General features: G+C 71.6%; 44 protein-coding genes and 2 pseudogenes. 19 read left to right on the top strand and 27 right to left on the bottom strand.

Going from position 1 to position 48,205, the window contains the following annotated elements; genetic code table 11:
- On the top strand, positions 1 to 688 hold a 688-nt coding region (locus ACFWPT_RS33640; protein WP_380486442.1), incomplete at its 5' end, for an IS3 family transposase.
- A gap of 14 nt (positions 689 to 702) precedes the next feature.
- Here the strand turns inward: ACFWPT_RS33640 and ACFWPT_RS33635 are convergent.
- The 7 genes and pseudogenes from ACFWPT_RS33635 to ACFWPT_RS33605 all read right to left on the bottom strand — a co-directional run bounded on the left by ACFWPT_RS33635 (position 703) and on the right by ACFWPT_RS33605 (position 5,587).
- Complete coding sequence (locus tag ACFWPT_RS33635) at positions 703 to 1,770, bottom strand: CRISPR-associated endonuclease Cas3'' (RefSeq protein ID WP_380486440.1); 1,068 nt, start codon at positions 1,768 to 1,770, stop codon at positions 703 to 705.
- Positions 1,771 to 1,789: 19 nt separating this feature from the next.
- Positions 1,790 to 1,933: pseudogene (locus tag ACFWPT_RS33630) on the bottom strand (HD domain-containing protein); the annotation flags it as partial.
- A gap of 502 nt (positions 1,934 to 2,435) precedes the next feature.
- Complete coding sequence (locus ACFWPT_RS33625) at positions 2,436 to 3,305, bottom strand: LLM class F420-dependent oxidoreductase (protein WP_380486438.1); 870 nt, start codon at positions 3,303 to 3,305, stop codon at positions 2,436 to 2,438.
- 370 nt (positions 3,306 to 3,675) lie between these two features.
- Positions 3,676 to 3,936: a hypothetical protein gene (locus ACFWPT_RS33620; RefSeq protein ID WP_380486436.1), complete on the bottom strand. Its 261-nt coding sequence runs from the start codon at positions 3,934 to 3,936 to the stop codon at positions 3,676 to 3,678.
- Complete coding sequence (locus ACFWPT_RS33615) at positions 3,933 to 4,283, bottom strand: hypothetical protein (protein WP_380486434.1); 351 nt, start codon at positions 4,281 to 4,283, stop codon at positions 3,933 to 3,935. Before ACFWPT_RS33615 ends, ACFWPT_RS33620 begins: the two co-directional genes overlap by 4 nt.
- Positions 4,284 to 4,936: 653 nt before the next feature.
- Positions 4,937 to 5,366, bottom strand: a pseudogene (locus ACFWPT_RS33610) (MFS transporter); the annotation flags it as partial.
- A gap of 2 nt (positions 5,367 to 5,368) precedes the next feature.
- Positions 5,369 to 5,587 carry a hypothetical protein gene (locus ACFWPT_RS33605; protein WP_063352833.1) on the bottom strand — a complete coding sequence of 73 codons (219 nt, stop codon included), beginning with the start codon at positions 5,585 to 5,587 and terminating at the stop codon, positions 5,369 to 5,371.
- Positions 5,588 to 5,737: 150 nt separating this feature from the next.
- On the opposite strand from ACFWPT_RS33605, the gene ACFWPT_RS33600 reads away from it, so the two are divergent.
- A complete protein-coding gene (locus tag ACFWPT_RS33600) occupies positions 5,738 to 6,019 on the top strand; it encodes a hypothetical protein (protein WP_380486432.1) in 282 nt (93 codons plus the stop codon).
- A gap of 77 nt (positions 6,020 to 6,096) precedes the next feature.
- Here the strand turns inward: ACFWPT_RS33600 and ACFWPT_RS33595 are convergent, their stop codons facing one another.
- Positions 6,097 to 7,650, bottom strand: coding sequence for a DHA2 family efflux MFS transporter permease subunit (locus tag ACFWPT_RS33595; RefSeq protein WP_380486429.1), 1,554 nt, complete (start codon positions 7,648 to 7,650; stop codon positions 6,097 to 6,099).
- A gap of 22 nt (positions 7,651 to 7,672) precedes the next feature.
- The gene (locus ACFWPT_RS33590; protein ID WP_380486427.1) at positions 7,673 to 8,254 is read right to left on the bottom strand and encodes an NADPH-dependent FMN reductase; all 582 of its coding nucleotides are present in this window, start codon (positions 8,252 to 8,254) and stop codon (positions 7,673 to 7,675) included.
- 133 nt (positions 8,255 to 8,387) lie between these two features.
- Here ACFWPT_RS33590 and ACFWPT_RS33585 point away from each other — a divergent pair, with 133 nt between their 5' ends.
- Positions 8,388 to 9,044, top strand: coding sequence for a TetR/AcrR family transcriptional regulator (locus ACFWPT_RS33585; RefSeq protein ID WP_380486425.1), 657 nt, complete (start codon positions 8,388 to 8,390; stop codon positions 9,042 to 9,044).
- Between the two features lie 626 nt (positions 9,045 to 9,670).
- Positions 9,671 to 10,810 carry a lipase gene (locus ACFWPT_RS33580; RefSeq protein WP_380486423.1) on the top strand — a complete coding sequence of 380 codons (1,140 nt, stop codon included), beginning with the start codon at positions 9,671 to 9,673 and terminating at the stop codon, positions 10,808 to 10,810.
- Between the two features lie 420 nt (positions 10,811 to 11,230).
- Here ACFWPT_RS33580 and ACFWPT_RS33575 read toward each other — a convergent pair whose 3' ends face one another.
- A complete protein-coding gene (locus ACFWPT_RS33575) occupies positions 11,231 to 11,731 on the bottom strand; it encodes a hypothetical protein (RefSeq protein ID WP_380380687.1) in 501 nt (166 codons plus the stop codon).
- A gap of 327 nt (positions 11,732 to 12,058) precedes the next feature.
- On the opposite strand from ACFWPT_RS33575, the gene ACFWPT_RS33570 reads away from it, so the two are divergent.
- The 7 genes from ACFWPT_RS33570 to ACFWPT_RS33540 all read left to right on the top strand — a co-directional run bounded on the left by ACFWPT_RS33570 (position 12,059) and on the right by ACFWPT_RS33540 (position 19,533).
- Complete coding sequence (locus ACFWPT_RS33570; RefSeq protein ID WP_380380685.1) at positions 12,059 to 12,814, top strand: alpha/beta fold hydrolase; 756 nt, start codon at positions 12,059 to 12,061, stop codon at positions 12,812 to 12,814.
- Positions 12,807 to 13,265: a MarR family winged helix-turn-helix transcriptional regulator gene (locus ACFWPT_RS33565; protein WP_380380683.1), complete on the top strand. Its 459-nt coding sequence runs from the start codon at positions 12,807 to 12,809 to the stop codon at positions 13,263 to 13,265. The genes ACFWPT_RS33570 and ACFWPT_RS33565 overlap by 8 nt, the downstream gene beginning before the upstream one ends.
- A gap of 374 nt (positions 13,266 to 13,639) precedes the next feature.
- A complete protein-coding gene (locus tag ACFWPT_RS33560) occupies positions 13,640 to 14,122 on the top strand; it encodes an HIT family protein (RefSeq protein WP_380486421.1) in 483 nt (160 codons plus the stop codon).
- A gap of 544 nt (positions 14,123 to 14,666) precedes the next feature.
- Positions 14,667 to 15,314, top strand: a complete 648-nt coding sequence (locus tag ACFWPT_RS33555) for a hypothetical protein (protein WP_380486419.1) — start codon at positions 14,667 to 14,669, stop codon at positions 15,312 to 15,314.
- A gap of 475 nt (positions 15,315 to 15,789) precedes the next feature.
- On the top strand, positions 15,790 to 16,161 hold the full coding sequence (locus ACFWPT_RS33550; RefSeq protein ID WP_380486417.1) for a hypothetical protein: 372 nt from the start codon (positions 15,790 to 15,792) through the stop codon (positions 16,159 to 16,161).
- A 38-nt stretch (positions 16,162 to 16,199) separates the two neighbouring features.
- On the top strand, positions 16,200 to 18,140 hold the full coding sequence (locus ACFWPT_RS33545; RefSeq protein WP_380486415.1) for a tetratricopeptide repeat protein: 1,941 nt from the start codon (positions 16,200 to 16,202) through the stop codon (positions 18,138 to 18,140).
- Positions 18,133 to 19,533, top strand: a complete 1,401-nt coding sequence (locus tag ACFWPT_RS33540) for a serine/threonine-protein kinase (protein ID WP_380486413.1) — start codon at positions 18,133 to 18,135, stop codon at positions 19,531 to 19,533. Before ACFWPT_RS33545 ends, ACFWPT_RS33540 begins: the two co-directional genes overlap by 8 nt.
- A gap of 139 nt (positions 19,534 to 19,672) precedes the next feature.
- On the opposite strand, the gene ACFWPT_RS33535 is transcribed toward ACFWPT_RS33540, so the two are convergent.
- The 8 genes from ACFWPT_RS33535 to ACFWPT_RS33500 all read right to left on the bottom strand — a co-directional run bounded on the left by ACFWPT_RS33535 (position 19,673) and on the right by ACFWPT_RS33500 (position 30,680).
- Complete coding sequence (locus ACFWPT_RS33535; protein WP_063352633.1) at positions 19,673 to 19,876, bottom strand: cold-shock protein; 204 nt, start codon at positions 19,874 to 19,876, stop codon at positions 19,673 to 19,675.
- Between the two features lie 184 nt (positions 19,877 to 20,060).
- Positions 20,061 to 21,767: an ABC transporter family substrate-binding protein gene (locus ACFWPT_RS33530; RefSeq protein ID WP_380486411.1), complete on the bottom strand. Its 1,707-nt coding sequence runs from the start codon at positions 21,765 to 21,767 to the stop codon at positions 20,061 to 20,063.
- A gap of 55 nt (positions 21,768 to 21,822) precedes the next feature.
- Positions 21,823 to 24,012, bottom strand: a complete 2,190-nt coding sequence (locus ACFWPT_RS33525) for a dipeptide ABC transporter ATP-binding protein (protein WP_380486409.1) — start codon at positions 24,010 to 24,012, stop codon at positions 21,823 to 21,825.
- Positions 24,009 to 25,043, bottom strand: a complete 1,035-nt coding sequence (locus ACFWPT_RS33520) for an ABC transporter permease (protein WP_380486407.1) — start codon at positions 25,041 to 25,043, stop codon at positions 24,009 to 24,011. Before ACFWPT_RS33520 ends, ACFWPT_RS33525 begins: the two co-directional genes overlap by 4 nt.
- Before the next feature lies 1 nt (position 25,044).
- Positions 25,045 to 26,028, bottom strand: a complete 984-nt coding sequence (locus ACFWPT_RS33515) for an ABC transporter permease (RefSeq protein WP_380486405.1) — start codon at positions 26,026 to 26,028, stop codon at positions 25,045 to 25,047.
- A 253-nt stretch (positions 26,029 to 26,281) separates the two neighbouring features.
- Complete coding sequence (locus tag ACFWPT_RS33510; protein WP_380486403.1) at positions 26,282 to 27,781, bottom strand: MFS transporter; 1,500 nt, start codon at positions 27,779 to 27,781, stop codon at positions 26,282 to 26,284.
- Between the two features lie 108 nt (positions 27,782 to 27,889).
- Positions 27,890 to 28,810, bottom strand: a complete 921-nt coding sequence (locus tag ACFWPT_RS33505; RefSeq protein WP_380486401.1) for a DUF6528 family protein — start codon at positions 28,808 to 28,810, stop codon at positions 27,890 to 27,892.
- A gap of 538 nt (positions 28,811 to 29,348) precedes the next feature.
- Positions 29,349 to 30,680 (bottom strand): hypothetical protein, encoded by a 1,332-nt coding sequence (locus ACFWPT_RS33500; RefSeq protein ID WP_380486399.1) that lies wholly within the window; start codon positions 30,678 to 30,680, stop codon positions 29,349 to 29,351.
- Positions 30,681 to 31,114: 434 nt separating this feature from the next.
- On the opposite strand from ACFWPT_RS33500, the gene ACFWPT_RS33495 reads away from it, so the two are divergent.
- Entirely contained in the window at positions 31,115 to 32,785 is a 1,671-nt protein-coding gene (locus tag ACFWPT_RS33495) for a phospholipase (RefSeq protein ID WP_380486397.1), read from the top strand.
- 371 nt (positions 32,786 to 33,156) lie between these two features.
- On the opposite strand, the gene tgmC is transcribed toward ACFWPT_RS33495, so the two are convergent.
- The 3 genes from tgmC to tgmA are packed head-to-tail and all read right to left on the bottom strand — an operon-like array spanning position 33,157 to position 35,551.
- Positions 33,157 to 34,296 carry an ATP-grasp peptide maturase system methyltransferase gene (gene tgmC / locus ACFWPT_RS33490; protein ID WP_380486395.1) on the bottom strand — a complete coding sequence of 380 codons (1,140 nt, stop codon included), beginning with the start codon at positions 34,294 to 34,296 and terminating at the stop codon, positions 33,157 to 33,159.
- Complete coding sequence (tgmB, locus tag ACFWPT_RS33485; protein ID WP_380486392.1) at positions 34,293 to 35,264, bottom strand: ATP-grasp ribosomal peptide maturase; 972 nt, start codon at positions 35,262 to 35,264, stop codon at positions 34,293 to 34,295. The genes tgmC and tgmB overlap by 4 nt, the downstream gene beginning before the upstream one ends.
- Positions 35,264 to 35,551, bottom strand: coding sequence for a putative ATP-grasp-modified RiPP (tgmA, locus tag ACFWPT_RS33480; protein ID WP_363373772.1), 288 nt, complete (start codon positions 35,549 to 35,551; stop codon positions 35,264 to 35,266). The genes tgmB and tgmA overlap by 1 nt, the downstream gene beginning before the upstream one ends.
- Before the next feature lie 189 nt (positions 35,552 to 35,740).
- Here tgmA and ACFWPT_RS33475 point away from each other — a divergent pair, with 189 nt between their 5' ends.
- On the top strand, positions 35,741 to 35,893 hold the full coding sequence (locus ACFWPT_RS33475; RefSeq protein ID WP_380486390.1) for a hypothetical protein: 153 nt from the start codon (positions 35,741 to 35,743) through the stop codon (positions 35,891 to 35,893).
- A gap of 184 nt (positions 35,894 to 36,077) precedes the next feature.
- Positions 36,078 to 37,397, top strand: a complete 1,320-nt coding sequence (locus ACFWPT_RS33470; protein WP_380486388.1) for an ALF repeat-containing protein — start codon at positions 36,078 to 36,080, stop codon at positions 37,395 to 37,397.
- A gap of 372 nt (positions 37,398 to 37,769) precedes the next feature.
- Here the strand turns inward: ACFWPT_RS33470 and ACFWPT_RS33465 are convergent, their stop codons facing one another.
- Positions 37,770 to 38,990 carry a hypothetical protein gene (locus ACFWPT_RS33465; protein WP_380486386.1) on the bottom strand — a complete coding sequence of 407 codons (1,221 nt, stop codon included), beginning with the start codon at positions 38,988 to 38,990 and terminating at the stop codon, positions 37,770 to 37,772.
- A gap of 854 nt (positions 38,991 to 39,844) precedes the next feature.
- Here ACFWPT_RS33465 and ACFWPT_RS33460 point away from each other — a divergent pair.
- Positions 39,845 to 40,264: a peptidase inhibitor family I36 protein gene (locus tag ACFWPT_RS33460; protein WP_380486385.1), complete on the top strand. Its 420-nt coding sequence runs from the start codon at positions 39,845 to 39,847 to the stop codon at positions 40,262 to 40,264.
- A gap of 408 nt (positions 40,265 to 40,672) precedes the next feature.
- Positions 40,673 to 41,014 (top strand): hypothetical protein, encoded by a 342-nt coding sequence (locus ACFWPT_RS33455; protein ID WP_380486384.1) that lies wholly within the window; start codon positions 40,673 to 40,675, stop codon positions 41,012 to 41,014.
- Between the two features lie 74 nt (positions 41,015 to 41,088).
- Here ACFWPT_RS33455 and ACFWPT_RS33450 read toward each other — a convergent pair whose 3' ends face one another.
- Entirely contained in the window at positions 41,089 to 41,469 is a 381-nt protein-coding gene (locus ACFWPT_RS33450; protein ID WP_380486382.1) for a hypothetical protein, read from the bottom strand.
- A 7-nt stretch (positions 41,470 to 41,476) separates the two neighbouring features.
- Positions 41,477 to 42,706 carry a hypothetical protein gene (locus ACFWPT_RS33445; RefSeq protein WP_380486380.1) on the bottom strand — a complete coding sequence of 410 codons (1,230 nt, stop codon included), beginning with the start codon at positions 42,704 to 42,706 and terminating at the stop codon, positions 41,477 to 41,479.
- Between the two features lie 312 nt (positions 42,707 to 43,018).
- On the opposite strand from ACFWPT_RS33445, the gene ACFWPT_RS33440 reads away from it, so the two are divergent.
- The gene (locus ACFWPT_RS33440) at positions 43,019 to 43,534 is read left to right on the top strand and encodes an AAA family ATPase (RefSeq protein ID WP_380377945.1); all 516 of its coding nucleotides are present in this window, start codon (positions 43,019 to 43,021) and stop codon (positions 43,532 to 43,534) included.
- A 215-nt stretch (positions 43,535 to 43,749) separates the two neighbouring features.
- On the top strand, positions 43,750 to 44,478 hold the full coding sequence (locus ACFWPT_RS33435; protein WP_380486378.1) for a hypothetical protein: 729 nt from the start codon (positions 43,750 to 43,752) through the stop codon (positions 44,476 to 44,478).
- Positions 44,479 to 44,504: 26 nt separating this feature from the next.
- Here ACFWPT_RS33435 and ACFWPT_RS33430 read toward each other — a convergent pair whose 3' ends face one another.
- Entirely contained in the window at positions 44,505 to 45,032 is a 528-nt protein-coding gene (locus ACFWPT_RS33430; protein ID WP_380377941.1) for a hypothetical protein, read from the bottom strand.
- A 338-nt stretch (positions 45,033 to 45,370) separates the two neighbouring features.
- Here ACFWPT_RS33430 and ACFWPT_RS33425 point away from each other — a divergent pair, with 338 nt between their 5' ends.
- Entirely contained in the window at positions 45,371 to 45,823 is a 453-nt protein-coding gene (locus ACFWPT_RS33425) for an FAD-dependent monooxygenase (RefSeq protein ID WP_380486376.1), read from the top strand.
- Here ACFWPT_RS33425 and ACFWPT_RS33420 read toward each other — a convergent pair.
- Both ACFWPT_RS33420 and ACFWPT_RS33415 read right to left on the bottom strand, forming a co-directional pair.
- Entirely contained in the window at positions 45,804 to 46,538 is a 735-nt protein-coding gene (locus ACFWPT_RS33420; protein ID WP_380377937.1) for a dienelactone hydrolase family protein, read from the bottom strand. The genes ACFWPT_RS33425 and ACFWPT_RS33420 overlap by 20 nt on opposite strands.
- A 185-nt stretch (positions 46,539 to 46,723) precedes the next feature.
- Positions 46,724 to 48,136 (bottom strand): M14 family zinc carboxypeptidase, encoded by a 1,413-nt coding sequence (locus tag ACFWPT_RS33415; RefSeq protein WP_380486374.1) that lies wholly within the window; start codon positions 48,134 to 48,136, stop codon positions 46,724 to 46,726.
- Between the last annotated feature and the right edge of the window lie 69 nt (positions 48,137 to 48,205).

Genomic DNA, 48,205 nt, shown 5'->3' with positions numbered 1-48,205 from the left:
CCGTAAAAGGGTCGAGCGTCTGATGCGCGAGGCCGGGCTTCAGGGCGTCAGCCCGCGCCGGCCCCGCTCCTTCACCCGCCGCGACCCGGCGGCCGGCCTCGCCCCGGACCTGGTCCAGCGCGACTTCACCGCGAACGCACCCAACCGGCTGTGGGTCGCGGACATCTCGCTGGTCCCGACCGGTGAGGGACCGTGGTGGCTGGCCACGATCCGCGACGCGTTCTCCCGCCGGATCGTGGGCTGGCACACCTCCGAACGAGCGGACGCCGACCTGGTTCTCACGGCACTGGAGTACGCCCTCCACGGCCGCCCGGTGGAGCCGGGCAAGCTGATCCATCACAGCGACCACGGCTGTCAATACACATCCATCAAGCTCACAACCCGATTGCTCAAGGCAGGAATTGAGGCAAGCATGGGCACCGTCGGCGACTCGTTCGACAATGCCCTGGCCGAGAACTTCTGGAGCAGCGTGCTGAAGACCGAGTGCGTGCGCCGCACGACCTTCGCGACCCGCACCGACGCCGACCTGGCACTGTTCGCCTATATCGACGGGTGGTACAACACCCGCCGCATCCAAAAGCGCCTCGGCTGGCTCAGCCCCGACGAGTACGAAGCCAAGCACTACGCCGACCAGGCGACGGCCGAACCAGTGGCCATCGAACCACCCACACCCGCCCTGACCAGGTAATCACCACCTCCCGTTCAACGGGGGAAGCTCACGACCGCGACCCCGGCCGCCAGTCCCCGGTGCGGCCCGCGCAGCCACTGCGCGGCCTCCGTCGACACGCAGCCGTCCGCCACCACCTCGTCGTGTTCCGGGTCGTAGTCCTCGTTCAGCCACGCCATCGAGTGCAGCAGCGTCACCGGAGTCCCGACCTCGGCGGCGCGGGCGGTGAACTTCTTCACCCGGCGCCACATCGCATCGGTGGTCGCCATCGTGGGCAGCAGCACCGCCAGACCGCCGGCCCCGGCCGCCGCGCCCAGGATCCGGGCGGCGAACAGGGCGGTCTCGGTCTTCCCGTCGCCGGTCGGTGCGGTGACGAGCACCAGGCCCGGCCCGTCCACCAGGTCCTTGAGCCGCTCCGCGACGTCGGCCTGCAACGGGTAAGGGTCCTTGATGTCGGGGAACAGGTCGGTGAACGATCCGGCCGGTTTCCAGACCGGCGCCGCCAGCTGGGCGTGGGCGAGCACCCATGGTGCTCGCTGCCGGATCCTCGCGACGTGCGCCGCCAGGTCTCCGTTCCACGCATCGAGACGGCCCTGCACCTGCCGGGTGTTGGAGGCCAGCCAGTCCGCCAGCACCACCACTGCGGTCACGACCACCGCCGCGCCTGCGGGCAGCAGCCGTTCCGGCGCCGCTGGCGATCCACAGACCCCGAACACCGCCTGGACGTGTTCCTCCCGCTGCTCGGCCCAGCCGTCCGCGCCCAGCCCGCGCAGCACCTTCAGCGGATCGGCCATCGTGGCGGGCGACAGCGCCTCACCGAAGACGCCGTGGTGACCGCCGAGGATCTGCGCGAGCTGGTGCGCCACGGACTTCCACGGCCGCTCGATCGACGGCCACCCCAGCCTGGTGAGGATCTGCGGCAACGCCCAGTGGCTGGCTACCTGGTGGGGGATCCACTCGTCGTGCATCCAGCCCGCCGGCGCGGGATACCGCGGATCGGCCAGCAGCCCGGCAGTGACCTCGATACCCCGCTGGAAACAACAGGTGATCTTCCCGGTGTCGTGCAGGCCCGCCGCCAGCATCACCAGCCGCCGGGCACGCACCGGATCGCCCCCCCCACCCGGCGGCGATCAACCGCCGCTGAGAAGACGGCAGGTACGAATCCCACAGCGCTCCCGCGATCACCGCAGTATCAGCCAGATGACACACCAGCGGATACGGACCCGTCAGACCACGCCGCTTACCGGCAACTCGCGGATCGAACATCAAACCCTCCGGATAACCGCCTGACGGACGGTGTGGACAGTAGGAGACCACAGGCCTGCGGCGGTGCGACGAGGCGCCCTTATACAGCGGAGCGGACGGCAAGAAGACCACCCGTAGGAGCGGCCATCACAGGTCACCTCCGCACGGGCGGAGCGGACTCCGGCAGCACGGCCATCTCAGCCACGATGCCCAGGCCGCAGTTCGGCGCCGGCCTTCACGGTGCTGTCCGCTCCGCCCGTGCGGAGGTGGCGCGTCGCCGGCGGATCGTAGAGTTCGCTCCGCCCGCGCGGAGGTGACCCGCTGGTCGCCGCCGGAGTCAACACCACTGAGCCGTCCGCTCCGCCCGCGGAGGTGCCCCGAGGTCGGCATTGCCGGAATCGAACTGAATAAATTGGCGCGCTCTGTGGTGAAAAACTGCAGGTCAGTCATCTTGGCCCCGGGCCGGGACACCGTGCGGCGTGAAAACAATAGGCTGGCGCTGGCGCCTGGCGTGGTGCCCTGGTCATTCGGCCGGGGGCATCCACGTCCGGGCGAGTTCCGCGACCCAGGTGACGGCCGCGTCAGGGGTCGGCGGGGGCGCTCCGACGACGACGACCTCGGTGATGCCGGCTGCGGCGAGTTCTGGAAGATGCTCCGGGTGGCCGTCACTCAGTGCGACAGCGATGGTGAGTTCACCGGGAGTGCGGCCGCATCGGGCGCACTCGTCGACGAGGACGGCGATGCGTTCGGGGACGTCGGCGACGGGGATGTTGAAGCCGTACCAGCCGTCGCCGAGTGTGGCCGCGCGGCGCAGGGCGGTGTTGCTGTTGCCGCCGACCACGACCGGGAGTTGGGCGCCGCGCAGCGGCTTTGGGTTGACCCGGATCGCGTCGAAGCGGGTGAACTCCCCGGTGAAGGAGGCGGGGTCCTTGGCCCAGAGGGTGCGCATCGCGGTGAGGTACTCGTCGGTGCGGCGTCCGCGTCCGGTGAAGGGGACGCCGAGGGCGGTGAACTCCTCGGCTGACCAGCCCGCTCCGATGCCGAGGCTGAACCGTCCGGCGGAAAGTCTGTCGAGGGTGGCGGCCTGCTTGGCGACCACCACCGGGTTGTGCTCGGGCAGCAGGAGCACGCCGGTGGCGAGCTCGATCCGGCTGGTGACTGCCGCGGCGAAGCTCAGGGCGAGCAGCGGGTCCAGCCAGTCCGCGTCCGCGGGCACGGCGATCTGGCCGTCCGCGGAGTAGGGGTAACGGGACGCGGGCGTGTCCACGAGCACCACATGCTCACCGCACCACAGCCTGGCGAAGCCATGCGACTCCGCTGCGGTGGCGACGGCCGCGATCACTTCAGGGCGGGCACCGTTACCGATGCCGAGCGCGTGCAGTCCTACCCGCATTCCCTACCTCCTGGGGCCACCCTAAGCACCAGGCGCGGACGCACGGTGGCATGGCGCGCCACGGGCGTAGGGACAAGGCATGCCGCGTAGGTGAGCAAGGCCACCGCACCTCCCGGGCTGCGCTGCCATCAGCCCCGCCCGCGCGGAAGTAGCCCGTCTCCTACGTTGGGGGTGCGTTGTGCGCTGTAGTCCGCTCCGTCCGTACGGAGGTGACCCGCTCACCAGCAAGCCCGCCGGTGGCAGCGAGCTGTCCGCTCCGTCCCCGCAGGGGTGGACCCGTTCCCTCGTGCGGCGGCGCCAGGTCGTCGCCGAGGCCTTCGTTCAGGTCACCGGGTTCGGCCCGCCCGCGTGGGGATGGCTGAGGCCGGGTTCAGGGAGTCGGTGGTGGTGTGATTTGGCAGACCACAACGAGTTCCAGGCGCGGGACGACGTAGTAGGTGAGCAGGCCGCCGACGACGTCGAGGTAGCGCATGGGTTCTCCGCTGCCTTGGTAGGAGGTGCCGTCCAGGTAGAGCGCTTCGGCGGCGCGGACGAGTTCGGCGGCCCGTTGTTCGATGGCGGTGAGGAAGTCGGCGGGGGTGCCGGCGGTGACGTGCTGCTCGCTGGGGAGGTACTCCCAGCTCCAGGTCACGCGGTCACCGCCGCGTAGGCGGCGCGGTAGATCTCGGCGACGGTGGTGGCGTGCTCGCGGCACTCGTCGACGGTGCCGGCGTGGTTGGCGAGGTAGTTCGCCCGGTGGAAGGCCTGGGCGGTGGCGGGGTGCCGCTCGATCTCCACGGCGGTGGCCCAGTGGGCGACGAACGAGCGGATCGGCTGGACGCTCCCGGTCTCGATGGCCTCGGCCATCGCCCTCGTCTGTCCGTCGATCATCTCCGGAAGCCGGTCCGGAGCGACGACGGCCAGTGCGGCCTTGAGCGCGGCCGGGTTCTGCTCGGGCCTGGGGATCAGCTCGACTCCGTCGTGCACTGGCTGACTCATCGCGGCACTCCTCTCCTCCGGTGCGAGACTACTCGGCAACGACCCCGGAGTGGGCGCCCGCACCGCAACCGGCCTGCCACCGCGCCCGCCCCGCCCGCGCGGAGGTGGCCCGGGCACACGGGGTCAGGGCCGTACGCTCCCAGAGTCCGAGAGTCGGACGGACGGCGAGCACCAGAGCGTCGTTCTCCGTCAGCGCGGAGGCGGCCAGGATGTTCCCGACGACGTGAGCGGTCAGCTGCCCGGCTTCACCCGCAGCCTCAGGCGGGTCCCGGACGAAGGGAAGTGGTCAGGGGGGATCGGAGGACCTCACCCAGGACTCCACCCGCCGGTACATGTTCGCGTGCTGGCGGGTGGCCTCGCAGAGCGCCGTCGCCGTCACCCGCCACCGGGAGGACAGGGCATCGCGGAGCCGTAGTTGTGGAGCTGGTTGATCGCCTGGCACAACGGGGTGCGCTCGCCTTCCGGGAACAAGTGGCGCAGCCCCGCGTCGATACTCTTCTTCCCGGCGGCGATCCTGACGACGCCTTCCAGCATATTGACGGCCAAGGATGACGGCCTGGCCGTCGCCGCCGGCCTTCCGGGCGGCCAGGGCTTCGGCCCAGTTCGCGTCGGCCGTCGTGTACTTCCCGGTGAGCAAAGCCAACGGGCAGGAGATTGGAGGCCAGGGCGATGGCCACGCTCAGGCTGGCGAAGATGCCGCAGGCTCCGAATACCGGGGCGGCGTCCCAGGCCCCGATGGCGGCACCGACCAGCGGGTAGCCGAGGGGGGCGATACCGACCATGGTGAGCATGACGACGGAGGTGACCCGGCCGGGATAGGCCGGGTCCGCCGCGGTTTGTATGAGGGCGTTGTTCAGACTGCCGAAGACGCCCGCACACAGTCCGATGACCGCAGCCAGCACCGCGGCGAGCCACAGGGCCGGCACCAGCGCGATGGTGGCCGCGCCCGCGCAGCCCACGAGCAGTGTCCCGGTCAGCATCAGGCCGGCACGGGGCAGCCATCCCGCGACAACAAGCAGTGAGGCGCTGGCCGCAGCTGGCCGCAGCTCCTGCACTGAAGCTGCTGGCGATCCAGCCGTAGCCGATCAGATCTGCCGGTCCGGGTCGGAGAAGGTCAGACCGCCGACGGCGCGCAGGCGCCGGGCCGGGGAGGGGACGGGCGTGGTCTCGCCGGGCGGCTGGCGGAAGTTCGCGCCCTGCTCCACCGGCAACAGCCGGCGCCCACCGGACTGGGCGGGCACGGGAGCGTCGGTGGCGGGCTCGGAGAAGGCAGGCAGGCCAAGGTTGCGACGGTCAGGGGTCATGATCACAGTCTCGCAGCCCGAACAGAGGCGGGGAACGCCGCCCGGTAGCGCGAGAGCGAGAGAGAGGCGGGTCAGCGCCGTCTGGACGCCCGGCGGGCCCAGATCCGCGGGCTGGACGAGGTCAGCCGGGAGCGGCACCGGTTCCAGGCGATGAAGGCCGAGGCCGCGGTACGCGGCACCGCGGCGGCGACCGCGGCCCGGGAGGAGACCGTGGGCCGTCCGCGGGTGGCACGGGCGATCGCCCACCTCGCGCAGGCACACGGCATCACGGCGACGGCCGGGTGGAGCCTGGACGATCCGCGCCGGGCGGGCGGGGTGGCGCTGCTGGGCGGGGAGGGCGCGCCGGTCGCGGTCCTCAACCCGCAGCGCGCGCTGACCCGCGGCCAGGCCCACCTGCTGCCGGCCAGGCGCACCTGCTGCCGGCCGGGCTGACCGAATGGGCCGCCCCCACCGGTAGCGAAATCCGCGTACGGGGTGGGGGAGGCTCGATGGGGGTTTGGTGGAGTTCGTCAGGAGGTGTGCACTCGGCGTGACTTGGCGCTCCCGGCGGCGCCGCCGCCCGGGGCTTGGCGGGAGAGCGACAGTGCGGGCAGCAGGGCGAGCGCGAGCAGGGCGACGGCCCAGCCGTAGGTGTCCCGGAAGGCGTCCGCGAGGCCGGGGGCGAGCGCGGCCCGCGCGGCGCCGTCCAGGCCCTGCACGGTGGCCAGTGCGCCGCCGGCTTCCCCGCCGGCGACCGTGGTCGGCAGCCGGTCGGCCATGGCCCCGGTGAGCAGGACGGACATCAGGGCGGTACCGACCGAGCCGGAGACCTGCTGGACGATGGTGACCAGGGTGGTGGCGGCCGGGACCTCGGTCGGGGCGACGCTGCGGGTGGCGGCCGCCATGGCCGGCATCAGCGTCATGCCGATGCCGGTCCCCATCACCGCCAGGGCGGCGATCAGGTGAGGGTACGGGGTGTCGGCGGCGACCTGGACGGTGAAGCCGAGGAAGCCGGTGGCGGCCAGGACGGTGCCGGTGACCACGATCCGGCCGGGGGCGAAGCGGTCGGACAGCCGGCCGGAGAACTGCATGGTGATGCCGGTGGCGAGCGCCTGTGGGATGCCGAGCAGGCCGACGTCGGTGGCGCTTTGGCCGCGCACCAGCTGGTAGTAGAGCGGGAGCAGCAGCATCGAACCGAAGTAGCCGCAGCCGAACAGGGCGATGGTGGCGGCGGGCCCGGCGAAGGCGCGCCGGGCCAGCAGCCGCAGGTCGATCAGCGGCTCCCCGACGGTCAGCGCCCGGACGACGAAGCCGGCGACCAGGGTCGCGCCGGCCAGGATGGGCAGCAGGCTGCCGGCCGCGGCGAGGTGTCCGTGCCCGGCGCCCAGCCCGTAGATCAGTGCGGCCAGGCCCGGGGAGAGCATCAGCAGGCCGGGCAGGTCCAGCCTGCGGCGGGTGCCGGCGCCGTCGCAGGGCAGCAGCCGGGCGGCGAGGATGAGGGCGAGCGCGCCGAGCGGCAGGTTGACCAGGAAGACCCAGCGCCAGGAGGCCTCGTCGACCAGCCAGCCGCCGAGCACCGGCCCGGCCAGCGGGCCGATCAGGACGGGGATGCCGAGCACGCTCATGGTGCGGCCGGTGCGGGCCGGGTCGCAGGCGCGGACCAGGACGGTCATCCCGACCGGCATCACCATGCCTCCGCCCAGGCCCTGAAGGACGCGGAAGGCGATCAGCGAGGGGGCGTCCCAGGCGGCGCCGGCCAGCGCCGAGCCGAGCACGAACAGGGTGAGCGCGGTCAGGTACAGGCGGCGGGTGCCGAACCGTCCGATCGCCCAGGCGGTGACCGGCGTGACGGTGGCGAGCGCCAGGGTATAGCCGGTGGTGACCCACTGGATGGTGGCCAGCGGGGCACCGAAGTCCCCGGCGAGGCGGTTGAGGGCGACGTTGACGATCGTGGTGTCGAGGACGGTCATCAGCGAGCCGAGGACCACAACGGCGGCGACGGCCGCAGTACGCGGGCCGGGTACGGCCGCAGTGGCCGTGTCGGTGGTCGTCCCGGCCGTGACCGGCTCGGTGGCGGTGCTCATCTTCGTTCCCCCCGGTCGCGGTTCAGACGCCGTACGGGCGGACGGTGCGGGCGTCCCGAAGCGCGTGCGCCCACCAGGTGAGCTGGTCGAGCATGCCCTTGGCCGCGCCGTTCTGGACGGTCGGGTCGACCGGCTCGCCGTCCTCGCCGAAGAGGCCCCAGACGTTGTGGAAGCTGACGGTGTCCCGGACGGTGACGGCGTGCAGCTCGGCGAAGACCAGCCGGAGCTGCTCGACCGCGCGCAGCCCGCCGCCGAGCCCGCCGTAGGAGACGAATCCGACCGGCTTGGCCCGCCACTCGGCGCCGTGCAGGTCGATGGCGTTCTTGAGGGCGGCCGGGAAGCTGTGGTTGTACTCCGGGGTGATCACCACGAAGGCGTCGGCGGCGGCCAGTCGGGGCGAGAGGGCCGCGTGCCGTTCGGCCTGCTCGGCGGTGGGCTCCTCGCCCACGTGAGCCAGCGGGTGCTCGGCCAGGTCGACGACGTCGATGTCGAGGTCCGCGCGCTGCCCGGCGGTGCGGACGAACCAGTCGGCGACGGTGGGCGCGAATCGGCCCTGCCGGGTGCTGGCGATGATGACGGCGAGGCGGAACGGGGTCTCGGACATGGCTGTCTCCAGGGGTGCGCTGCTGTTCTGTCACCGCCCGTTCGGACGGCACGTCAGGTAAAGTACAACGTGTATGGCAACAAGTACAACGATGACTGCAACTTTTCGAGGCAGCGGCAATGAAGGAGACCCCATGACCAGCCGGCAGGAAACACCGGACCGGCCCCGCCGGGGGCTGGCCGAGAAGCGCCAGGCCATCACCCGGGCCGCCCGCACGATCTTCGGCCGGGACGGCTACACCCGCGCCAGCATCGACGCCATCGCGGCGGAGGCCGGGGTGTCCACCCGCACCATCTACAACCACTTCACCGGCAAGGAACTGCTCTTCCAGACCGTCGTCCGGGAGAGCGCGGCGCAGGTCGCCGACGCCCAGCTGGACATCATCGAGCGCAGGCTCGGAAAGGTCACCAACCTGGAGGCGGACCTCACCGCGTTCGCCCTGGCCTGGGTGACACCGCTGACCGAGTTCGCCGACCACTTCGGGCTGGTACGCCAGATCAACGCCGAGGCCCGGCACCTGCCGAAGGCCGCCCTGGACGCCTGGCAGGAGGCCGGACCGCGACGGGTGTTCACCGCCCTCGGGCAGCGCTTCGGGGAACTGGCCGAGGACGGGTGGCTGGAGACACCGGACCCGGGGCGGGCGGCCGCACACTTCGTGCTGCTGACCGCGACGGAGGTCACCCAGCGTTCGTACTGGGGCGCATACCCGCTGGACCGGGCGGAGACCGAGGAGATCATCGCCGCCGGCGTCCGGGCCTTCCTACGCGCCTACGCGGCACCCCGCCGGTGACACTGCCGCACGCCTCGAACGCGAGGCGCCGCCCCCGGCCACGCCGGGGGCGGCCTGCGGTCCCGGACCCTGGCCACCACTCCCCTGACCTGATCTCTACCGACTTCGGCCCGTCAGGGTGATGTCGGGGTGATGTCGGGGTGTCGAGGGTCAGGCCGGTGCCGGCTATGAATCCGTCGAGGGTGTCGGTTCGGTACCGGAGTCGCTCGAGTCGGTTGCGGACGAGGGCTTCGAGTCGGTTACGGCCGCATAGCGATCACCCCTGCCACCGACAGACGTCCCGAGCGACGGCCCAGAACCTAAGGAGGGCGCAGGGACGTCGAGTTGGAGCCCTGGCAGTCAGCCGGCCCTCGCCGGTTCCCCCCGGCTCGCGCACGGTGCCGCGGTAGGGCTAGCCCCAGGACGGATACGCCCGCTGGCCGGACTGCGGCACGAGGGCGACCGTACGTAGCGTCGGCGACATGAAATCCACCCACTTAGCAGGCACGCCACGGCCCGTGCTTCGCCGGCTGAACATCGGGACAGTCCTGGCCGTCCTGGCCACCGCCACTGCCACCGCCACTGCGACTGCGACTGCGACTGCGACTGCGACTGCGGCGACGACGGGAGCCGCCTCGGCGGACACGGTGCACCGAAGCGATCGCGGACGGCTCGTCTCCGTCCAGCAGACGACCACCCTGGCCGCGAAGGAGGATGCCGCCGCGGCACTGGCCGCCGCCGGGTATGACGCGGGTACGGTCCGGTTCGGAGTGGACGCCTACCGGCTGGTGTACCGCACCGTGGACCCCAGCGGCCGGCCGATCACCGCCAGCGGACTGCTGGCGCTGCCCCGCGGCGGCGAACACGAGCTGCGGACGGTGTCATTCACCCACGGCACGGCCAGTCACCGCTCCGACGCCCCGTCCTCCATGGTCAAGGCCGGATTCGTGTCCTCACCCGCCATCACGTACGCGTCCGCCGGGTTCGCCGCCGTCGCCCCGGACTACATCGGCCTGGGCGCCGGCCCGGGACTCCACCCCTGGATGGACGTGCCGTCGGAGACCACCGCCTCCCTGGACATGCTCCGGGCAGCCCGCGCCTTTGTCCCGCGTACGGGCCGGACACTGGGACACCACGTGCTGGTCACCGGGTTCTCCCAGGGCGCCTCGGCGGCGATGGGACTCGCACGGGCACTCCAGGCCGGCGACGACCCGTGGTTCCGGCTCCAAGCCGTCGCACCGGTCAGCGGCGCCTACGACTTCCAGCACGCCGAACTGCCGGCACTGCTCAACGGCACTCTCGACCCGAAATCAAGCGTGCTGTACACGGCATACCTCCTTGTCGCCTGGAACCGGCTGCACCACCTCTACGACTCCCCCGACGAGGTCTTCCAAGCCCCGTACGACAGCACGGTCGAGACACTGTTCGACGGTTCACACACCGGCCCGCAACTCTTCGCCGGCACACCCGACACCATCGACGCACTGCTCACCCCACACGGCTTCGACATGCTGCGCCACCCAACCGGCCCGCTGGCCAAAGCACTTCGGGTGGCCGACAGCACCTGCGACTGGGCACCACACGTCCCGGTCCGCCTGTACACGGCCGACGCGGACGAACAGGCGGCCAACACCAACACCGACCACTGCGAGGCCACACTGCGATCGCACGGCGTGAACACGACGGTCGTCGACCTCGGCACCCCCGACTTCGCGGGCTCCAGACACCTCGGCTCCAACATCGCCGGCACGACGGCCATCGTGCGCTGGTTCAGCCGACTGCGCTGACAACCCGCCGACCCGCCCCCGCCCGCAGGACAGGCCAGCCACCCGCATGCCGGCCACGACCCCGGGGCACACCCACCGGGAACACCCCACCCTGGACCCCGGGTCAGCCCGACCGCGGTCCGGGACGCCCCGAGGCGGCGGCGGGTAAGGCCGCGGACGCTCTGACGGTCGCCGTCGGTGAGGTGGTAAAGGCCAACGCGTTCCAGGGCTGTGTAGAAGGGGCCGGCCTGTGGCAGCGGCCAGATCTCGGTGGACGGCGAGACCACCCCGACGAACCGTCCGGAGAGCCCGAGGCCGAACGCCGGCGGCCGGCGGCTGCACCTCGTCCGCGGACAGCGCGTCACGGTGACCGTGACCGGCTTCGGCGAGGAACCCGACACGGTGGTGGTCAGCCGGGACGCCGCAGCCGGACGCGTCACACTACGCCTGACCGGCGAGCATCTGGAACTCCATCCGGACACACGGACCGCTTCCACCGCGCCCTGGCATGCCGGAACGTGGACAGGACGACACCGGCCCAGACCGACCAGTCAGCGGCCAAGACGCTGGAACAGCTCCACTGTTGTCGGCCCGGCCCTGGGCAGCGGGGTCGGCGGGGGCGGGGACCAGCAGGGCGCGCAGTTGCTCGGCAGCCTGGTCCTGTTCGGCCGGTTTCAGCCCTTCCAGGAAGTCGGCCAGCCGGGTCTGCCAGGTGTGTTCCTGTCGCTGTGCAAGGGCTGCCCGTTCCTGCGGGGCTGCGGCTTCCAGTTCCTGACTGGTCCGGTCGAGGCGTGCCTGGGCGAGGCGTTCGTCCCCGGAACGGGCGAGGCCCAGCAGGCAGGCGATCCGTTCCCGGGTGGCCGCCCACACGCCCGTTCCGGCGGCCTGGACGATCCCGGCGCCCCCAGCCGGGGCCAGCGCGCTCAACGCCTCCGACAGCATTCCCGGCTACCCCCCTGCCCCCCGGTGGTCAACCGGACGATGCGGCCGGCGGGTCGGGCGCGGTGGTCCCGGTGCCGGACGCCCGAGACCCCATCGAGCGGGTGGTGCCGCGCGAGCAGCCGACCGGGGCCGTGGCGACGATCACGGCGACGGCACCGAAGGACGCTGGACCGATGCCTTCGAGGCGGCCCGCGGCCTGGCGACCGCCTTCTGCGCGTTGGGGCGGCTCGCACCGCGCCCGAGGCCGGGCGAGTCCAGGGAGAACAGGCCAGGAATATGACCTGGACCACATATGTCACGACACATGTGTCGTGTAATGTGTCCGATATGAGCACTTCAGAGAAGAATCCGACCCTCGTCTTCATCCCCTGCCTCTCCGGCGCCCCGTGGAGCGCCGAACAACTGGCCCCCTACGGCGAGGCGCCCAAACGGACGCTGCGCCTACCCGAGGGCGTCGACGACATCGAGCGCTACGCCGACCACCTCGAGAGCGCGATCGCGGACCTGGACGACTACGTGCTGGTCGGCGACTCCTTCGGCGCGAACATCGCCCTCGCACTGGCGACCCGCCGCCCGCCGGGCCTGCGCGCCCTCGTCATGTCCGGCGGCTTCGCGGCCAACCCGGTCGACTCGAAGCCGTGGAAGGCCCTGATGCAGGCGATCGGCAGGGCCCGCGGGCCGCTCTACCGGCAGCTGACGCTGCGCGCCCACGCCCACCGCCTCACCTCCCCGTACGACGGCGAGGGCCAGACGCCCTGGAGCCAAGCGCGCAGCCGCGAACTGTTCCTCGCCAACACCCCCGCCACCTCCTTCGGCGCCCGCCTGCGGGCCGTCCTCACCGCCGACTACACCGACGCGCTGGACCGGGTCCAGGTCCCGACCCTGATCCTGACCCCCTCCCACGACGTGCTGATCGGCGAGAACGCCTCCAAGGTCATGCTCGCGGGCATCCCCGACGCCCGGGAGGTCGTGCTGCCGCGCACCGGCCACATGTTCCGCTTCTCCCACCCGGTCACCTACGCCGCCGCGGTCAACGACTTCCTCGCCACCCTGCCGACCACCCGACAGGACACCGATGCGTAAGGCCGAACACCTGCGGTTCGCAATCCTGGCGGCCCAGCGCGAAGGCAACCGACTGCTGATCCAGGCCCTCAAACCGCACGGCATCACCCCGTCACAGGCCGAAGTGCTGCGCCTGCTCCAGCAGCACGGCACCTTGAGCCTCAACGGGCTCGGGCAGCTCCTGGTGTGCGAAAGCGGCACCAACCCCAGCCGGCTCGTCGAACGCGTCGTCGCGGCCGGACTGGTCGAACGCCGCACCGACACCGCGGACCGCCGCTACCTCCAGCTCAGCCTCACCCCCGAAGGCGAACGCCTGGCCACCACCGTCGCCGGGATCGAGGAATCCCTCTACACCGCGATGGACACCGCCTGCCAGGACCTGGACACCGACGCGATGCTCACGTTCCTGCACAACTTCATCGACCCCCTGCCCTCAGGCAAGGCCCTCAACAAACGCCTCGCCCTCGACTGACACCCCACCCCCACCCGACACCACGGCCCGCACGGGCCCGCACGGGACCGGCCGACCACGCACCGGAAAAGGAACGACCATACGGCCCGAAAACACCCTGACCATCGACGCACACGCCACGCGTTGAACGACAGTATCGGGCCCGCCTGCCCGAGGCTGCGACGAAGTGACAAGTAGACAGCGGCGCTCCGCCCACGCTCGCGGTTTCCCTCTCGCCTGAGCGCACGGGACGCAGGCCGGACGCGCTGTCCGGTGCGCATCTCGGGCGCCGCGGCGGCACGTCTCGAAGTGATGGAATATCAGTCGTCCTGCCGCCCGCCGCTCGGCGCCTCTACGCTCCGCCGAGCAGCCAAGTGACCTGGTATCCATGGGACATGAAAGATTGGAAAGAAGATCGGATCGCTGCGGCCGAGCGTGCTGAGAACCCCACGGTGCTGGCCCGGATGCGGACCGGCTGGGCTGTGATCGGCGACACGCAGCACCTTCCCGGGTACTGCCTGCTGCTGTACGCGGGCGCTGCGAACCACCTGACGGATCTGCCCCGGGACGAGCGGTCCCGCTTCCTGCTCGACCTCTCTCTCCTGGGGGAGGCTGTCGAGGCTTCGTGTGGCAGGCGGGACCAGGCCTTCCGTCGGCTGAACTACGAGGTGCTCGGGAACTCGTGGGAGCACCTCCACGGTCACATTCACCCGCGCTACGAGTGGGAGCCGCCGCGCCTTCTCCACAGCCCGGTGTGGTGTTACGGAGATGAGCGGACTGCCCCGAAACACCGTTTGGGTCCGCAGCATGAGGAACTGCGTGCGGAGATCGCCCACGCCTTGACGGGCATTCTTTCCGAGGCCTACGAGCAGGCGTAGCCCAAGCAGGCCGAATGGCCGGGGACAAGTCCGCCGCCGAGACTCTGATCCGCACGGTTCGGCCGAGCACTGCCGGCTGAACGCCGACCCGTGAGGAGCCGGCACGACTCTGAGACTGGGATCGCCTGACACGGAGTGGGACAACCGGAGGTGTGCAGGTCAGGGCCTCGCCGGCTGACACCGGGGCCGACGAGGTGTAGCGGCGAGTGCGCGAGCACGCCCGTCCCTGCCCGGCCGGTAGCCGCGCTGACCGGCGAGGACGGGGAGCTCCTCAACACCTGGTGCGACCGGTTCGGAAAGGCTGCCTGATGACACGCCCACGACCAGCGGCGTCGACCTGGCCCGCACCGCCCTGCGCGCGGCTCGCCCCACCGCCCGCACGAACGGCGGCGCCACAGGCTGCGTGCACGGCCAACCTTCTTTTTGTACGGGGGAGTTGGGAGTTGCGAGTGTGCGGTGGAGGCGATCGGGGCATGATCTGACAAATGCATGCCAGGTGTCGGCGGTGTGACCGCCTGGCGCCTCCCCTCCCCGAGGAGTCCTCTTGGCGAACACCTTCCTGCGGCGGCTGTCCTTACCCGCCGCGCTCGCCGTCCTGACCGTGGCGGCTTCGGCCTTCGGCGCCGGTACGGCCCACGCGGCCGAACCGGGCGGCCCGTGCGACCCCCGCGTGGCCCGGTACGGGCTGTACGAGGTCTCGACCGCCGTCGTCGACCCGGTGCTCACGCACTGGAAGGGCATCACCATCGCCCCCGGCACCACCGGCTCCATCGAGACCACCGTGACCGAGGTCCAGAACGTCAGCACCACGTTCAACGCCTCGACCGAGATCAACTCGGAGGTGGGCGCGTTCTTCGCCAAGGTCTCCATCAAGGTCGGGTTCTCCGTCCAGAACACCAAGTCCAGCACCAGCACGTGGTCCCAGAAGGTCACGCTGAACTTCTCCCGCCCCGGCGACTACGCGGTGTTCAAGGGCACAAACCGCGTCCAGGGCAAGGCCGACGCGTACGCCTGCCTCCCCCGCTACCCCCCGAGCAGCGACCCCGGCGACGGGTACTGGGCCTACGCCTTCGGCTCCCACCCCACCTACAGCACCTTCGACGCCGAGATCGAGGGCACCGTCTCCTGCGACACACCGGTCTCCCCCGGCACCGTCCAGGAGCTCGCACGCAACAAGCTCGTCTGCCACTGAGCGCCCCCCACCCGGGACCGGCCCCAGCCCTGGCCGGCCCCGGGCGGCGGCGCCGGGCACACGGAGCCGTCAGAGTCGGCATCGAGGGCGGAGGCGGAGGCCAGCCGGTGGCCGGCGGAGGCGGCCTGACGGAACACTCGGAGGCCGGCCGGCGGCTGGAGCCTGCCTCCGCCCAGCCCCGTGAATCCGATGGGGCAACTGCCGTTGTGCACGAGCACTGGTGTGCTACCCGCCAGCACGTAGCAGGTGTGGACGGTTTCGACGGGTGATGTCGTACGCGGGCTGGGAGGTCTTCCCGTCCGCCGGCCGCCCAAGCTCGATGCCCGCCGCCGTCGCCTGCTGCGCCGATCCCATGGCGATCTTCTGACGGTCAGTCATAACGTTTTGGTCGCAAGGGGAACAGGGCGCGCCCTGCTGCCGTCCTATAAGGATGCGGAGCACTCGCGTCGGTTCGATCCTAGGGGGAATCGCTGTGGTGGAATCCTGGTTTGCGGTGGAAGCAGGAGGCCCCGATGCTGTCCTCGACCTGCGCGACTGGCTGGCCGACGAGCCGGCGTTCCGCGGCCGGGTTCGCGTCGCGGCGGCGACGCCCGGTCCGGGCGAGCTCGGGTCCTGGTCCGACACCCTCGTCGTGGCGTTGGGGGCGGGCGGCACGCTCACTACTCTCGCCGCCTCGCTCAAGGTGTACCTGAGCCAGCCCCGCACCAGCAGCATCAAGCTCAAGACCGTGAAGCCGGACGGTACCCGCACCGAGGTGACGGCCGAGCACGTCGCGCGTGCCGATGTGGAGTCGGTGCTCAAGGCCGCCCTGCACTCCGGCCGGCGGACCGACGACGTTTCGGACTGACCGTGTTCCGGCTTCCCGACGCCTCTCGCTCGTGGGCCGTGCTGATCGGCACCGCGCACTACTCGCACCAGGACGGGCCTGCGGACGTACCGTCGATCACGAACAACGTGCTGGACTTCCGAGACGTCCTGATCGAAGGACAACCGGGCGCGTTCGCACCCGAGCGCAGCATCACCGTGCTGGACCCGCGACAGCCGAGGGACCTCGGGCTGCCGCTGCTGAACGCGGCGGCAGCCGCCGAGGACGTGCTCCTGGTCTACTACTCCGGCCACGGCCTGATCGGGTCCAAGAAGGGGGAGCTCTACCTCGCACTCACCGAGACCGACCAGAGCATGCCGTCCCTGACGGCCTGCCCGCTCGATGTCATCCGGGAAGCCTTCCAGGCCAGTCCGGCACGCGTGCGGGTACTCATCCTCGACTGCTGCTTCTCCGGCCGCGCGGTCGCGGGCGGGCTGTCCGGGGGCACCCCGCCGGTGGCCGAACAGTTGGAGATCGCCGGCGCGTACACGCTGGTCTCGTCGCCGCCCAACTCGCCCTCCCGCTTCGAGGAGGGCAAACGGCACACCGCCTTCACCGGCGAGTTGCTGCGCGCGCTGCGCAACGGGGTCGACGACGCCGGTCCCGAGGGGGTGTCGCTGGGCGCGCTCTTTCCCCACCTGAGACTCGCGCTGCGCTCGCGGGGGTGGCCGGAACCGGAGCAGTGCGGCACCGACACCGCCGCCAATCTGATCCTCAGCCGCCCGCGGACCAGACGCCCCACTCGGGTGGGCCCGGGCGAAGCCGCCGACAGCCGCCGCGGACCGGTCACGGAAGGCCAAGGGCCGGTCACCGAAAGGCAGCGCTTCCAATCCCTCGTGCAGGCCGGGCGGCGACTCGGCCAGGGCGGCCACGCGCGGTCCGCCGCCTCGGAGCTGGGCAACGTCCTCGACGAGATGACACAGATCCTGGGCTCCGACGATCCGGACACCCTGGCCGGGCGAATCGAGTACGCCCAGTGGCTGGGCGCCGCCGGCCAGGTCCGCGAGGCGCTGGACCTGTCCACGGCGGCGGTGGGCGCGTTGACCCGGGTGCTCGGCGTCGACAACCGGGTGACGCTCGTCGGCCGTGCCCAGCTCGCCCACTGGACCGGGGAGGCCGGGCAGCCGGTGGAGGCGGCGCGCCTCACCGGCGAGGTGGTCACCGATCTGGTCCGCGCCCTCGGCCCGGACGACCGCGAGACACTACTGGGCCGGGGCCGACTGGCCCACTGGATAGGGGTCTGCGGCGACACCGGCTCCGCCGCTCGGCTCACCGACCTCCTGGTGACGGACCTGCACCGGGTCTTCGGAGCGGAGGATCGCGACACGCTGGTCGGGCGGATCAACCAAGCCCAGTGGACGGGACGGACCGGCCGGACCCGGCAGGCCGTCCGTCTGCTCGACTCCCTCGTCCCCGACCTCTACTGGCTGCTCGGCGCCGACGACCTGCACACACTGATCGGCCGGGCCCGGCTCGGCCAGTGGACCGGCCTGTCGGGTTCGCCCAAGGGCGCCCGCGGGCTGTTCGCAGCGGTGGTGCCGGACCTGAGCCGGGTCGCCGGGCGGGACGCCCGCGAGACGCTCCTCGCACGCAGCCAGCACGCGCACTGGACCGGCGAGGCCGGCGACCCGCGCACGGCGATCGCCCTCTTCCGGCAGCTGCTCGACGACCTGGACTGGATCCTGGGAGAACAGGACGAGGTGGCCCTGGTGAACCGCGCCCGGCTCGCCCACTGGACCGGTGCGGACGGAGACGTCCGCACCGCGCTCCGCATCTTCCACGAGGTGCTGCCGGACCTGCGCCGGACGCTCGGCCCCGACCACCCCGAGGTCCGTGCGAACGAGGCCCTGCTGGCCCGCTGGCGCCGCCGGGCGGACCGGCGGCTCAGGTCGGAGATCCTCTTCGGTCGCGGACACCGGAGCACCGACCGACGCGGTTTCGGGAAGTGGAGCGATGGCTGAACCCGACGACCGGACCGGCATGCCCGACGGGCTGGCGCCGCTCTCCTCCAGGGACCGCCGGGAGCTGGGTGCCTACCGGCTGCTGGGCCGCCTCGGTGCGGGCGGCATGGGGATCGTGTACCTCGCGCGCTCGGCCACGGGCCGGGCCGCGGCGGTCAAAGTCCTGCGCCCGGAACTGCTGAGCGAGCCGGAGGCGCAAGAACGCTTCCGGCGCGAGATCGCCGTGGTGTCACGGATCCCCGAAGACTTCACGGCGCCGCTCCTGGACGCGGAGGCCGACGAGAACGGCGTCTGGATGGCCACGGCCTTCATCCCCGGGCTCTCCCTCCAGCAGAGCGTCAACGCCTTCGGCCCGTTCCCGGCCGACTCGCTGTACGCGCTGTGGTACGGACTCCTCAGGGCCCTGCACTCCGTGCACGAGGCCGGCGTGGTGCACCGGGATCTCAAACCGTCGAACGTCCTGCTCACCGCGCAGGGCCCGCGACTCATCGACTTCGGGGTCTCGATCACGGCCGACTCGACCAGGCAGACATCGACCGGAGTGATCATCGGAACCCCGGGCTACCTGGCCCCGGAACAGGTCACGGGACGGCCCGTGCGGCCCGAGACCGACGTCTTCGCCCTCGGAATCGTGATGGCCTTCGCAGCGACCGGGTCGTCGCCCTTCGACGGGGACAACCTCGTCAACGTGATCTACAACGTGCTCCACGGCGAGCCCCGGCTGTCCTCGCTGCCCGCGGACCTCGACGGCTGGGTCCGTACCTGCCTGAGCAAGGACCCCGCCCACCGGCCAACAGCCGAGGGCCTGCTCAGATCGCTCTCCGACCGCCGAATCACCACCGCGCAGCGGCAGCTCGCCCACGGAGACTGGCTACCCGACGCCATCTCCCGCGCCACGCTGCGGCGCGCACAGCTCGTCCTCGACCTCGACCGCCCGTACCAGCACTCACCGGACCGGGCCCTGGAACCGCCGCCGAATCCCGCCACGGCCGAGACGATCCTGCGACCCGCTCCAGGAGGGCCGACCGTACGACTCCGACCACTCGGCATGCCGACCGGGGCGGTCCTGCCCCTGCCATCTCCGGACACGACGACCGTGCGCCTCGGCACACACGGGTACCCGCAGCCCGCACCGCAGCCCGCACCGCGACCCGAGCAGCCGCCCGCGTTGCCGGACCCCCCACCGAACCCCCCACCGACTCCCCCCTCTGCCTACCTGCCCGCATTGCTGCCACCGCCGCCCGCGGAGCCGCCGGGTGGACCAGGCTCAGCCCCCGAGGTCCTGCTGCGCACCTTCGCCTCCCCCATGGAGGCCGAACTTCCGCCGCCTCCCCGCACCGGCCTGCGCCGCCGCTGGTTCCGCCGCCTGTCTGCCTGGCGCGCCCGAGGATGACCGCCCGTCCCGTCCCGGTCGACGTCCCGGTCGACGTCCCGGTCGACGTCCCTGCCGACAGCCCATGAACCGGCACGACCAGGTCTGAGCATGACGAACGCCCCGTACCAGAGCGGTACGGGGCGTCGCGCTGCGAACGTCAGGCGGGGCGGATGTGCTCGGCCTGGGGGCCCTTCTGGCCCTGGGTGACGTCGAAGGTCACCTTCTGGCCCTCCTGGAGCTCACGGAAGCCCTGCGAGTCGATGTTGGAGTAGTGGGCGAAGACGTCCGGGCCGCCGCCGTCCTGCTCGATGAAACCGAAGCCCTTCTCGGCGTTGAACCACTTCACGATGCCGGTGGCCATGTGCTGCTCCCTGGTCGGGGACGGGATACGCGCTGGTGCGTACCCCTGGGGTTGAGGTGATCGCCCTGGTCCTCCGACTGCCGATGCTGCGGTACTTCGGATCCACGACTGCTGACTCAAACGATACCCACGACAGCAAGGATCATGCAGCCGCTCGGCCCGCGAGATCGCCGGGGCAGTGGTGCTACTTCTGCCAGCCGATGGTCTCGGGCAGCGGGCTGTAGAAGATGGTGGCACCGACGTTGGCGAGGCCCTTCCTGATGCCGTAGGTGGAGGGGCCGCTGTAGAGCGGCAGGAAGGCGTACTGCTGGAGGGCCTTCTGCTCGACCTTGTTGACGGCCGCGATCTGCTGGCCGAGGTCGGCGATCTCGCCGGTGGCGCGGATCTCCTTGTCCAGCTCGGGAGTGCCGGTTCCGGTGATGTTGGAGTCGCGGTCCGAGCAGTAGAAGTCGCACAGGTAACGCGCGCCGAAGGGGTCCGTCGAGCGGTTGCCGGAGATGAACAGGTCGAAGCGGCGGTCGCTGAGCACCTTGGAGAAGTCGTTCTCGGAGACCTTGTTGACGTTCACCTTCACGCCGACGGCCTTGAGCATCGCGGTGAACGCTCCGGCGGTGGCCTTCTCGATGGGGTCGTCGCCGAGCAGGGTGTAGCCGAGTTCGAGTTGCTTGCCGTCCTTGGCGCGGATGCCGTCGGCTCCGGGCTTCCAGCCGGCCGCGTCCAGGGTCTTCCGCGCCTCCTGCGGGTCGTACTTCAGGACAGCGGCGACGTTGTCCTGGTAGCCCTGCTGGAAGCTGTAGAGCACCGCCGAGCCGGGCAGCGGCTCCGTGTAGTCGAGGCCCTGGAACCGGATCTTCGTTATCTGCGGACGGTCGACGCTCTCCTGCACCGCCTTGCGGACCTGGACGTCACCGAGGAACGGGGACTTGGCGTTGAGGTACAGCGCGTACTCGAAGGGGCTGCCGCCGCTGCGGATCTCGGCGTCCTTGACCGTCTTCACCTGCTTGAGGTTCTCCGCGGTCCCGACGGGGGCGTAGTCGAGTTCGCCGTTCTTGAAGGCGTTGATCGAGGCGGCGCTCTCCAGGTTGACGTAGACGCGCTTGTCGAGCTTGCCCGGCCGGCCCCACCAGTTGGGGTTGCGCACGAAGGTGATGTTGCCGGAGTGGTCGTCCCAGGTGCCCACGGTGTACGGTCCGGTGCCCCATTCGGGGTGGGCCGTCTTGACGTACGCCTTGTTGAAGTTGTCGACGGTGGCGGCCTGGGGGTGCAGGAAGGTGGTGAACAGCGCGGACCAGGAGGCGTTGACGCCCTTGAAGGCGATGACCGCCTGTTTGTCGTCGGCGCCCCGGGTGACGGAGGTGATGCGGTCGTAGCCGTCGGTGGAGGAGGCCGCGTAGTCCTTGTCCGAGCCGTTGTCGGCCTTCCAGGTGGCCTCGATGGCCCGCCAGTCGATGGGGGTGCCGTCGTTGAAGACGGCCTTGGGGTTGAGGGTGATGACGACCTTCTGGTCGCCGCCCTCGACGGAGACCTTCACGTCGCTGTAGTAGTCCGGGTTGTACTGGACCTCGCCGGTTGGCGAGTAGGTGATGGCGCGGGCGTTGTACCAGGCCCAGATCCGCGAGGCGTTCAGGGTGCCGTTGACGTTGAAGGGGTTGCCCTGCTCGTCGAAGGTGCCCGCGGTGGTGTAGGTGCCGCCGTCCTTGATGTTCTCGTACGGCTGGGGGTTGTAGTCGGTGACCGAGGACGCGGCCTTGGCGGCGTTCGTGGCGTTCGTGGCGTTCGGCCCGGAGGATCCGCCGGAGGGTCCGCCGGCGGGGGACGAGGAGGAGCACGCGGTGGCGGCGACCGCGACGGCCGCGGCGAGCGCGAGGGGCAGGGCGAGCTTCCGGCGCATGGGATGTCCTTGGTTGGAATCGGTGAGAAGGGGGCGGGGCGGGGCAGGGCGGGTGTCAGACCGCGTGGCAGGCGTACTGGTGGTCGGAGCCGTCCGGGGCGCCGACGGTCGCCGGCCGCTCGGTGCGGCAGCGGGTCCGTACGCTCTCGTCGGCCTCCCGGTACAGCGGGCAGCGGTCGACGAACACACAGCCCTCCGGCAGCCGGGTGGCACTGGGCTGCTCGCCCGCGAGGACGATGCGCTCGCGGTGGCGCTCGCGCTCCGGGTCGGGCACCGGGATCGCCGACAGCAGGGCCTGGGTGTACGGGTGCCGGGGCCGGGCGAAGATCTCCTCGGTGGCACCGGACTCGACGATGTGTCCGAGGTACATCACCGCGATGCGGTCGGAGACGTAGCGCACCACGGCCAGGTCGTGGGCCACCAGCAGGTACGCCAGGCCCAGTTCGCGCTTCAGCCGGGCGAGCAGGTTGATGATCTCGGCCTGCACGGAGACGTCCAGCGCGGACAGCGGCTCGTCCAGGGCCAGGATCTTCGGCTCGCGGGCCAGGGCCCGGGCGATGCCGACGCGCTGGCGCTGGCCGCCGGACAGGGCGGCGGGGAAGCGGTCGCCCAGGGCGCGGTCCAGGCCCACCAGGTCCAGGAGACGGGTGACCCGGGACCGGATGGCCGTCCGGTCGGCACCGGCGGCCTGGAGCGGTTCGGCCAGCAGGTCGAAGACGGTCAGGCGGGGGTCCAGGGCGTCCGTCGGGTCCTGGAGGACGATCTGGACGTCGCGCCGCAGCTCGCGCACCTGGGCCGCCGACCGCAGCGTGGCGACGTCGGTGCCGACCACTTCGATGCGGCCGCCCTCGGGGGCGCGCAGCCGCAGCACCTCGCGCAGCGTGGTGGTCTTGCCGCTGCCGGACTCCCCCACCAGGCCCAGGGTCTCGCCCGCGCGCAGTTCGAAGCTGACGTGGTTGACCGCGTGCAGGGTTCCCACCCGGCGCTTGAGGAGGGCCCCCTTGGTGACGGGGAAGGTCTTGACCAGGTCCTCCACGCGCAGGACCACCTCGCCCGCGGTCCGCTCTCCGGCGCGGGCCGGCGGCACGGCAGCGGCGCGCCCGGCCGGGTCGAGGGTTCCGTCGGCGATCTCCCCCGCACGGTGGCAGGCGACGTGTCCGACGGGTCCGATGTGTCCGACGTGTCCGTGCTGCCCGCCCGGTACGGTCAGGGCCGGTGCGGTCAGGGCCGGTGCGGTCAGGGCCGGTGCGGTCAGGGCCGGTATGGTCAGGGCCGGTTCGGTGGTCCGGCACACGTCCAGGGCCACCGCGCAGCGGGGCGCGAAGGGGCAGCCGCCGGGCAGGCCGACCAGGGAGGGCGGCTCGCCGCCGACCGGGATCAGGGGCCGTTCGACGCCGCTGTCCACGGTGGGGACGCTGGCCAGCAGCCGGGCGGTGTAGGGCATCGTGGGACGGCGGAAGAGCTCGTCGACGCTCGCGTGCTCGACGATCCGTCCGGCGTACATGACGGCGACGTCGTCGGCGTGGCCCGCCACCACGCCCAGGTCGTGGGTGATCAGGACGAGGCCGGCGCCGGTCTCGCGCTGGGCCAGGCGCAGCACGTCGAGGATCTGCGCCTGAACGGTGACGTCGAGCGCCGTGGTGGGCTCGTCGGCGACGAGGACCGAGGGCTTGTTGGCGATGGCCAGGGCGATGACGACACGTTGGCGCATGCCGCCGGAGAACTCGTGCGGGAACGACTTGGCGCGTTCGCGCGGGTCGGGGATGCCGACCAGGTCGAGCAGTTCCACCGCCTGCTCCCACGCGTCCTTCTTCGACAGTTCCCGGTGCACGCGCAGGGCCTGGGAGAGCAGCCGGCCGACGCTGAAGATGGGCGTGAGCGCGGACATCGGGTCCTGGAAGACCATGCCGATGTCCTGGCCGCGCACCCGGGAGAGGCCCTTGTCGTCCATCGCCGCCAGGTCGCGGCCGCCCAGCAGGATCCGGCCGCCGAGGCGCGCGGTGGGCGGCAGCAGGCCCATGACGGCGAGGGCGGTGGCGGACTTTCCCGAGCCGGACTCGCCGACGATGCCCAGGGTGCGCCCGGGCAGCAGATCGAAGCCGATGCCGCGCACGGCCTCCACCGGTCCGGCCTCGGAGGGGAAGGAGACGCTCAGGTCGCGTACGGACAGGACGGGTGCGGGCTCGGTGGGCCCGGCCGGGGAGCCGGCCACGGGCCCGGTGCGGCGGTCGGGTGCGAGGGTCATCGTCGGCCTCCTGCCGCGGCGGTGGTGGACGTGGGGTCGAGGGCGTCGCGCAGGCCGTCGCCGACGAAGGTCATCGAGACGGTGAGCAGGACGGTCAGCCCGGCGGGGAAGGCGAAGAGCCAGGGGGCGCTGGTGATGGTGCCCGCACCGTCGGCGAGCATCGTGCCCAGCGACACGTCCGGGGTCTGCACGCCGAAGCCCAGGAAGGACAGCGCGGTCTCGCTGAGCACGGTGGAGACCACGCCCAGGGTGAGGTTGACGATGAGCAGGGAGCCCAGGTTCGGGATGATGTGGCGCACCACGATGCGCAGGGGGCGCACGCCCATGAACTCCGCGGCGCGCACGTAGTCGCGCTCGCGCAGGGACGTCGACACCGACCAGACCACGCGCGCGGTGGACATCCAGCCGAACACCGTCAGCACGAGGATGAGGACCCGCCAGTCGCCCGCCAGCCGGTGCGAGACCAGGGCGAGGATGAGGAAGGAGGGCACGATCAGCAGGAAGTGGACGACGGCGAGGGTGGCCTTCTCCACCCGGCCCCCGAAGTAGGCCGCGCCCGCGCCCACGACCGCGGCGATGGCGACGGTCAGCACGGACACGCTCACCGCGATCACCAGCGAGCGCTGGAGGCCGTGCACGGCGGCGGCGTAGACGTCGTTGCCGCCCTGGTTGGTGCCGAACCAGTGCTCGGCGCCGGGGGCCTGGGTCAGTGCCGAGAAGTCGGCGTCCGCGTAGCCGTACGGGGTGAACAGGTCGCCGAGCGCGCTGAACAGCACGAGCAGCAGGAAGATCACCACGCCGGCGACGGCGATCCGGTTGCGCAGGAAGCGCCGCAGGTAGAGACGGCGCCGGCCCAGGTAGTGCCCGTCGTGCCCGTCTTGCACGTCGCGCACGTCGCGCACGTCGCGCACGTCATGCTCAGCGTGCCCGGTGGGCCCGTCGTGCCCGGTGGGCGGCGGATCGGTGGCTCGCGCGGGTGCGGTGGCGAGTACGTCTTCGGAGGTCGCGTCGGGACTCACAGGGGTGCCCATCTCAGCTCACCCGCACTCTCGGGTCGAGGAGAACGGTGGCGAGGTCCGCGAGGATCGCGCCGATCGCGGTCAGGGCGGCGGCGAAGGCGGCGGTCGCCACGGTGCCGTGCACGTCGTTCTTGCTGATGGTCTGGATGAAGTACTGGCCCATGCCGTTCCAGCCGAAGATCGTCTCGGTGAGGACCGCGCCGGTGAAGACGGCCGGGATGCTGAAGGCCACGGACTGTGCGGTGGGGATCAGGGCGGTGCGCAGGGCGTGCCGGCGGATCGCCTGGGCCCGGGTGAGCCCGGTGGCCCGGGCGGTGCGCACGAAGTCGGAGCCGATGACGTCCAGCAGCAGGGAGCGCTGGGTGAGGTGGTAGCCCACGTACCCCGTCAGGGTGAGCGTCAGCGTCGGCAGGATCAGGTGCAGCAGCCGGTCACCGGCCGTCGCCCAAAATCCTTCCACGCCGGGCGAGTTCTCCCCCGCGACGTACAGGAAATGCCAACCGGCGTGCTCGTTCAACTGGATGGCCAGCAGCACCAGGGCGAGGGCGGCGATGGACACCGGGACGTTGAACAGCGCCATGGAGAGGGCCTGGGCGGCCCGGTCCCTCCAGCCGTACTGGTGCGAGGCGGTGTGGACCGCGAGGGCGACACCGACGACGACCGACAGGACCGTCGCGCCGATCACCAGTTCGGCGCTGACGAGGGAGCGGTAGCCGATCTCCCCGTTCACCTGGACCCCGACCGGGGAGCGGCCCCAGTCGAAGTGCAGGACCACGCTGGTCAGCCAGTCCCACCAGCGGTGGAGCAGCGGCTCGTGCGGGTCGAGGTTGTAGGGGGCCAGGGCCCGGGATATCTGCTCCTCGGTGCGGACCGGGCGCAGTTCCTTGAAGTTCGAGCGCGGGTCGAGGAACCAACTGGCGAGGAAGTACGTGGCGTTGGTGGCCATGGCGATCACCAGGAACCAGCCCGCCGCCCTGCGTGTCACGTACCGGAGCACGGACGGCACCTCCCCACCAGGTGCGGCGGGTGCGCCTGGGGAACGCCGGGTCTGGGGGGGGTACGCATGCCCGTAGAACTTCCTGGGGTGAGAGTCGAGTGCACGATCGTGCAGATGTGAGTCTGTGCACGACTGGTGCGCGACGCCAGTGATCTGGGCATATGGACATGGGAACGAAACACCCCCGCAGCAAAGAGGCGTTGAACCCGCTCCCCCGTTCACATTCGCGGGGGGGTGCCCTCGCGGAGGCGTGTCAGGGGGCGGGCCGGGTACGCAGGGTGCGGTCGGCGAGGGTCGTCAGGACCAGGACGACGCCGACGCCGACCATGATCCAGGCGATGAGGTGCATGCCGGGGTCGGAGACGCGGATGCGGAAGACGATGCCGGTGGTTGCGGAAGCGGCGATCGAGCCGAGGTAGCCGAAGGTGCGCAGCAGGCCGGAGGCGGTGCCGAGTTGTTCGGCGGGGGCGTGGTCGTAGAGGGCGATCTGGTTGCCCGCGCCGGACGTGCCCATGGCGACGCCGAAGACGAGAGTGACCACCACGACCCATCCGATCCAGCCCGAGGCGCTGAGCAGCAGTACGCCGGCGGAGCCGATGAGGCAGGCCAGGGCCGCTGCTACGACCGGTCCGCGCACCCGGTTGCGCCGGGAGACGAGCGAGATCACCAGACCGGACACGAGCGTCATGGGCAACAGGAGCAGTCCGGCTTCGGTCTCGGACAGGCCCCGGACGCTCTGGGCCCACTGGGTGACACCGTAGAGCACGACGTACGCGCAGAACAGGACCAGGCCGTAGCGAAGATAAGTACTGGTCAGGGCCCGGTTGCCGGCGAGCAGGCGCAGGTCGAGGAACGGGGTCCTGGCCCGCAGCTCCCACAGCACCAGGGCGATCCACAGCACGGCGGAGATCGCCAGCAAGTACCAGCGGGTGTCGGGCAGGGCGAACAGGAACAGCAGCAGCGCGATCATCGCGGCGGCGAACCCGGCGATGCCGATGACATCCAGGCCGGCCGCGACGTCACGGGCGTGTCGGCTGCGGTCCGGTGGGCTGTCAGGTGGGCTGTCGGGTCGGCTGTCGGGTGGGACCCAGGCCAATGTCGTGACCAGCGCGACGAGTGCGACCGGAACGTTGATGAAGAACACGGAACGCCAGCCCAGCACGGCCACCAGGACACCGCCCAGGGGCAGCCCGAGGGAGGCGGTCGCGATGCCGGCGATCTGCAGGCCGCCCAGCACTCCGCCCGGCGGCTTGTCCAGACCGGCGTCCTCGGCACGGCGACGGATCAGCAGCATGGCCGTCGGATAGGCGCACGAGGTGCCCAACCCGAGCAGTACTCGACTGATCAGGAGGGTCGGAAGGCTGTGGGCGGCGCCGCCCATGAGTCCTCCGACGATGACGAGTCCGATTCCGGCCAGGAACACCCGTCGTGGGCCGAACACCTCGGCGGCCTTGCCTGCGGTGGGCTGGGCGATCGCGCTGGCCAGGTACAGGGCCGTGACCAGGGCGGCGGTCCGCCCGATCGACACGCCGAGTCCGTGGGCGATCGGTACGAGGGCCGTGGCGATCAGCGAGCTGTTGATCGGGTTGAGCGCCGAACCGACGAACAACGGGGTGACGAATCGCCACGAGAACGGACGCCCGGGCGGTATCCCGTTCACCGGCGGGGCGTTGGTCGTCGGCCCGGGGGCAGGCATCAGCATCTCCAGTACGTGGTGGTCGCAGAAGTGCGCGGCCGTCCTCGACCGCCTCACCTTCAACGGCACCATCATGGCGGGGCGGCCGTCGAGGCCGGTCGGTTTGCCGGGACCGGCGTCGCGGTGGTGCAGCTCGGCGTGGATGGCGGCTGCCGGAGGACCGCGCTACCGGGGTCGGTTCGTCGGGCCCAGGCCTGGCAGCGGTGTGGTCCACCAGCGGGCCTTGTACAGCTCGGTTCCGGTCAGGGCGAGCGTCCCGTCGGGGTGGTGGAAGGTGACGGCGGAGGTGCACCAGGAGCAGGGACCCGCGTGATCGGGCGTGATGGTGAGCAGGCGACCGGTAGCGGGCTCACTGCCCACGCTCTTGATCCCGCGGGCTGAGTCCTCCGCGCCCAGGCCGACGGCTTCGAAGCGGTCGAGGTGTGAGTCGTAGCGCCACAGGCGGTCGCCGGTGCTGAGCCAGAACGTCCCCGGCGCGGAGCGCACAGGTGCGAGGTCGTGTCCCCCGACTTCCGGAAGGGGGATGCTGCGTTCGGGGGTGAGGGACGGGATGTCGGGCGTGCCACCGACCCGAAGGGCCAGCAGGGTGTCGTCCCCGAGCACCCAGAGCAGCTCCGCGCCCTCGTCCCACTGCACGGCGTGGGCCCCGTCGAGTTCCTGCTCGGTATAGGTGGTGCTGCGAGGCCCCTCCGAGGCCGCGTACAGCCGCACCCATCCGGCGGTGCTGGCGACCACGGCGACGTTGCCGTCCGGTAGGAGCTCCGCGCTGTGGGGGTTGACGGAAGTGCCGAGGTCCGTGGCCCAGATCGGCGTGCCGGTCGCCGTGTCGACCAGGGCTGCCAAGCCGCCCGAGGCGGTGACCAGGAGGGATCCTTCACCGTCGAGCACCACGTCCCTGGCCTCGGTGGGCCTGGCCCAGCTGCGGGCCGGCTCCAGGTCGGCCAGCCGATCGTCGCCGTCAGCGGTCCACGACCACACCACCGGCAACCGGTCGGCCTCGGGTCCGGCCTCGGGTCCGGTCTCCCGCGCCGTCTCGCCGTCCAGGACGAGAACCTGCCGGGACGCCTGATCGACCGCGACGATCAACGCACTGCCCCGAACGCCGGCCGGCCCGGACCCCGGATCGGCCGCATCACCCGACGCATCACCCGGCACGGCTGCCTGCCCGGGCGCCTGATCAGCCGCGATGACCACCGCACTGCCGCGAGGCTCTCCGCCGCTGCCGTCCACGGCATGCGGGGCGGGGGTCGAACACGCCGTCAGCATCAGGCCGCCCAGGACGGATCCCAGCCTGAGGCCCGCTCCGGCTCTTGCGCACACGGCCACGTCCCTTTCGCGCCACTATTATCGGACTATCTACTCTGCGCCCCGGCGCCCCGGCCCGGCGCCATCCTCGTCGCAGCGTCCGGGTGAACTCGTCCGCACGGGGCTGTGGGAGGGCTCGCCCCTGCGGGCCGGGCGAAGCAGCCGCACACCCCCCACTCGGCGAACTCCCGTACCCGTGGTCAGCACCCGCATCCGCGCGCCCGCGCTGACACCGCGCGCCCGACGTGCCGCCCACGGCTGGAGCCCGCCACCTGGGGAGGGTGGCGGGCTCCTTCGCGTTCGGCTTCCCCGTGCGCGCTCAGGCCCGGCGCAGCACCCGGCGCAGCCAGAGGGCGCCGGCTCCGGCGGCCGTCAGGGCAAGGCCGCCGAAGGCGAGGCCCGCGGTGTGATCGGTCCCGGTGGAGGCGAGCTGGACGGATGACGGCGCGGCCGGCTGCGCGGCGTCGGTGACGCGGGCCTGCGGGGCGGACGGCGCGGTGGAGGTGGTGGACGGGTCCGCCGGAGCCGGGGCGCTCGGGGAGGGCGCGGAGACCGGCACGGCGGCGCCGGCCGGGGCCGAGGACACCGGGGCCGACGGGGCCGAGGAGGCCGAGGAAGCCGAGGAGGGGGACGGGGCCGAGGAGGGGGACGGGCTCGGCCCGGACGTCTTCGTGGCGGCGGGCAGGACCTGAATCGTCGAACGGGCAGCGCACTTCGTGGTTCCCCAGAACGGCAGGCCCTCGTTGACGAACACGCACGGGCCGAGCGTGGTGGTGCCCGCCGGAGTCTTCGCGTCGTACGACACCCGCACCCGGGCGACGACCTTGCCACCCGATCGGAGGCCGGAGTCACGGCCCTGGAGGTACACGCCGTAGGGGTCGTCGGGCGCGATTCCGGCCACCTTGTCCAGCGTCCGCCAGGCCCCGTCCGCCGTACGCACCTGCACGGTCGCGGACCGGTCCACGAACAGGACGTTGCCGAGGTTGGTGTAGTCGGACGGCGTGGGGTTGTCGAGGGTGGCGTCGAACTCGACCGGCGCGCCGCCCGCGACGGCGGTGGCGGGCACGTGGTCGAGCGAGCTCGTGATCGAGGTGACCTTGATCGTGCTGGTCACCTCGGCCTGCGCCGCCTCGTGGGGGTCGACGACGACGGCGGAATGCAGGGCGATGGACCGGAAGCCGCCGTTGGTGGCGCCGTTGTGGGGCAGGCCCATCGGCGCGCCGATCCGCAGGTCGACCCTGAGGGTCCGCCCGGCCGGGACGGTGAGCCCGGGCACCGTCCCGTCGTACACGACACTTCCGGAGGTGTAGGTCATCCCCAGCGGCACCGACTTCCACGTACCGTCGGCCGGGTTCCTGTAGTCGATGACGATCGCGTCCGGCGGCGTTCCGACGTCGGTGACGGTCTGCAGCTCCAGGTTGTAACCGGTGCTCTCCTGGCCCGAGTTGGTGATGTCCTCGGTGAACTCGACCGGCCCACCGGCGAATCCGACCGAGGCCGGGGCCTGGACGGAGAGCGAGGTGTGCGACGGCTCCCCCGCGAAGGCCACCGGGGCGGCGGCCACGACCGATCCGCAGACTGCGGCTACGCCGAGGGCAGCGGCGACGACGATGGCACGACGGGTACGACGAACATGAACGATGGTGGACACAGTTCTCCCCTGAAACCGTTCTGCGGGCAGGCCGCAGCAGCGCGCTGATGACTGATGGCTGAATGACTGAATGACTGAATGACTGATGGCGAGCGGGCCGCAGCAGGTTTGTGTGCGGCCGGGGGGCGACCACGGCCCCGCTTCTCACTGTCATAGACGTGGAGCCCGGCCAGGGGTTGCAGGCGATCGGAAAGAAATTTCTCCCCGTCTCCGGACACCTGCCGACGACGAACGTCCTCGGCGCAGGAGGAGGCGCCTGGTGCCCACGCGCCCGCAGGTCCGTCACGCCCGGCCCATCAGCCGAGCCCGGTCACAGCCGGGCCGTCAGTCCCAGCGGGCGGATCCCGACAGGCCCCTGACGCATCCTCAAGTTACTATCAGGTATTTTTAAGGGGCCTTTCAGGTGAACATTGCCACTTCTTGAAGGATTACCCGTGCTCCGTCACCCGTCCCGCCGCCTCGGCCGCGCCGCCCGCACCACGCTCACCGCCGCTCTCACCCTCGGCACGGCGCTGGCAGCACTGCCCGCCGCCCCCGCCTCCGCCTCCGCCGACACGCAGATACCCGCCCCGGCGGCGCCCGCGGCCACCGACACCCCGCACCTGGACGCCGTCGAGCAGACGCTGCGTCAGGTCTCACCCGGCCTGGAGGGAACGGTCTGGCAGCGCACCGGCGGCAACAGCCTGGACGCCCCCGCCGGTGACCCGGCCGGCTGGCTGCTGCAGACCCCGAACTGCTGGGGCGACCCGAACTGCACCGACCGGACCGGCAGCGAGAAGCTGCTGGCCAAGATGACGGCGAACATCGCCGGCGCGACCCGCACCGTCGACATCTCCACCCTCGCGCCGTTCCCCAACGGCGCGTTCCAGGACGCGATCGTCGCGGGCCTCAAGGCCTCGGTGGCGGCGGGCAACAAGCTGACCGTACGGGTCCTGGTGGGAGCCGCCCCGCTCTACAACATCACCGCGCTGCCGACCAGTTACCGAGACGACCTGCTGGCCCGGCTCGGCCCGGCCGCCGCCGGCGTCACGCTCAACGTCGCCTCGATGACCACCTCGAAGACCGCCCTGTCCTGGAACCACTCCAAGCTGCTGGTGGTGGACGGCCGCAGCGTGATCACCGGCGGCATCAACAACTGGAAGGACGACTACATCGACACCACCCACCCGGTGTCCGACGTCGACCTCGCGTTGACCGGCCCCGCCGCCGCCTCGGCCGGCTCCTACCTCGACACCCTGTGGGGCTGGACCTGCAAGAACACCGGAGTGCTGTCGAGTGCCTGGTTCGCCTCCAGCAACGGCGCGCCCTGCCTGCCGAACCTGGAGAAGGACGCCAACCCCGGCCCGGTGCCGGCCACCGGCAACCTGCCGGTGATCGCGATCGGCGGCCTGGGCGTCGGCATCCGGAACGTGGACCCGGCCTCCACCTACCAGCCGGACCTGCCGGCCGCCGCCGACGCCAAGTGCGGCCTGGTCGCCCTGCACGACAACACCAACGGCGACCGCGACTACGAGACGGTCAACCCCGAAGAAAGCGCGCTCCGGGCCCTGGTGGCCGGCGCCACCAGCCACATCGAGATCTCCCAGCAGGACCTGAACGGCACCTGCCCGCCGCTGCCGCGCTACGACCTGCGCCTCTACGACCTGCTCGCCACCAAGCTCGCCGCCAACGTGAAGGTGCGCATCGTGGTGAGCGACCCGGCCAACCGCGGCACGGTCGGCAGCGGCGGCTACTCGCAGATCAAATCCCTCGCGGAGATCAGCGACGCGCTCCAGGCCCGGCTGGCGGCCCGGACCGGCGACGCGTCCGGCGCGAAGGCCACCATGTGCCGGAACCTCCAGCTCGCCTCCTTCCGCGCGGCGCCGACCGCGACCTGGGCCGACGGCCACCCGTTCGCACTGCACCACAAGGTCGTCGCGGTCGACGGCTCGGCGTTCTTCGTCGGATCGAAGAACCTCTACCCCGCCTGGCTGCAGGACTTCGGCTACCTGGTGGAGAACCCGGACGCGGCCGCCCAGCTCGACGCGAACCTGCTGGCACCCGAGTGGCGCTACTCGCAGGCCGACGCCACGGTCGACTACACCCGCGGCATCTGCCCGAACTGAGCGCGTCCTCCATCCGCTCGTTCTCCATCCGCCAGGATCTTCCGGGCCCGCCGATGGTCTCGCGGGCCTCGGAGCGCTGGACGGTCCTGCCGACGTCGTAGCGGGGTGCCCGGTGTCCGTTCTCGGCACCGGGCGGCCGTTCTTGCAGGCAGGCGCCTTCCCCCATCGCCTCGGGGCCTCGCTGCTCCAGCTAGGCGATCGGCCGGCCGCCGGGGGTGGGCGGTGGCGACCGCGTCCTCGGCAGCCGTGTCCACGAGGTCCTGCGGTGGGTGGCTGCTGCTCCTCCTGTCGTCCTGGGACGGTACCCGGACTCGCGCGCCGAGGTGCCGTGAGCAGCCGAAGCCTCGGCGGGGCTCGGCCCCGGCCGCCGGTCAGATGGGCAGGTTCCAGGTGGGGCCTTCTTCGGTGCCGATCCACACGCGCTGGCCGTCGCCGTCGACCGTGATGCCGAAGCCCTCCTGGTGGGGGGCGCCGTGTTGCTGCCAGGCCCGGATGGCAGCCTCGGCCTGGTCCCACAGGCGCAGGGGCCCGCGCTGGGTGACGGTCCAGCCGCCGTCGGGGTTCGGCGTGGTGCGGGCGTGGGAGCCGGTGGCGAAGTCCACGAGGATCTGCTGGTCTCCGGCGCCGATGATCTCGGCGGAGGGGGCGGCGAGTTGGGCGACCCACTTGCCGGTCCAGTCACCCAGGATCGCCGGGTCGATCTCGCTGGGCCGTGCGTCGCCGGAGAGCAGGGTGACGGGCTGGCGCGGGGGCCGGTCGTGCGGCCGGGCGACCATGAAGTTGACGTAGCCGGGCAGGAAGCGGCCGCTCGCGCAGCCGGGCCCGGTGACGGTGAGGAGTGCGAGGCCGAAGGCGAAGCTCCACCCGGTGAAGGTGGCGAGGATCCTTCCGCCGGGCCTGACCTGGTGGAGCCACGGGAGGGGGAGGTGGCGGACCGAGCAGGTCGCGATCAGCCGGTCGTACGGTCCGCCGTCGGCGTACCCGGCGAGGCCGTCGCCGATGACGAGGGTGGGAGAGTAGCCCGCGGCTTTGACCGCCTCCGCCGCCCGCGCCCCGATTTCCGGGTCGACTTCGACGCTCACGACGTTCTGTTCCCCGAGGCGGTGGGCGCCGAGGGCGGTGGAGTAGCCGGTGCCGGTGCCGATCTCCAGCACACGGTGGCCGGCCTCGACGTCGAGCTGCTGCCACATCCCCAGCACGAGGGAGGGGAGGGTGGAGGAGGACGAGGGGGCACCGGCCACCGGCCCCTGGACGTCGGAGGGGCTCAGATGGCCGTCGAGCTGGGTGACCAGCGTCTGGTCGCGGTAGACCCCCTCCAGGCGGCCGGGGTTGTCGCACAGGACTGGAGCGTAGGCCGTGGGCGCGCTGGCGGGCACGGGCAGGAAGTACTCGGGGACGAAGGTCTCGCGCGGCACGGCGGCCGCGGCCGCGCGCCAGGCCGGATCGGTGAGGGCGCCGTCGGCGGTGAGCCGGTCGACGAGGGCGGCGCGCAGTTCGGCGGGGGTGCTCACGGGTTGGTGCCTCTCTGGAGTCGGTCGGCCAGGGCCTCGGCGATCAGGTCGGTCATCGGCGGCGGGAACCACGCCCACTGACCGTTCGGGTTGCACTCGAAGAAGTTCCAGCACCCGGCGGTGTCGACGGCGAAGTCGAAGGCGCCGAAGACCAGGCCGAAGGCGCCGAGGTAGCGGGCCACGGCAGCGGCGACATCGTCGGGCACCGCGACCTGGGTGTAGGTCAGGAAGTTCTGCCGGCGGCGCCAGTCGAGGTCGGGGCTGTCGATCCGGACCGCGAACAGCCGTGTCCCGACGGCGGTGAGGCGCACGTCGTACGCCTTGTCCACCTTGGCCTGGAACAGGTGGGGGCAGGCCGCGACCGCCTCGGTGATCTCCTGCGGCCTCACCTCGGACACCCACGCCTGCGCGGCGCGGCCGTCCTCTCCCCGGTACGGGCTGTTCCACAGCGGCTTGTAGACGGCGCCGCCGACCTGGGCCCGGCAGAACGCGCGGGCCTGGTCCGGGTCCGTCGTGATGACCGTGGCCGGGACGGTGAAGCCGCTGGTGAGCGCGGCATGGAGCTGGACGGGCTTGTGTTCGGCCTCGCGGACCCGCCAGGGGTGGTTCACGTAGTGGGCGCCGGGAAGCGCGGCCAGAATGCCGCCGACCCCCCAGTGGGCTTGAGCCCGGCAGAACGCCGCGTCCTGCCCCTCCATCCCGGCCGGGGCCTCGTACGTAGAGGGGCGGCGGTACCAGACGGATCGGACGCGGCCGAGGTCGAGGACCCGGGTGGCGGTGGTCAGGGTGCCGCGCTGTCCGTCCTTTTCGTAGCGGGTGGTCAGCGCGGTGCCCTGCTGGAGATCGGCACCGGGATCCGTGCGGACGACCGGCACGCCCCGCTCGGCCAGGATGCGGAGCACCACGTCCGCCGTGGCGTCGTAGGGGTTGGTCAGGACCAGCACGGTCCGTGGCCGATCTCCGGTCATCAGCCGGTGCCCTGGTCCTGATCGTTGCTGGTGATGCTGTCCATGTCGGTGGGCGCGGCCTGGCCCCCACTGTTCCCGTCGCCGCCGCCCTGACCGGTGCTGGTCGGGCTGCTGGTGTCGGTGCTGGTGCCGTGCGCACCCATCGTGACCTGCCGGCCTTCACCGTCGAAGTAGACGGCGACCTGGGTCTCCGGATCGATCACGGCGATCAGGCCGGGAACGGGCTCGGTGTCGGGGTAGGGCCTCATACGGGTGGTGCCCCACGGCGGTTCGGGCGATCGGGTCATCCCGGTGTACCTCCTTCACGGGCCGCGGCCGTACGGCCGTCAGCACAAGCAGGTTCCCACAGTACGTAGTTGAGAGAATGCTTACCGTAGCGCGCATGCCGTTCGCCAGGGGTTCCGGCCAACTCGCGTGGGCCTGGCCGTGTTGCGCTCAGCGGGCGGGCGCCGGTCGAGGGCTCCCGGCGAGAACCGGTGCGACGACGCATCGCGTCCCGAGCCGACCTGCTGGGCACCCGGGCGGCGGTGACCAGTACCGAGCACCTGTGGCTGCATCACGCCCTGGGCACCGTCGCCCGGGCGCTGACCGCCCGCCTCGACGCTGCCGCCCGCGCGTACGAGGGCTGAGCCGGGGACGGGGGCGCCGGGTAGCTCTCCCGGCTGGTGTGACCAGGCGGTGCGCGATGGAGCCGGGGTGTGGGACGTGACGGAAATGTGTTCGCCAGCGGGGGGTGTCGTTGCTATACGATCACTCGGCCGACCGTCGTGAAGCCGCGGCGGGCCCATCCGTGTTTCAGATCCCGAGGGACCGTTGAAGATCCGTCATTCGCTCGCTGCCGTCCTCCTTGCCGCAGCCGCCGCACCCGTCGCCCTGGGCGCCGCCCCGGCGTTCGCCGACACCGTCCCGGCGGGGCAGGGGCAGACCGACCCGGCCGAGACCAAGGCGGACGAGGAGAACCGGGCAGCGATCGAGAGGATGCTCGTCTACCCGAACGACTACCTGCTCACGGCTCCGAGCGACTACCTGCGCGAGCACGCGGGCCAGGCCCTCGCCGGCACCCCCGCGGACCGGGCGCGCTTCCTCGCGGTGGAGGCGGACAGGATCCGCCGGGACGACGCGCGGATCGCGATCCTGTGGACCATGAACGCCGCCGGCCCGGCCGTCAAGAAGGCCGCCAACACCGCGTTCGGCTCGAACGACCTCGACGTGTTCCGCGCCTACCTGAACGTCGGCCAGTACACGGCCCGGGCCGAGGACGAGAACCGCGCCAAGGTGCAGCAGCTCCTCGACGACCCGAACAGCGGACCGGGTGTACGCGAGGGCGCCCAGCAGGCACTGGCGGGAACCGCCGCGGATGTCGAGCGCTTCCTCAACACGGGGCTGAAGACGGCCGCCGAGCACGACGACCGGGTCCTGCTCAGCCAGATCATGTCCCGCGGCGGCCCGGCGGTGAAGAAGGCCGCCAACGCCGCGATGTCCGGCACCATCGAGGACGTCCGCGCCTTCCTGAAGACCGGCCAGTACGTCGCCCGGGCGGAGGACGAGAACCGCGCCAAGGTGCAGGACGTCCTCGCCGACGCGGGCACCGGCCGCCACGTCCGGGAGGCGGCCGAGAAGGCGCTCGCCGGCAGCGCGGCGGACGTCGAGCACTTTCTGAAGGAGCAGTTGGAGCCGCTGCGGGCGAGCGACGACCGGATCCACGTCTCGCAGCTCATCGCGGCCGGGGGGCCTGAGGTCCGCAAGGCCGGCCTCGCCGCGCTCGACGGCGGCATCGCGGACGTCCGGGCCTTCCTGAAGGAGGGCCAGTTCACCGCCCGGGCCAAGGACCAGGCCGCCGCGAAGACCACTGCCGAGACCGCTACGGAGACCTCGCGGGGCGGCTCCGGCACCACCCAGGCGGTCACCGCCGTGACCCCCGACGCCGCTGTCGCGCCCGCCTCGGCCACCACCGGGACGACGACCACCGGCACGACGACCGCCACCACCACGGACGGCCGGAGCACCGCCGGTGGCTCGCTGGCCGCCACCGGCACGACCGCCCCGCTCGGGCAGCTCGGCGCCGCCGCCGGCGCGGCCGTCGTGCTGGGCGCCGGCGCGGTCGTCGCCTCGCGCCGCCGCTCGCAGGCCTGATCACCCTCCTCCGCCGGCCGGCCTGCACCTCACACCGGCCGGCGGAGCGTTTCCCCCACACCCACGGCCACGCCCACACCCACGCCCCCAGCCGGGCCGACGGCGTTGAGGCGCGGCGTGCCCGTGAGGCGGAGCAGCGGCGGTACGGGGCGCCGTGAAGCCTTTGGCTGCTGGGGAGTCGGCGGCTTGGGCAGGCTCGGGTGCGGGTGGCTCGATGCATGTCGTAGGAGCGGTCGGACGCGGTGCGCGGGATGCGGGTTGGGCGCCCAGTGCGCGTCTCGGGGCGCTCGTGAACGCGACGGTCCCTGCCGGCTGGCCATCGTCCGGCCGGTGTGAGTACGCCGGTCGGCCTGCCTGCATTGCCGACTCCGGTCAGGGGCGGGCTGCGGGGACGGTCGTCTCGGGGCTGCGGCGTTGGGGAAGGGTGATGCCCTGGTCTTGGGCGGTCGGGCCCGGGCGGAGGGTCCATGGCACCTGGTCGGTGCTGGTGAGCCATCCGTTCGCCACGAGACGGTGCACGATGAAGAGGTTCACCTCGCGCAGGTCGGGGCGCGAGCCCAGCCCCTTGCACAGCTGCCTGAACGACGGACCGTGTCCGTGCTCGGCACGGAAGGCCACCGTGAACTGCGCGGCCTGCGGCCCGCGGTCCGGGTGCGCGTCCTTCCACCGCTTGTACGCGGTCTGGCTCCTGCCGTCCAGGGAAGGCTGCTGTGACGGTCGGGGCGGGGGCAGTGTGAAGGCCATCGCGACCCGTTCCGGGCCCAGCGCGCACAGGGCGCAGTACTCGACGCTCTCCGCGTGCCGCCGCAGGGCGGGTGTGGCCGCGTCCTTCCACTGCGTCCACGCGGCGGCGTCGAAGTCGAATCCCGGAGTCACGGTCGTGCCGGTGCGGGTGCCGGCTTCGGGGTCTGCAGCCTTCTCCTGGGCGGTGGGCGGACGCATGCCCGCGAGGTGGCCCACCTGGGGATCCAGGCGGTAGCGCCCGTCGGCGAGTTCGGCGAGGAAGCCCTTGGCCAGAAGGTCCGGCAGAGCGGCCCGGCAGGCTTCGGGAAGGTCGGGCGGGATTTGTCCGAGGAGCGTGGAGGTGCTGTGTGCGGCGGCGAACAGGGCCGCCAGCCGGGCGGCCGGCGGGAGTTTGCGGACCGGCTTGGCCGACAAGGCCCGTGTGGTCCACCCGGATACGCGCGAGCGCACGGCTTTTCCGAACGGCAGGGGGTGGTCGGCCTCGCGGGCCAGATCCGGCACGGTGACCGGCGTCGCAGGTGCGACCGGGTCACTGCTGAAAATCGTGTCGTCCATCAGCCAGCCCAGGCCGCGGAGTGCGTCGACCGCTTCGCGGGGATCACCCAGCCGCAGGGCGGACAGGTCAGTACCGGTGAGATTGCCGGTGCCGCCGCGTGCGGCCCGGATCGCCACCACGACGGCCAGGAGCTGCTGGCCGGGATCCGGCAGTGGCAGGGCGGCCACGTAGCTCAGCAGCGTGCGCGCCGCCGCGCCTTGCTGGGGTGTCAGGAGGAAGGGCAGCGCCTGGGGTTTGCCGGCCGGAACGGCGGTGGCGTTGCTGGAGCTGGGGGTGGATGCAGGCTGTGGCACGCCTCCCCCAACGCGCCGCACCGGCTGAGGTTACTGCCTGGGTCCCGTCCGGAGCAGCCCGCCGCCCGCCGGGCCGCGAGGCGCCGACGTGGTGGGAGACGGCTACGGCTGCGGCTGCGGCTGCGGCCGAACGGAAGGGGTCGGCGGTTCCGTGCGCGGACTGCCGAGCCGAGTGCCGCAATCTTCCCGGGACGCATGGGGGTCCGCTTCGCCGAAGGCCGCCGAGAGCCGTCCAAGCGCTCGGACCCGGTGGAGGTCCCACCATGCGAGCCGCTCTGGTTGTCCATCAACGAGAAACCGGCCAAACGCCAGGTGAGCGGCGGACGATCCGATTGTCTGCGGACAAAGCAGGGGACGCGGGGTGAGTGTCACGCCGGGCGAGCTCGCGGACGGTGACCCCCGACGCCACCTCCCGCACGAACCCGGCCAGGGCATCCGCCTGCTCGGTCTCCCCCTTGAGCCGCCCCTGCGGACGTCCAACACCAGCCACCCCAAGCCCCCTTGTCCTGTCCGGCGGCCAAACCGGGTTGTCCGCCGCCCACCTGGCCTTCGGCCGGGTTCTTGTAGATGGACAATCAAACAGGCTGCACTGTGGAGTCTCCACCGGTTCTTCGGACAACTTGCAGGGTCCCGTGACACGGCCGTCTCCGCGTACGAACACGACCGGCCGGACCACTGGGGAGCCGCTCCGGCCGCACCGGGAATAGCGCGGTGTGGCGGGAGAGATGGGCGTCGGCAGTCGATCGTATTTGTGAAACCGTTTCGGCAAGAGCCAAGGAATCCTCACAAATCGTCCGGAGCGCTACGTGTGGAAAGCACTGCAGACCACAAGATTGACAAGAAAGAGGAAGAAAATGCGCAAGCAGTTCGCGCTGGCCGCGGCCAGTGCCATCCTGATGATCGCGTCTGCGGCCGGCACCGCCTCGGCCCAGGCGGCCGCCGGCGAAAGGAGCGACGCTCCTGCCGTGATCTACCCGATCGCCGTCAGCAGCGAATCCCTGGCGACGGTGTGGGACAACTGCATCCACACCCAGGCATGCCTGTTCTCGGACACCAACGGCGGCGGCCAGATCTGGGTGGTTCCCAGCTCCGGACGCTGGAGGCTTGCCAACTACGGCATGGACTCCAGGACGAGCTCCTTCTGGAACAGGAGCGGCGGCACCCTGAGCCTTTACGAAGGCGACAACTACCTGATGGGCTCCGCCCCCTACGGCCCGCCGGTGAACGTCCCGTGGGGAATCAACGACAAGGCGACCTTCGTCAACCTCTTCTAGCAGCACCGCCGTTCAGCCAGGGCGGCGCCAGGGCTGTCAAGGACTGGTGGTGAGCATGTCGATGCTGATGGCGGCCTTGTAGGCAGCTCGGTCGATGGCGGGTCCGCGAGTCTTGCATCCAGAGATCGCTCGTTCAACGATGCGCTCTTCTGCACGGACCCGCCATTCGGCCAGGAGCCTCCAAGGAGGTCTCCCGACTTCCGATCGATGGATCAACGGCCCGTCAAGCAAAGGAAACCCGCACCACAGACCCCGTAGCAGCCGCAGTCGTCCCACTGGACCTGAAAACTTCCGACGAACCTTCAAAGGAGGAATCGCCGGAATATCGGGACGGCCGAACAAGGCGGACATTTCGCCAGGCATCGCCACTGGGTCTCTGAACAGAAATCACACGAGAAGGAGCATCGAATGATCAAGCGACTGGCGGGAACGGTGGTACCCATCCTCGCAGCAACAGCACTCCTGACCGCCGGCCCGGCCAGCGCCGCCGGGACCGGCTGGTCGAGCTGCGACCGCGGCTTGTGCGACTACGCCTACGTGGAAGGCGCGATCGGAACGATCACGGACGACAGCGACGACGGAATCGGGGCTGCCCTGGACCTCTATCTCTCCACCGGCGAACACAGCGGCATCTTCATGATCGCTATGGGACCCAAGGCGAAAACCTTCAAGTACCCCATCAAGCAGGCCCGGATCTGCAACTGGAACGGCAGCCTCTCGTCGTGCGGTGCCTGGAAGTACTTCCCATAAGCTCACCAGCCACGAGCAGCCGGTCCAGTCGGCGGCGAGAGCGTGGTCAGCCTCGGGGCCGAACCGGCGCCAGATCACCGTGCCGGCCCCCAGGCGCGCATCAGCAGCAGCGGACGGGGCAGCACCGGGCGGGCGGGACGGCCACGGATCCCGCACAGGGTCCGCCCCCTGTCCCCGGCGTGCCCGACACCGGGCACACCCTCGACCCCGACCGCGGGGAACTCCGCCAGCACGCGCACGGTGCGGCGGGACCACAGCGGGCCCGCCCCGGCGGCGGGTTGACGCCGCCGGGGGGGTGGGGAAGCGGGGGTGGGGAAGCGGGGCGTTCGTGCGGCCGTCCGTCTGCGGGGCGGGTGAGGTGGTTCGCGCTGCCCGGGACCGCTGACCCGGCCGTCGGCCTTCGACTCGCGCAGCACCATGGTGGCGACGCCCTGGCGCCAGTCCGGGAACGTCACCGGAGCGCTACATGGTCCAGCGGATGGTCAACGGCTTGCCGTAGCCCGCGAGGCCTCGAAGGAGGAGCTCACCCAGGACGATTCCGCTGTCGGTGACGAAGAACGGCATGGAGTACGGGAAGTCCTGCGACCACGCGGGAAGCGCGATGACGGACCCGTCGGGATTCCAGCGCTGCGCGTAGAGCTGGGCGCGGGCCGGCCACGGGTCGCTGGTGTACCCGACGATGACGCCCTGGTCGTTGATACCGGTGGCGACGCTCGTGAGCGTGGTCGGCGCGAGCGGCACAGGCGTGCCGTCGACGGCCCAGCGCGCTGCCTGTCCTCCCAGGCTGCCCACCACCGTGCCCGCGTTGTTCACGGCCTTCGCCTGGCTGCCCGCACCCAGGTCGGAGACGGCGCCGGCGGCGTTCCAGACGAGGGCGTGGTCCGCGCCCGGCTCACCGCCCGGCCGGCCGGCCCCGATCACGACGCCGGAGTCGGTGATGCGGGCCGCGCTGCTGGTCACGTAGCCCGCCGGCACGTCGAGCGCGGTGACGGTCCCATCGGGGCTCCACGCCACCGCCCGCCGGGAGGCGATACCGCCGGCCGGGTACGAGTAGCCGACTGCCGTACCCGAGCTGTTGACGGCGACGGCCTCGCTCTCGGTGTCACCCGGCAGCGGCGGCAGGACGACGGGTGCACCGCTCGGCGGCCACGCGACGGCGTGCTTCGCGCCCTCCGCGCCCTCCGCGCCCGCCGCGCCCCAGGAGGACCCCACCGCGGTGCCGTTGTCGCCGATCGCGGCAGGGGACGCCGTCGTGTCGCCGGGCAGCGGAAGCAGTTCGGTCGGTGTGGACGGGGAAGTCCATCGCACCGCGTGCTGCCGGCCCCCGACCTGCGCGCCGGAAGTCCCCACCACGGTACGGGCGTTGTTGATCCCGACCGGACTGCCACCGGCGTCCCCCGGCAGCAGCGCGAGTTGTTCGGTCGACCAGTCCGCCTTCCAGAGCAGCATGTACGTCCTGATGTTCTCGTTACGGGTGAGGTCCCCCACGATGACGAAGGAGACGCTGTCCCCGTTGCCGTTGGCGGCCTTGAGCTCACTGGAGTAGGTGCCGGGCTCGATGGGCGGCGACCCGACCGAGATGCCCCCGGGGTAGGGGTCGGCGGCCGCCGCCGGTGCCGAACCCACGGCCAGGGCCGCGGCCGTGGCGGCGGCGACGACCGCCGCGACTGTGCGAGAGGTGCGCTTGCTCATGGGTGTGCAGCTCCTGTCTCTCGTTGACGTCACGGAGGCACCGCCGAGCCGATGGCACGCCGCTTCCCCGCCCCCGTGCCGCGCACCAGTCTCCGCCAGCCCGGCCGGGAAGCGCAGCCCGATCGGTGATTTACCCCCGACCGGTTCGTCGCCGGATCAACGCGAACTCGCCGACAGAACACGGATGTTGCGGCACCGGAGGGCGACTTGCGGCCGGATCCTGGGGGACGAAGGACAGGTGTCCCGCTATGGTCGGCTGGACACTCAGGATCCGGGGTGCCGGTCATCGACGGAAGCGGGGCTGGAATCGGCATGGTCAGGTCTGTGGTGCGGTTGATCACCGGGGCACCGGGGGCGGGCAAGTCGACACTTCTGGGCCGGCTGCGGGAACGGCCCGTCACGGTGGTCGACTTCGACGAACTGCCCGACGACGACGGCCGGTTGCTCGGTATCGACATCACCTCCCCGGACGCGTCCGGCATCTGGCCCGACTACAACCGCCTGTGGGTGCGGATCGCGGGCATGCTCGCGCGAGGAGGCGGGCCCGTCCTGGTGTCCTGCCCCCTCACCCCGGCCGAGTGGGAGGCCGCCGCGGCCGATGTGCCGGACGCCCCGGAGGTCGTCTGGGCCCGGCTGGACTGCGCGGACCACGACCGCCGCGTCCGTTTGGCCGCCCGCGGCTGGAGCGCGGAGCAGGTCGAGGAAGCCCTCCAGGACGCCGACGAACTGCGCGAACTCGTCCCCACGGCCTTCACCAGCTCCGACCGTACCCCGGTGGAGGTCGCCGAGGACGTCCTGCGGTGGATCACCGGCTCCCCCGACGCCTGACCCGGCGACGATCGGAACCGACTCCCCTCCCCCGGACGGGTCGACCACGGCGACCGCTGCCGGCGGCCACACGACCGGCGCCGGTGACCCCCGGCAGCCGGCCGTCGGGTGTTGGGTGTCGGGTGTTGGGTTGACGAGATCGTTCGTACTCGGGACCATGTGTCGCCGCGTGCGTGCGCGGGTGTGTGCAGACCGGATTCGTGGGGTGTGGGGTCATGAAGTTCGTGGTGTCCGAGCGGTGCGTGGGAAAGGTCGGGCTGGCCGTCGGCGCGGTACTGGTGTTGGCGGCCTGCGCGGCAGGCGGGGGCGATGGCGCGACGGCCGGTTGGCCGGGGGCCGGCAAGCCGGCGCACGGCCCGGCCCCCACCGAGGCGGTCGACTCCGTCAACGCCGTCAGCTCCGTCGGCTCCGTCAACGCGGTCAACGCCGTCAGGGCCGCGTTCGGCAAGGCTGCCGGGACCGAGGAGCTCACCGGGCTCGGCGCTGCGTCCGGCCCGGTAGCCGGGGTCCAGCAGGCCGGTGCGCCCGCGACCGCCCTCTCGATCACGGAGGGCGAGGTCGGCGAGGTGGGTCCGCACGGGACGATCACCTACCCGTCGGTGACCAGCTGCCTGGTCGTCACCGTCTACCTGCGGGACGGCGGCAAGGTCGGCGGCCATGTCAGCCTGTTCCAGGTCCCGGGGAAGTACTACTCGGACGAGGTCCTGCCGGCCATCAGGCGTGCCGTCGGTGGCCGACGGGTGGCGGCCGTCGACGTCAGCGGGGCCGTCGGGGCCTGGAACCCCTCGTACCTTCAGAAGGCCATCGAGCGGTACACCGACGGATCGGTCCCCGAGCCGACGGGCGACGCGAAGGGGATCGGTGACGTGGTGGCCAAGATCCTGGGCCGACAGGGCAAGGAGGTCACCGTCCGGGACGTACCGGACGGCGACATCACCAGGTGAGCAGCACGTCGACGGCCCGGCTCCGCTCAGAGCGCCAGTTCGACGAGGCCCGCGAGCAAGCCGACGACGATGCCCAGGACCGCCACGGCCGCAAGCCCGATGAAGAGGCCGACCACCAGGGTCATGACCTCCGGGGCCTCACCACGCCGGACTCCGACGAGCAGCCAGCCGGCCGGCACGGCGCCCAGTACGAGGACCGCGCCCGCGCCGGCGCCGTACTTCACGGCGGGCGACGACGACGGCTCGTAGGCCACGCCCCGCACCAGCCGCACCGGGAGCCGGGTGCCGGCCCGGTGCTTGCCGGTCGTGCCGTTCACCACGATCGGGCGGGCCTCGCCCGCGGAGGCGCCGGCCGGCGTGAACCGCCCCTGGCAGTTGGTGCCGTCGCTGTTGCCCTCGCTGTCGGACACCTCGTAACAGCGGTCCACCAGCACCACGCCGTCCGGCGGGCCCAGCCCCATGGCCGCGCCCATCCGCTCCGCGCTCAGCCACCAGGCCAGCCACACCGCCCCGGTCAGGAGCGCGACCGCCAGCATCCCCGCCACCGCACGCACCGCCACACCCCACACGCCGCCTCCCCGCGCACGCACCACGACCGCTACCCCCCGTTGTTGCTGCTGCGCTCGCCGCCCCCGCCACGAAGCCGCGCCCGCCGCGCAGAGCCTGCCCGACCGACCGTCGGGACCGATACGGCCAACTGAGGATGACAGCAAGGAAGTTGGCGTGCAATGCCCCACCCGGGCCCGGCAGCACCCGATGCCGGTGAGCGGCGTGGCGGCGGACGGACGCGCCAGTGCGCACGTGGAGGCGGTGCCGGCGTGGCGGAGGCCGCAGTCCGGTCCGCTCTTCTCCTCAGCTCGGCGCGGGCGCCGCACCGTCGAGGACGAGGTCGATGACCTGGAACCTCACCACCAAACTCGTCTCGGTCCTGCGCGGCCACGCCGACCCGCGGCTGCTGGACGACTACGAAACCGAGCGCCGCGCAGTGGGCCGGATCACCGTGGACCAGGCACTCCTGCGCGCCCGCGACCGCGCCCGGGCCCCGCCCACGCCTCCCCGGACCCCCTCACAGCCCTCGGCGCCGCCACGCGACAGGCGTTGGGTGGCTTTGTTCACGAGAACCGACAGCACCTGTACACGAGTTCGGGCAGCACTCGAAGCTCTGCAGAAATCGAACAGTTCTGACTTCAGGCAGCACGGGCCCCTGCCGAGAGTTCGGCAGGGGCCCACGGTGCAGAGATCTGTTGGCGGCCGGGGCCTGCCGTCGACCAGTGGCAGGCCGGCCGACATCGGCTACCGTCTGCCGCCGGTCCGACGGCCCGGCCTCACCTCAGGTGTCGGGTGAAGAACTGGGCCGCGGCGTCCCCGGCGAACTGCGGGACGCCGGTGTGCCCGCCCATGTTGGCGTGCAGGGACTTCTCCTTCGAGCCGAAGGCGTCGAACAGGTCCAGGGCCGCCTGCCGGTCGTTCCCTTCGTCGTCCCACTGCAGCAGGACATGCAGCGGAATGGTGACCTGCCGGGCCTCCTCGAACATGGAGCGGGGCACGAAACTTCCGGCGAACAGAACGGCGGCCGAGATGCGCGGCTCGACCACCGCCAGCCGGACGCCGATGGAGATCACTCCCCCCGAGTACGCGACCGGGCCGCCGATGTCGGGCAGCGTGAGGAGGGCGTCCAGGGCGGCCCGCCATTCCGGGACCGCCTTGTCGACCAGCGGGAGGACGAGGGCGTCGACGATCTCGTCGCCGACCGGCTCGCCGGCCTCCATCGCCCGGCGCAGGTCAGCGCGGGCCTGCTCCACGGCGGGCCAACGAGGCCGGTCGCCGCTTCCGGGGAGCTCGATGGTGGCCGTGGCGAAGCCATCCGCCGCGGCGTGCCGGGCCCGGGCCACCAGTCGGGGGTACATCCTGCGCAGTCCGAGGGGAGGGTGGCCGAGCAGGATCAGCGGCGCCGGTGCGGATGCGGATCCGGGCGTCCACAGGATGCCGGGGATCTCGCCGAGGGTGAACTCGCGCTCGAGGACACCGTCGTCGAAACGCTGTTCAGAAGTGAAGTGCATGGTCGTGCCTTTCGGGAGGGCTCAGATACGGCGCTCCCGGACGACCTATCGCCCGACCGTGACCCCGGAGGAGAGCACCCATGTGAATACTGCGTTCACGGGTACCACCTCCTCGTTCTCTCGCACGGCCTCCGAAAACATAGCAGCGGTCACCTCGTCCGCCAAACGGGTTTTTGCGGAGGGCTCTACCGGTCGCGCCGAACGCCGGGCGTCGTCGGACGGCTGAGCTCCACGGCGGCCTGGACGGTGTTCGCCTGGTGCTCTGCCTGGCGGGCGACGGGCAGCCAGCGCGGCTGGAAGCGCTGCTGGTACTGGGCGCACCAGTCCTGGAGGAGGTGGTCGAGTCGGGCGGTGGCCGGTGTGGTGGGTGCCTCGGCCGCCTCGGCGGCGCGGCGGAGCAGCGCGGCCGCGCGGACCGGGATCCGGTGGGCCCACAGTTCGATGCCGGCGAGTCTCGCCTCCGTCATGGGCGTCGGGTGGAGGAGGCGCTGTCCGGCGGCCTGCGGGTCCCATTCGTGGGCCAGTTGCCGCGATGCCGTCAGCGGCGTGCGCGCGGCCCGGAGCAGGGCGGTGTCGTCCAGGTGGGGCAGAACTTCGTCCATCAGGTCGGTGACCAGGCGCCCGCGCTCCCGGACCTGGCCGGCGCAGGCGGTCAGGCGCGCGTAGGGGTCGTCGGCCGGGCGGGCGTCCCCGAGATGGGCGCTGGCCCAGACCGGCGTCTCGACGATGACCGTCTCGCCGCCGTAGCGCTGGGGGGCGAACCAGGTGGTGGCGCGGACGCCTCCTGTCTCCTGCTGCTGGTCGGGGTGAGGTTGGGGTTGGTCGGCGTGAGGTTGGTCGGGGTGAGGCTGGCCGGCGTGAGGTGGCGCCAGCATTCCGGTGCTGCTTTCCTGCTGGTCGATGTGGTGCGGCGCCATCATGAAGACGCCCGGGCCCGCTTCGCGCAGCCAGAAGGCGTCGTAGGGGCCGGTCTCGACCGGGATCCCGAGTCCGGCGGCGGATTTTGCGAACGGCTCGGCGAGGCCGGCCAGATCGCAGGTCGACTGGAGGAAGGTCCCGCCGACGTCGGCGCTGTGGAGGGAGAACTGGAGGGACGGCCGGAGGTCGTCGATCAGGTCGAGGAGGATCCGGCTCTCGGGCAGTCTCCCGCCGATCGCCGGCGCCCACTCGGGCTGTTCCTCGGCGGCGGGGCGGAAGTAGTGCTCGAAGTACTCGGGCAGGCTTCGGGTGCCGGCGCCGACCTCTGCGAGGCGTGCCCCGTCGGGGTCGAGGCAGAGCAGAAAGTTCCAGGTCACCGCCTCGTGCAGAGACGGCTGCGCGAGGACCCGGTGGGCCAGTTCCACGATGCCGGCGCGGCCGGAGAACTCGTCGGCGTGCGCACCCGTCACGATCAGCACGCTGTCGGTGGCGGTGGCGCGGCCGATCGTCAGGAGCACCAGCGGCTGGCCGGCGCGGGAGGTTCCGGCGGTGCGCACGCGGCAGAGTTCCGGGTGCCTGGCGGCCAACAGGTGTGCTGTGTCGGCGAGTTCTTCCAGCGTGGGGTGCCGGTCGTGAAGCAGGATCGCCCTGCCGGCGCTGGTCGACGTATCGGTCAACATCGGTGCCCTCCCTTGTCTGCCCGCCAGTCTCGCGCCAACGGCGGCGGCCTGCACCTCATGGTGCAGGCC

Origin of the sequence: Kitasatospora sp. NPDC058478 (assembly GCF_042720345.1) — a bacterium.
Lineage (GTDB): Bacteria > Actinomycetota > Actinomycetes > Streptomycetales > Streptomycetaceae > Kitasatospora.
This window is presented reverse-complemented; position numbering and strand designations above follow the sequence as displayed.

Excerpts from the sequence above, each read along its gene's own strand:
- ACFWPT_RS33570 (WP_380380685.1), top strand. The coding sequence starts at position 12,059 with ATGAGCACTTCAGAGAAGAATCCGACCCTCGTCTTCATCCCCTGCCTC.
- ACFWPT_RS33445 (WP_380486380.1), bottom strand. The coding sequence starts at position 42,706 with ATGAGCAAGCGCACCTCTCGCACAGTCGCGGCGGTCGTCGCCGCCGCC.
- ACFWPT_RS33575 (WP_380380687.1), bottom strand. The coding sequence starts at position 11,731 with ATGCTGTCGGAGGCGTTGAGCGCGCTGGCCCCGGCTGGGGGCGCCGGG.
- ACFWPT_RS33435 (WP_380486378.1), top strand. The coding sequence starts at position 43,750 with ATGAAGTTCGTGGTGTCCGAGCGGTGCGTGGGAAAGGTCGGGCTGGCC.
- tgmA (WP_363373772.1), bottom strand. The coding sequence starts at position 35,551 with ATGACCCGATCGCCCGAACCGCCGTGGGGCACCACCCGTATGAGGCCC.
- ACFWPT_RS33595 (WP_380486429.1), bottom strand. The coding sequence starts at position 7,650 with ATGAGCACCGCCACCGAGCCGGTCACGGCCGGGACGACCACCGACACG.
- ACFWPT_RS33415 (WP_380486374.1), bottom strand. The coding sequence starts at position 48,136 with ATGTTGACCGATACGTCGACCAGCGCCGGCAGGGCGATCCTGCTTCAC.
- ACFWPT_RS33600 (WP_380486432.1), top strand. The coding sequence starts at position 5,738 with ATGAAGGCCGAGGCCGCGGTACGCGGCACCGCGGCGGCGACCGCGGCC.
- ACFWPT_RS33425 (WP_380486376.1), top strand. The coding sequence starts at position 45,371 with ATGACCTGGAACCTCACCACCAAACTCGTCTCGGTCCTGCGCGGCCAC.
- ACFWPT_RS33625 (WP_380486438.1), bottom strand. The coding sequence starts at position 3,305 with ATGCGGGTAGGACTGCACGCGCTCGGCATCGGTAACGGTGCCCGCCCT.
- ACFWPT_RS33560 (WP_380486421.1), top strand. The coding sequence starts at position 13,640 with ATGAAAGATTGGAAAGAAGATCGGATCGCTGCGGCCGAGCGTGCTGAG.
- ACFWPT_RS33605 (WP_063352833.1), bottom strand. The coding sequence starts at position 5,587 with ATGACCCCTGACCGTCGCAACCTTGGCCTGCCTGCCTTCTCCGAGCCC.
- ACFWPT_RS33615 (WP_380486434.1), bottom strand. The coding sequence starts at position 4,283 with ATGAGTCAGCCAGTGCACGACGGAGTCGAGCTGATCCCCAGGCCCGAG.
- ACFWPT_RS33530 (WP_380486411.1), bottom strand. The coding sequence starts at position 21,767 with ATGCGCCGGAAGCTCGCCCTGCCCCTCGCGCTCGCCGCGGCCGTCGCG.
- ACFWPT_RS33535 (WP_063352633.1), bottom strand. The coding sequence starts at position 19,876 with ATGGCCACCGGCATCGTGAAGTGGTTCAACGCCGAGAAGGGCTTCGGT.
- ACFWPT_RS33440 (WP_380377945.1), top strand. The coding sequence starts at position 43,019 with ATGGTCAGGTCTGTGGTGCGGTTGATCACCGGGGCACCGGGGGCGGGC.
- ACFWPT_RS33460 (WP_380486385.1), top strand. The coding sequence starts at position 39,845 with ATGCGCAAGCAGTTCGCGCTGGCCGCGGCCAGTGCCATCCTGATGATC.
- ACFWPT_RS33590 (WP_380486427.1), bottom strand. The coding sequence starts at position 8,254 with ATGTCCGAGACCCCGTTCCGCCTCGCCGTCATCATCGCCAGCACCCGG.
- ACFWPT_RS33455 (WP_380486384.1), top strand. The coding sequence starts at position 40,673 with ATGATCAAGCGACTGGCGGGAACGGTGGTACCCATCCTCGCAGCAACA.
- ACFWPT_RS33420 (WP_380377937.1), bottom strand. The coding sequence starts at position 46,538 with ATGCACTTCACTTCTGAACAGCGTTTCGACGACGGTGTCCTCGAGCGC.
- ACFWPT_RS33525 (WP_380486409.1), bottom strand. The coding sequence starts at position 24,012 with ATGACCCTCGCACCCGACCGCCGCACCGGGCCCGTGGCCGGCTCCCCG.
- ACFWPT_RS33540 (WP_380486413.1), top strand. The coding sequence starts at position 18,133 with ATGGCTGAACCCGACGACCGGACCGGCATGCCCGACGGGCTGGCGCCG.
- tgmB (WP_380486392.1), bottom strand. The coding sequence starts at position 35,264 with ATGACCGGAGATCGGCCACGGACCGTGCTGGTCCTGACCAACCCCTAC.
- ACFWPT_RS33585 (WP_380486425.1), top strand. The coding sequence starts at position 8,388 with ATGACCAGCCGGCAGGAAACACCGGACCGGCCCCGCCGGGGGCTGGCC.
- ACFWPT_RS33520 (WP_380486407.1), bottom strand. The coding sequence starts at position 25,043 with ATGGGCACCCCTGTGAGTCCCGACGCGACCTCCGAAGACGTACTCGCC.
- ACFWPT_RS33565 (WP_380380683.1), top strand. The coding sequence starts at position 12,807 with ATGCGTAAGGCCGAACACCTGCGGTTCGCAATCCTGGCGGCCCAGCGC.